This is a genomic window from Streptomyces sp. NPDC051018 (genome assembly GCF_044456085.1).
Classification (GTDB): domain Bacteria; phylum Actinomycetota; class Actinomycetes; order Streptomycetales; family Streptomycetaceae; genus Streptomyces.
Genome location: NZ_JBITFN010000005.1, coordinates 57458 through 113998, shown reverse-complemented (window position 1 = coordinate 113998; position 56541 = coordinate 57458). Strand labels below are relative to the sequence as shown.

Annotated in this window: 53 protein-coding genes (2 of these 53 only partly in view); 20 read left to right on the top strand and 33 right to left on the bottom strand. The window is 71.9% G+C overall.

Annotated features, from left to right (window positions below; genetic code table 11):
- From ACIBCM_RS11215 to ACIBCM_RS11200, 4 genes are all read right to left on the bottom strand, one after another.
- On the bottom strand, positions 1-503 hold the beginning of the coding sequence (locus ACIBCM_RS11215) for a hypothetical protein (protein WP_399241755.1). It extends 838 nt beyond the left edge of the window; 503 of the gene's 1341 nt are visible here — the first part of the coding sequence; the start codon lies at positions 501-503; the stop codon falls past the left edge of the window.
- Entirely contained in the window at positions 500-2245 is a 1746-nt protein-coding gene (locus ACIBCM_RS11210) for a DUF3492 domain-containing protein (RefSeq protein WP_399241754.1), read from the bottom strand. Before ACIBCM_RS11210 ends, ACIBCM_RS11215 begins: the two co-directional genes overlap by 4 nt.
- Before the next feature lie 235 nt (positions 2246-2480).
- Positions 2481-3806, bottom strand: a complete 1326-nt coding sequence (locus ACIBCM_RS11205) for a DUF3152 domain-containing protein (protein WP_399241753.1) — start codon at positions 3804-3806, stop codon at positions 2481-2483.
- A gap of 276 nt (positions 3807-4082) precedes the next feature.
- Positions 4083-5048 (bottom strand): alpha/beta fold hydrolase, encoded by a 966-nt coding sequence (locus ACIBCM_RS11200; RefSeq protein WP_399241752.1) that lies wholly within the window; start codon positions 5046-5048, stop codon positions 4083-4085.
- Between the two features lie 255 nt (positions 5049-5303).
- On the opposite strand from ACIBCM_RS11200, the gene ACIBCM_RS11195 reads away from it, so the two are divergent.
- The 4 genes from ACIBCM_RS11195 to ACIBCM_RS11180 all read left to right on the top strand — a co-directional run bounded on the left by ACIBCM_RS11195 (position 5304) and on the right by ACIBCM_RS11180 (position 7656).
- The gene (locus ACIBCM_RS11195; protein WP_399241751.1) at positions 5304-5555 is read left to right on the top strand and encodes a hypothetical protein; all 252 of its coding nucleotides are present in this window, start codon (positions 5304-5306) and stop codon (positions 5553-5555) included.
- 180 nt (positions 5556-5735) lie between these two features.
- A complete protein-coding gene (locus tag ACIBCM_RS11190; protein WP_399241750.1) occupies positions 5736-6410 on the top strand; it encodes a TetR/AcrR family transcriptional regulator in 675 nt (224 codons plus the stop codon).
- A gap of 209 nt (positions 6411-6619) precedes the next feature.
- Positions 6620-6847 (top strand): DUF3107 domain-containing protein, encoded by a 228-nt coding sequence (locus ACIBCM_RS11185; RefSeq protein ID WP_399241749.1) that lies wholly within the window; start codon positions 6620-6622, stop codon positions 6845-6847.
- A 539-nt stretch (positions 6848-7386) separates the two neighbouring features.
- Positions 7387-7656, top strand: a complete 270-nt coding sequence (locus ACIBCM_RS11180) for a hypothetical protein (RefSeq protein ID WP_399241748.1) — start codon at positions 7387-7389, stop codon at positions 7654-7656.
- Positions 7657-7766: 110 nt separating this feature from the next.
- On the opposite strand, the gene ACIBCM_RS11175 is transcribed toward ACIBCM_RS11180, so the two are convergent.
- Positions 7767-8492, bottom strand: coding sequence for a ferritin-like fold-containing protein (locus ACIBCM_RS11175; protein ID WP_399241747.1), 726 nt, complete (start codon positions 8490-8492; stop codon positions 7767-7769).
- Between the two features lie 593 nt (positions 8493-9085).
- Here ACIBCM_RS11175 and ACIBCM_RS11170 point away from each other — a divergent pair.
- Together ACIBCM_RS11170 and ACIBCM_RS11165 are read left to right on the top strand one after the other, a co-directional pair.
- Positions 9086-11305 carry a DEAD/DEAH box helicase gene (locus ACIBCM_RS11170; RefSeq protein ID WP_399241746.1) on the top strand — a complete coding sequence of 740 codons (2220 nt, stop codon included), beginning with the start codon at positions 9086-9088 and terminating at the stop codon, positions 11303-11305.
- Positions 11306-11413: 108 nt separating this feature from the next.
- Positions 11414-12337 carry an alpha/beta fold hydrolase gene (locus ACIBCM_RS11165; protein ID WP_399241745.1) on the top strand — a complete coding sequence of 308 codons (924 nt, stop codon included), beginning with the start codon at positions 11414-11416 and terminating at the stop codon, positions 12335-12337.
- An 83-nt stretch (positions 12338-12420) separates the two neighbouring features.
- Here the strand turns inward: ACIBCM_RS11165 and ACIBCM_RS11160 are convergent, their stop codons facing one another.
- Complete coding sequence (locus tag ACIBCM_RS11160; RefSeq protein ID WP_399241744.1) at positions 12421-13134, bottom strand: GNAT family N-acetyltransferase; 714 nt, start codon at positions 13132-13134, stop codon at positions 12421-12423.
- Between the two features lie 97 nt (positions 13135-13231).
- Positions 13232-14167 (bottom strand): NYN domain-containing protein, encoded by a 936-nt coding sequence (locus tag ACIBCM_RS11155; protein ID WP_399241743.1) that lies wholly within the window; start codon positions 14165-14167, stop codon positions 13232-13234.
- Between the two features lie 163 nt (positions 14168-14330).
- On the opposite strand from ACIBCM_RS11155, the gene ACIBCM_RS11150 reads away from it, so the two are divergent.
- On the top strand, positions 14331-14486 hold the full coding sequence (locus tag ACIBCM_RS11150) for a hypothetical protein (protein WP_399241742.1): 156 nt from the start codon (positions 14331-14333) through the stop codon (positions 14484-14486).
- 133 nt (positions 14487-14619) lie between these two features.
- Here ACIBCM_RS11150 and ACIBCM_RS11145 read toward each other — a convergent pair whose 3' ends face one another.
- The 4 genes from ACIBCM_RS11145 to ACIBCM_RS11130 form a co-directional block, all read right to left on the bottom strand.
- Positions 14620-15225, bottom strand: coding sequence for a MarC family protein (locus ACIBCM_RS11145; RefSeq protein ID WP_399241741.1), 606 nt, complete (start codon positions 15223-15225; stop codon positions 14620-14622).
- Positions 15226-15430: 205 nt separating this feature from the next.
- A complete protein-coding gene (locus ACIBCM_RS11140) occupies positions 15431-16294 on the bottom strand; it encodes a PHP domain-containing protein (protein WP_399241740.1) in 864 nt (287 codons plus the stop codon).
- A gap of 536 nt (positions 16295-16830) precedes the next feature.
- A complete protein-coding gene (locus ACIBCM_RS11135) occupies positions 16831-17481 on the bottom strand; it encodes a DUF6758 family protein (protein ID WP_399241739.1) in 651 nt (216 codons plus the stop codon).
- A gap of 99 nt (positions 17482-17580) precedes the next feature.
- Complete coding sequence (locus ACIBCM_RS11130; protein WP_399241737.1) at positions 17581-18192, bottom strand: suppressor of fused domain protein; 612 nt, start codon at positions 18190-18192, stop codon at positions 17581-17583.
- 458 nt (positions 18193-18650) lie between these two features.
- On the opposite strand from ACIBCM_RS11130, the gene ACIBCM_RS11125 reads away from it, so the two are divergent.
- A complete protein-coding gene (locus ACIBCM_RS11125; RefSeq protein ID WP_399241736.1) occupies positions 18651-19766 on the top strand; it encodes a magnesium and cobalt transport protein CorA in 1116 nt (371 codons plus the stop codon).
- A 222-nt stretch (positions 19767-19988) separates the two neighbouring features.
- Positions 19989-20558 carry a hypothetical protein gene (locus ACIBCM_RS11120; RefSeq protein ID WP_399241735.1) on the top strand — a complete coding sequence of 190 codons (570 nt, stop codon included), beginning with the start codon at positions 19989-19991 and terminating at the stop codon, positions 20556-20558.
- A 293-nt stretch (positions 20559-20851) separates the two neighbouring features.
- Here ACIBCM_RS11120 and ACIBCM_RS11115 read toward each other — a convergent pair whose 3' ends face one another.
- Positions 20852-21619 carry a hypothetical protein gene (locus ACIBCM_RS11115; protein WP_399242092.1) on the bottom strand — a complete coding sequence of 256 codons (768 nt, stop codon included), beginning with the start codon at positions 21617-21619 and terminating at the stop codon, positions 20852-20854.
- Positions 21620-22253: 634 nt separating this feature from the next.
- Between ACIBCM_RS11115 and ACIBCM_RS11110 the strand changes: the two genes are divergently transcribed.
- Genes ACIBCM_RS11110 through ACIBCM_RS11100 form a run of 3 tightly spaced genes read left to right on the top strand, consistent with a single transcriptional unit; the run spans position 22254 to position 25467 of the window.
- On the top strand, positions 22254-23726 hold the full coding sequence (locus ACIBCM_RS11110) for a magnesium transporter MgtE N-terminal domain-containing protein (RefSeq protein ID WP_399241734.1): 1473 nt from the start codon (positions 22254-22256) through the stop codon (positions 23724-23726).
- Entirely contained in the window at positions 23719-24291 is a 573-nt protein-coding gene (locus ACIBCM_RS11105; protein ID WP_399241733.1) for a DUF1003 domain-containing protein, read from the top strand. Before ACIBCM_RS11110 ends, ACIBCM_RS11105 begins: the two co-directional genes overlap by 8 nt.
- A 42-nt stretch (positions 24292-24333) precedes the next feature.
- Entirely contained in the window at positions 24334-25467 is a 1134-nt protein-coding gene (locus ACIBCM_RS11100; RefSeq protein ID WP_399241732.1) for an Mrp/NBP35 family ATP-binding protein, read from the top strand.
- Between the two features lie 345 nt (positions 25468-25812).
- On the opposite strand, the gene ACIBCM_RS11095 is transcribed toward ACIBCM_RS11100, so the two are convergent.
- From ACIBCM_RS11095 to sigE, 5 genes are all read right to left on the bottom strand, one after another.
- A complete protein-coding gene (locus ACIBCM_RS11095) occupies positions 25813-26493 on the bottom strand; it encodes a hypothetical protein (protein WP_399241731.1) in 681 nt (226 codons plus the stop codon).
- A 226-nt stretch (positions 26494-26719) separates the two neighbouring features.
- Positions 26720-27181: a sec-independent translocase gene (locus ACIBCM_RS11090; RefSeq protein ID WP_399241730.1), complete on the bottom strand. Its 462-nt coding sequence runs from the start codon at positions 27179-27181 to the stop codon at positions 26720-26722.
- 114 nt (positions 27182-27295) lie between these two features.
- A complete protein-coding gene (locus ACIBCM_RS11085) occupies positions 27296-29248 on the bottom strand; it encodes a trypsin-like peptidase domain-containing protein (RefSeq protein WP_399241729.1) in 1953 nt (650 codons plus the stop codon).
- A gap of 89 nt (positions 29249-29337) precedes the next feature.
- Entirely contained in the window at positions 29338-30312 is a 975-nt protein-coding gene (locus ACIBCM_RS11080) for an anti-sigma factor family protein (RefSeq protein WP_399241727.1), read from the bottom strand.
- Complete coding sequence (gene sigE / locus ACIBCM_RS11075) at positions 30309-31079, bottom strand: RNA polymerase sigma factor SigE (RefSeq protein ID WP_389272523.1); 771 nt, start codon at positions 31077-31079, stop codon at positions 30309-30311. Before sigE ends, ACIBCM_RS11080 begins: the two co-directional genes overlap by 4 nt.
- Before the next feature lie 185 nt (positions 31080-31264).
- Here sigE and ACIBCM_RS11070 point away from each other — a divergent pair, with 185 nt between their 5' ends.
- On the top strand, positions 31265-31900 hold the full coding sequence (locus tag ACIBCM_RS11070; RefSeq protein WP_399242090.1) for an O-methyltransferase: 636 nt from the start codon (positions 31265-31267) through the stop codon (positions 31898-31900).
- Between the two features lie 762 nt (positions 31901-32662).
- Here ACIBCM_RS11070 and ACIBCM_RS11065 read toward each other — a convergent pair.
- Positions 32663-32830, bottom strand: coding sequence for a DUF3117 domain-containing protein (locus ACIBCM_RS11065; RefSeq protein WP_003966491.1), 168 nt, complete (start codon positions 32828-32830; stop codon positions 32663-32665).
- Positions 32831-33142: 312 nt separating this feature from the next.
- Between ACIBCM_RS11065 and ACIBCM_RS11060 the strand changes: the two genes are divergently transcribed.
- Positions 33143-33943, top strand: a complete 801-nt coding sequence (locus ACIBCM_RS11060) for an enoyl-CoA hydratase/isomerase family protein (protein WP_399241726.1) — start codon at positions 33143-33145, stop codon at positions 33941-33943.
- A gap of 657 nt (positions 33944-34600) precedes the next feature.
- Here ACIBCM_RS11060 and ACIBCM_RS11055 read toward each other — a convergent pair.
- Positions 34601-35194: a DNA-3-methyladenine glycosylase I gene (locus tag ACIBCM_RS11055; protein WP_399241725.1), complete on the bottom strand. Its 594-nt coding sequence runs from the start codon at positions 35192-35194 to the stop codon at positions 34601-34603.
- On the bottom strand, positions 35191-35544 hold the full coding sequence (locus tag ACIBCM_RS11050; protein ID WP_399241724.1) for a DivIVA domain-containing protein: 354 nt from the start codon (positions 35542-35544) through the stop codon (positions 35191-35193). The genes ACIBCM_RS11055 and ACIBCM_RS11050 overlap by 4 nt, the downstream gene beginning before the upstream one ends.
- A 99-nt stretch (positions 35545-35643) precedes the next feature.
- On the opposite strand from ACIBCM_RS11050, the gene folP reads away from it, so the two are divergent.
- Entirely contained in the window at positions 35644-36504 is an 861-nt protein-coding gene (gene folP, locus ACIBCM_RS11045; RefSeq protein WP_399241723.1) for a dihydropteroate synthase, read from the top strand.
- Positions 36505-36870: 366 nt separating this feature from the next.
- Here the strand turns inward: folP and ACIBCM_RS11040 are convergent, their stop codons facing one another.
- Both ACIBCM_RS11040 and dapE read right to left on the bottom strand, forming a co-directional pair.
- Positions 36871-37620, bottom strand: a complete 750-nt coding sequence (locus ACIBCM_RS11040; protein ID WP_399241722.1) for a TIGR00730 family Rossman fold protein — start codon at positions 37618-37620, stop codon at positions 36871-36873.
- A 70-nt stretch (positions 37621-37690) separates the two neighbouring features.
- The gene (dapE, locus tag ACIBCM_RS11035; RefSeq protein ID WP_399241721.1) at positions 37691-38770 is read right to left on the bottom strand and encodes a succinyl-diaminopimelate desuccinylase; all 1080 of its coding nucleotides are present in this window, start codon (positions 38768-38770) and stop codon (positions 37691-37693) included.
- 38 nt (positions 38771-38808) lie between these two features.
- Between dapE and ACIBCM_RS11030 the strand changes: the two genes are divergently transcribed.
- Positions 38809-39804 carry a hypothetical protein gene (locus ACIBCM_RS11030; RefSeq protein WP_399241720.1) on the top strand — a complete coding sequence of 332 codons (996 nt, stop codon included), beginning with the start codon at positions 38809-38811 and terminating at the stop codon, positions 39802-39804.
- A 297-nt stretch (positions 39805-40101) separates the two neighbouring features.
- On the top strand, positions 40102-40542 hold the full coding sequence (locus ACIBCM_RS11025) for an ATP-binding protein (RefSeq protein ID WP_399241719.1): 441 nt from the start codon (positions 40102-40104) through the stop codon (positions 40540-40542).
- A gap of 653 nt (positions 40543-41195) precedes the next feature.
- Here ACIBCM_RS11025 and dapC read toward each other — a convergent pair.
- Positions 41196-42293, bottom strand: a complete 1098-nt coding sequence (gene dapC / locus ACIBCM_RS11020; protein ID WP_399241718.1) for a succinyldiaminopimelate transaminase — start codon at positions 42291-42293, stop codon at positions 41196-41198.
- Positions 42294-42443: 150 nt separating this feature from the next.
- On the bottom strand, positions 42444-42764 hold the full coding sequence (fdxA, locus tag ACIBCM_RS11015) for a ferredoxin (protein ID WP_073784614.1): 321 nt from the start codon (positions 42762-42764) through the stop codon (positions 42444-42446).
- Between the two features lie 113 nt (positions 42765-42877).
- Here fdxA and ACIBCM_RS11010 point away from each other — a divergent pair, with 113 nt between their 5' ends.
- Positions 42878-43885, top strand: coding sequence for a GNAT family N-acetyltransferase (locus ACIBCM_RS11010; protein ID WP_399241717.1), 1008 nt, complete (start codon positions 42878-42880; stop codon positions 43883-43885).
- Positions 43886-44038: 153 nt separating this feature from the next.
- Positions 44039-44869 carry a tetratricopeptide repeat protein gene (locus ACIBCM_RS11005; protein WP_399241716.1) on the top strand — a complete coding sequence of 277 codons (831 nt, stop codon included), beginning with the start codon at positions 44039-44041 and terminating at the stop codon, positions 44867-44869.
- Between the two features lie 522 nt (positions 44870-45391).
- Here the strand turns inward: ACIBCM_RS11005 and ACIBCM_RS11000 are convergent.
- From ACIBCM_RS11000 to ACIBCM_RS10985, 4 genes are all read right to left on the bottom strand, one after another.
- Complete coding sequence (locus ACIBCM_RS11000; protein ID WP_399241715.1) at positions 45392-47689, bottom strand: hypothetical protein; 2298 nt, start codon at positions 47687-47689, stop codon at positions 45392-45394.
- A 237-nt stretch (positions 47690-47926) separates the two neighbouring features.
- Positions 47927-48346, bottom strand: coding sequence for a DUF6113 family protein (locus tag ACIBCM_RS10995; RefSeq protein ID WP_399241714.1), 420 nt, complete (start codon positions 48344-48346; stop codon positions 47927-47929).
- Positions 48343-49233: an N-acetyl-1-D-myo-inositol-2-amino-2-deoxy-alpha-D-glucopyranoside deacetylase gene (gene mshB / locus ACIBCM_RS10990; RefSeq protein WP_399241713.1), complete on the bottom strand. Its 891-nt coding sequence runs from the start codon at positions 49231-49233 to the stop codon at positions 48343-48345. The genes ACIBCM_RS10995 and mshB overlap by 4 nt, the downstream gene beginning before the upstream one ends.
- A 153-nt stretch (positions 49234-49386) precedes the next feature.
- The gene (locus ACIBCM_RS10985; RefSeq protein ID WP_389272475.1) at positions 49387-49581 is read right to left on the bottom strand and encodes a hypothetical protein; all 195 of its coding nucleotides are present in this window, start codon (positions 49579-49581) and stop codon (positions 49387-49389) included.
- A 156-nt stretch (positions 49582-49737) separates the two neighbouring features.
- Here ACIBCM_RS10985 and ACIBCM_RS10980 point away from each other — a divergent pair, with 156 nt between their 5' ends.
- Entirely contained in the window at positions 49738-51870 is a 2133-nt protein-coding gene (locus ACIBCM_RS10980; RefSeq protein ID WP_399241710.1) for a prolyl oligopeptidase family serine peptidase, read from the top strand.
- A 452-nt stretch (positions 51871-52322) separates the two neighbouring features.
- Here ACIBCM_RS10980 and ACIBCM_RS10975 read toward each other — a convergent pair whose 3' ends face one another.
- From ACIBCM_RS10975 to ACIBCM_RS10955, 5 genes are all read right to left on the bottom strand, one after another.
- Entirely contained in the window at positions 52323-53387 is a 1065-nt protein-coding gene (locus tag ACIBCM_RS10975; RefSeq protein ID WP_399241708.1) for an ABC transporter ATP-binding protein, read from the bottom strand.
- The gene (locus ACIBCM_RS10970; RefSeq protein WP_399241707.1) at positions 53380-54477 is read right to left on the bottom strand and encodes an ABC transporter ATP-binding protein; all 1098 of its coding nucleotides are present in this window, start codon (positions 54475-54477) and stop codon (positions 53380-53382) included. The genes ACIBCM_RS10975 and ACIBCM_RS10970 overlap by 8 nt, the downstream gene beginning before the upstream one ends.
- Before the next feature lie 11 nt (positions 54478-54488).
- Positions 54489-55487, bottom strand: a complete 999-nt coding sequence (locus ACIBCM_RS10965) for an ABC transporter permease (protein WP_399241705.1) — start codon at positions 55485-55487, stop codon at positions 54489-54491.
- A complete protein-coding gene (locus ACIBCM_RS10960) occupies positions 55480-56403 on the bottom strand; it encodes an ABC transporter permease (RefSeq protein ID WP_399241704.1) in 924 nt (307 codons plus the stop codon). Before ACIBCM_RS10960 ends, ACIBCM_RS10965 begins: the two co-directional genes overlap by 8 nt.
- A gap of 126 nt (positions 56404-56529) precedes the next feature.
- Positions 56530-56541 carry the end of an ABC transporter substrate-binding protein gene (locus ACIBCM_RS10955; RefSeq protein ID WP_399241703.1) on the bottom strand. 1617 nt of this gene lie beyond the right edge of the window, so the window shows 12 of its 1629 coding nt (coding positions 1618-1629); its start codon lies beyond the right edge, outside the window; the stop codon is at positions 56530-56532.

Below are 56541 nucleotides of genomic sequence, written 5' to 3'. Positions count from 1 at the left end.
AGCGTGGGCTGTCCATGGGTCCGGGGCGGCTCCTGGTCCCGGGGCACCCGCGCGTACAGCTCGTCGGCGAGCGAGAAGACGTCCCGGTGCCGGAAGCGCGCGGCTGTACGGTCGGTGACGCCGTGGGCCTCCAGGCCCGCGGCGATCTCCAGCGGATCGACGGCCCGTTCGCACAGTTCCCGGTGCTGGTGCATCAGGGCCCTGACCGGGTCGGCGGGCCCGCGCCGGGGTACGGGGCGCGGCTGGGATCCGGGCCCGGTCCGGGCGGACCGGCCGGGGTGACCGTATCCGGACAGCTCCCCGGACCGGTCCGGGGCGGTGTGCCCGCCGAGGTCGCCGAAGCCGACGGAGCCGCTGGAGCCGCCGGGACCACCGAGGCCACCAGGACCACCGGGACCACCGAGGCCATCGAGGCCATCAGGACCCCCGTCCAGCGTCCCGCCACCGTGCCGCCGGTGGCCGTCGTCGGCGTAGGTGCTGTCGTTGAGGTGGGTGGTACTCATGCGCGGGCCTCCTCGGCCGTCGCCGGGGTGAGGAATCCGGGCAGCGGGTTCAGATCTCCCGCGCCCGCCAGCCCCACGGGGACATGCGCCTCCGCCGGGTGGCCGAAGGGCAGGGGCTCGCCCGCCTCGTTCACCGGCTCCCTGCGCACCGGGGAGCGGGAGATCAGCTCCAGGTACACGGCGCGGAAGGCCGCGATGTTCTGCTCGGCCGTGAACAGTTCGAGCGCCCGGGCGCGGGCCGCGGCACCCAGCCGGGCGGCCCGCTCGGGGTCCCGGAGGAGGGCGAGGCAGGCGTCGGCGAGGGCGCGGGGGTTGCGCGGCGGGACGACCAGACCGGTGCCGCCGATGACTTCGACGACCGCGCCGACATCCGTGGAGACGGTCGCGCGCCCGCAGAACATCGCCTCGACGAGGCTGAGCGGAAAGCCCTCCACGACGCTCGACAGCACGACGACTCCGCCGGCCGCGTAGGCGTCGGCGAGTTCGGGGGCCTCGGGACCGCCGATCTCCTCGAAGGAGACGGGGTTGTCGCCGACGGCGTGCGCGTCGGCCGCCTCGTCGGGGAAGAGCTGGGCGGCGAGCGCCCGGCAGTGGGAGAGATAGGTGGCCGATCCGGGCGCGGCCGACCCCGGGCCCCGTACCGCCGTGCCGAACAGCCGAAGCCGGGCCCGCGGCTCCTCCTTGCGCACCTCTGCGAAGGCGTGGAGCAGTGCGATGAGGTCCTTGGCGGGCTCGATCCGGCCGACCCAGACCAGGGTGAGCGGATCTCCGCCCTGCTCCCCCTCCCCCACCGCGGCGAACCGGTCCGCCTCCATGCCCGGGTAGACCGTGCGCAGCTTCTCGCGGTCCGCGCCGCACTTCTCCTGCCAGCGGCGGGCGTGGGTGTTGCCGGGGGTGATCACCGACGCCCGGGTGTACGTCTCGGTGGCGAGCCGCCCGTGGAAGGCGGCGAGCAGGGCGCGCACGGGGGCGCTCAGCTCCCGGCCGCCGCCCGGGCGGCGGGCCGCGCCGGTGGCGAGATAGTGCGCCCGCAGCCGGACGCCGTACTCGGTGACCAGCAGCGGAACCCCGAAGAAGCGTTTGGCCAACAGGCCGGGCAGCGCCGCCGGTCCACCGGACGCGGCATGGCAGAGATCGACCGCGCCCAGCTCGTCGTCGCCGTACCAGTCCAGGGAGAGCGGGCGCAGGGCACGCTCCAGCTCGTCGGCGAAGGCGAGGTGATCGGGTACGGCCGCGGCGCGCACACTCCGGCGCGCGCCGGGGGCGCGGCACGCGGATTCGAGGGCGCGGACGGCGTCTTCGGAGCGGAGTGCGGCGGGGAGCCCGCCGTGTTCGCGGGCGAGTCCGGCCAGTCCGTACAGACCGTCGGCGAAGCGGTCGCGCACCTCGCCCGGGCCACCGTCACCGTCCGGAACGCCGCTGCCGTCGCCCCCGGACCCGGCCGGGCCGGCGGGAGAGCAGATCGCGGCCGCGAGGTCCTGGAAGTGCCCGAGGAAACGGCGCCGCTCGCGCCGCCCGTAGCCGCGTCCGTCGTCCCCCGGCGCCCACAGGGCGGCGGTACGCACCCGGCGCACCCCCGGCGGCAGCGCGACCAGGCCCAGCTCCTCCTGGCGGGCGCTCCGGCTCAGCGCGTAGATGTCGAACTCGTGCTGGGCGAGCCCGCGCACCAGCCGGTCGCACCACACCCTGGCCTCACCTGCCGCATACGGATAGCCACCGTCGGTGAGCAGTCCGATCCGCACGAGTGCACCCCCGATCTCCCTTGTGAGCAGCCGCCGTTGGCTGGGCGACACGCAGCGGGACGACCGTAAGCCGGTGTGGCCGTGGTACGGCGGACGGTTGTCCGTCGCGCCACCGGAAGGGGTGAATAGACGTAACTTTCGCACCACAGTAGCGTTCCGTCGCGCTACGGGAACTCTCTGTTACGGAATGTCAGGCTACGGCCAACCCCTGAGCGCCCCGGCCGTCGGAGAAGCGTCAACCCTTCGGATGGACCCAGGGGTTGGGGCGGCACGCGATCCCGTCGATGTTCAGGGACTTCGTCTGCTGCTGCATCACCGGCGCCAGGGCGCCCCTCGTCCGGCAGCTCACATGGCCGTGCCCGAGGCGGTGGCCCACCTCGTGGTTGATGAGCATCTGGCGGTAGGCGAAGATCGCGCCGAGACCGTAGGTGTCCGATCCCTGTGCCCAGCGGTAAGCGTTGATCATCACGCGGTCGGTGGACGCGGAGTCACAGCTGACCTTGTCGATCGAGGTGTTCAGACCCGACTTGGCACACCACTCGTCGGTCGTGCCGGGGCTGGCGAGGGTCACGACGAACTCGGGATCGCCGGAGGAGATCCGCTCGAACGTCATCGCGCCGCCGTTCGCCCAGCTCCGCTCGTCGTTGAGGGTCCGCTGCACGGCGGTGGCGAAGAGCACGCCGTCCAGGCCGAGGCCCTTCTCCACATCCACCCGGTAGCGGATCTTGCGGCCCTTGCCGGGAGCCTTGTCGAAGCCGGGCACCGCCTCGAAGACACCGTCCGCCGTCAGTCCGGGGTCGATCTGGAACGGTGTGGCCATCAGCTGCTCGTACGTGGGAGCCGGGGGCTTCACCGCCGGCTTCCGCGCGGGGGTCGGCCTGGCATCGGAGCGGGACGCCGAGCCGTCGGTGTCGCCGCGCTCAGCCCCGGTGGCGGACGTCTTGGACCCGCCCTTGCCGTCGGCGGCGACCTGCCCGGCCACGACGACGGCGAGCACGGTCGTCACGGCCGCCGCGGCGATCCCGGTGAAGGTGCGCCCCTTGCCGCCACCGCTCCCCCGGTCCGCCCGGCGCGTCCTGCCGCTCCCGGCGCGCCGGGGCCCGGGCACGGCGGCGACGGACCGCGAATCGGTGCGTGAGCCGGTACGGCTGTCGGGAGTGCCGGGAGTGTCCGTACCGGCCGCGGAGCCCTGACGGGTGTCCGTACCCGGACCGGAAGGCGTACGGGGCCCGCCCTCCGCACCGGGGCCGGTGCTCGGGCCGGCTCCGGAGGGTGTCTGCCGTGGGGCGCGTGCGCCGTCGTGCCCCCCGGTGGTCCGCCCGCGCGGCGGGGGGACCACCGGCCCGTTCGCCACCGGCCCCGGGGCGCCCGGGACGGGCCCCCGCCGGGGCTCGTACCCGGCCGGAAGGGCACCCGTGCCCCAGCCGCCGCCCGCCTCGCGCTGCTCCGGGTGCCCGCCGCGCGTATGCGGCGAGCCGCCGTAGCCGGAGACCGTGTGCTCGGGGTGCAGGGGGGCCGTCCCCTGTGCGCCGGAGCCGTGGCCGCCGGCGGCGGGGGCCACGGTGCCGTGCGGATAGATGCGGTGACCGCCGGTGTCGTACGGATCCGGGTACGGGGCCTGCGCGGCGCCCGGACCGGCCGGCCGGGACCGTGCGGCACCCGGACCGGGGACGGAAGAACCCTGCTGACCGGGGACGGGAGAACCGTACTGATCGGGGACGGGTGAACCGTGCGGACCGGGGACGGGTGAAGCGGAGCCGCGCGCGGCGGGCCCGTTCTCCGGGTGCGAGCCCTTGGGTGCGGGGCCTTTACGGCTGTGTCGTCCCACGGGCCCCGATCAGCTCCTGTCGATGTCGTCGATCATTTCCCGGACCGCGTCCGCGACCGTCTCCGGATACTCCATCATCGCCACATGCCCGGCGTCCGGCAGGGTCAGCAGTTGGGAGTCCCGGAAGGCGGCGGCCGCCCTCCGCGCCATACGGTACGAGACGAGCTGGTCCCGCCCCCCGTACACCAGCAGCGTCGGGGCGAGGACCCGCTCCGCCTGCCGCCACAGACCGTGCTGGCCGCCCAGGGTGTACGCGTCGACGATACCGCGCGCGGAACGGGCCATCGCCTCCCAGAAATACGGGAGTTGGGTACGCCGCTCCATCTCCGCGACCGCATGGTCCATGGCCTCCGCCGAGACCCGGCCCGGGTCCCCGTAGCAGAGCGCCATCATCCCGCGGGTACGCCGCTCGGCCGTCCAGTCCCGGGTCATCCGGCCGAAGAGCCGGGCGACCCCGGGCAGGGCGAGCAGCCCCGTCGGCACCGCGGTGCGCTGGACGCGCAGCTCGGGCAGGGCGGGCGAGACCAGCGTGAGGGTGCGCACCAGATCGGGGCGCACCGCCGCGACGCGGGTGGCGACGGCGCCGCCGAGGGAGTTGCCGAGCAGATGGACGGGGGCGCGCCCGGCCGCGTCGAGGTACCGGATCACCGCGCGGGCGTGCCCGGTGACCGAGTAGTTGCCGTCGTCCGGCGGCGGGGAGTTCCCGAATCCCGGAAGATCGACCGCCTCGCCGTCCACGGCGTCCGCGAGGAGAGGCATCAGGGCCGACCAGTTCTGAGAAGAGCCGCCCAGCCCGTGGACGTACAGGGCGGGCGGCAGTCCGCTGCGGGACGGCGGCCGGGATCTGATGCTGAGGGTCAGCCCGGGCAGGGCGACGGAGCGCAGCTCCTCGCCCTCGGCGACCCGTACGGCCGCGACCTTGGGGGCCGCGGCGGCGGTGACGGCACTGACACCCGGCAGCTCGGTCGAAGACATGCGGCAATGTTACGAGACGATCACACCGCGAATCGTGTGTTCGGCATCACAGACCGCATAGCGCGGGGGGACAGTACCTCCTACGCTCGTAGGAAAGGGTCCATCCGGCCCTCACCGGCCGGACAGGCCCGGCACCCTCGAAATGCGCGGAACAGCGACCGGAGGAAAATCCACAGCTCCAGCCCCCGGGAAGAGCGAGTCCCGGGAATCGTCGAGGGAAACGTCGAGGGAAACCTCGAGGAAGAACGGTGCCGCATGGCTGTCGATCCCACCGATCCCGAGAATTTCGACGACGACCGGACCGCCGGCGACACGGACGACGACCGGGCCGGGAACCGGGTCGACGAGCTGGGCGAGGAGGTCCCGGAGGCCGACGCGGCCGAGCAGCACACCGAGGTCCGCCCGGACGACGACGACCTGTCGCATATCGATCCGGACACGGCGAACGAAGCGGACGCCGTGGAACAGGCGAGAGTGGTCGCCCTCGACGAGGACGACTATCGCTGACCACGGTGGGTGAGGTGATATCCACGCCCGGTGACGTGCACCTCTTTGCCCCCGAATAGGGAGCTACCGCGGGGGTCCGGTCCGTGAAATTCTGCGTCCGCGACGCACACGGCCGGGTTACCCAAAAGTACGATGGCGGGCGCGGCGCTCACCGCGCAGAGAACGATTTTGGGAGGCGGCGTGACAGCCATCGAGCAGACAGAGGCGGCGCGCCCGCGGGGCACGCGCCTGCCACGCCGAGCCCGCAGGAACCAGCTCCTGGGCGCCGCCCAGGAGGTGTTCGTGGCCCAGGGATACCACTCGGCCGCGATGGACGACATCGCCGAGCGGGCGGGCGTCAGCAAGCCGGTGCTGTACCAGCACTTCCCGGGCAAGCTGGAGCTGTATCTCGCGCTGCTCGACCAGCACTGCGAGGCCCTGCTGCACTCGGTGCGCACGGCTCTGGCGTCGACGAGCGACAACAAGCAGCGGGTCGCCGCCACGATGGACGCCTACTTCGCGTACATCGAGGACGAGGGCGGCGCGTTCCGGCTCGTCTTCGAGTCGGATCTGACGAACGAGCCCGCCGTGCGCGAGCGGGTCGAGCGGGTGTCGCTCCAGTGCGCGGAGGCGATCTCCGATGTGATCGCAGAGGACACCGATCTGTCCAAAGAGGAGTCGATGCTGCTGGCCGTGGGGCTCGGCGGGGTCTCGCAGGTCGTGGCCAGGTACTGGCTCTCCAGCGACTCGGGCATCCCGAGGGACACGGCGGTGCAGCTGCTGACCTCGCTGGCCTGGCGGGGCATCGCGGGCTTTCCGCTGCACGGCGCGGAGCACCAGGACGGCGCGGGCGGTCCAGCGGGCTCGGACAGCTAGTGCTGTGACCCGCGGCCGTCCGTCCCGCTCCCCGGAGCACGATCCGTCCCGGTCCCGGTCCCGCCGAGCGGGGCGCGGAACCGCCGTCGGCGCGCTGTTCGCTCCTGGCGTTCCCCAGGGGCGTCTGGGCGACCCCTCCCCCGGGCTAATGTGTGCTGGGTACGGCGCGGCTGACCGCGCAACGCAGGGACCGTCGGAGGGACATAGCCGTGGAGGTCAAGATCGGCGTGCAGCACGCGCCGCGGGAGATCGTTCTGGAGAGCGGGCAGTCCGCGGAGGACGTCGAGCGCGCCGTGGGCGAGGCGCTGGCCGGCAAGGAGCAGGTGCTCAGCCTCACGGACGACAAGGGCCGCAAGGTCCTGGTGCCGGCCGACCGCATCGCGTACGTCGAGATCGGCGAGCCGGCGGCGCGGCGCGTGGGCTTCGGCGCGCTGTAGGACACGCACCGCGGAAGCGGGAGGCCCTTGAGGGGCTTGACCGGGCGTGGGCCCGGCGGGACATCCGCCGGGCCCACGCCCGTGTCCGTTCTCTCTGTGAGGTGTCCGCGGATCCGTATATCCGTCTCGTAATCCGTTCGCCGTGTGAGGCGTCTCCGTCCGTGTGCCGGTGGCGGTGCCGGTGGCGTCCGCGCCTCCGTGGATTCCGCGTATCCGTGTATCCGTGTATCCGCTTGTCCGCGTATCCGCTTGTCCGGGACGAGGCAGCAGCCCGCCCGGTGTCCGCGCGACGAGCCGTCCGCCCTCGCCGGTGTCCTTGTAGCGGTGCACCGGGTCTCGGTACACGGGTCTTCCCGCCCCTCCGGCGCGGTCCGCGCGCTTCGCGCGTCGGGGGGCGGGCGGCAGGCGTACGGCGGGGGGCGCGGGGCCACCCACCGGACGCGTATTCGGACCGTTGACGGAGGGTTGCTTCACCTGGGCACCGGGTAGTACCGGCTACGACCCGCGAAGCCCCGCCCGTGTCCGTGAGGTGATCAGCAGTGCTGCTGGAAGCGCTCGGTTCGGTTCTGCTCGGACTCGCCCTCGCGTGGGCGGCCGACCGTCATGTCCCCGACCGCCTCCCGGCCCGGCGCGTGGTGTTCCTCACCGGTTCACTCGGCTCCCTCTTCGGTGCCTATGTGACCCATGTGGCGCTCGGCCCCGGTCATCTCGCGGGGACGCTGATCGGCGCGGTGCTGATCGGAGCCGTACTGCTCTCCCTGCTGCTGCGGCCCTCAGGGCGCCGGCTGCGAAGGGCGCTCCCCTTCTGACCGGGCGACCGGGTCCCATGAGACCCTCCGGCCGCCCCGGCGCAAGCAGCGGAAACAGCGAGAACAGCGAGAACAACACAAACAACGGCCGCAGTGGGCACGGAATGCGCTCAGGCCGCCAGGCCCAGCGCCGCCATCCGCTTGGTGTGGGCCTTGGTGATCCTGGCGAACATCGCGCCCACCGCCGCGAGATCGAACCCGTCGGCGACCCCGCCCACCAGCATCGTCGAGAGGGCGTCGCGCTCGGCGACCACCCGCTGGGCCTGGGAGAGCGCCTCGCCCATCAGCCGCCGCGCCCAGAGCGCGAGCCGTCCGCCGACCCGGGGATCGGCCTCGATGGCGGCGCGCACCTTCTCGACGGCGAAATTGCCGTGGCCGGTGTCATCGAGGACGGCGACGACCAGCGCACGGGTGTCGGAGTCCAGATGCACCGCGACCTCACGGTAGAAATCACTGGCGATGGAGTCGCCGACATACGCCTTGACCAGGCCCTCCAGCCAGTCGGACGGCGCGGTCTGGTGGTGGAAGTCGTCCAGCGCCTTGGCGAACGGCTCCATCGCGGCCGTCGGCTCCGCGTCGATCGCGGTGAGCCGGTCCCGCAACCGCTCGAAGTGGTGGAACTCCGCGGACGCCATCTTCGCCAGCTCCGCCTTGTCACCGAGGGTCGGCGCGAGCTTGGCGTCCTCGGCGAGCCGTTCGAACGCGGCCAGCTCCCCGTACGCGAGCGCCCCGAGAAGATCCACGACGGCTGCGCGGTACTGCGGGTCGGTGGAGGCCGTGGCCCAGTCCTGGGCGGCGATACCGGTGGGTTCAGTGGCGTTCTCAGGCGTCTCCATGGAGCGCACAATAGCCCGCCACGCCGGGCTCGTAAGGGCCTGGTCAGCGATGCCCGCGGCTCGCCCCGGCGCGTCGGCGGAGCCTTTGTCACCCCGGTTCCCATGAATTCGGCCAACACACATGCGCGAATCCGGGGTACAGTGGTAATGCGCCTGCTGAGCGTGGTTCATTCACTCGGCGGGCGATCGCAGTGATTGAACCCAGTGATTGATCGCAGTGATTGACTGAGGGACGAGGATGTTTCTGTTCCTCTGACCCCTTGAGGATGCCCGGTCGGTGGCACGATCGGCTCCGAACCGACCGCCCTCGCGCGGACCGTGCGCTTCCTTTCGCGTGCGACCGCAGATGAGGGGCCCCCTCAGCGGCATGAGCGCTCGAGCGACGGCAGTGGTCCCGCGCCATCCGGCCAACCCACGGCCGGTCCAGTACCCAGGTGCGGTACGACCCCCATCGTTCGCCTCACGCCGCGTCTCACAGAAGAGGCAACACCCTGACTACGCAGCAAACAACTTTCCGGGATCTCGGGATCCTGGCCGAAACAGCCGAAGCCCTCGAAGCCGTCGGCATTCTGTCACCCTTCCCCATTCAGGAGATGACGCTCCCCGTGGCGCTCTCCGGCACCGACGTCATCGGGCAGGCCAAGACCGGCACCGGCAAGACGCTCGGTTTCGGACTGCCGCTGCTGGAGCGCGTCACCGTCCCCGCGGACGTCGAGGCGGGCCGGGCGAAGCCCGAGCAGCTGACCGACGCCCCCCAGGCCCTCGTGGTCGTCCCCACCCGCGAGCTGTGCACCCAGGTCACCAATGACCTCCTCACCGCCGGCAAGGTGCGCAATGTGCGCGTACTGGCAATCTACGGCGGCCGCGCCTACGAGCCCCAGGTCGAGGCACTGCGCAAGGGCGTCGACGTGATCGTCGGCACGCCCGGCCGTCTGCTCGACCTCGCCGGACAGAGGAAGCTCGACCTGTCCAAGGTGCGGGCACTGGTCCTCGACGAGGCCGACGAGATGCTCGACCTGGGCTTTCTGCCCGACGTCGAGAAGATCATCCAGCAGCTGCCCGCCCGCCGCCAGACCATGCTGTTCTCCGCGACGATGCCGGGCGCGGTCATCGGCCTGGCCCGGCGCTATATGTCGCAGCCCACGCACATCCGCGCCACCGCGCCGGACGACGAGGGCGCGACCGTCGCGAACATCACCCAGCGCGTCTACCGCGCGCACTCCATGGACAAGCCCGAGATGGTCTCGCGCATCCTCCAGGCCGACGGCCGGGGTCTCGCGATGATCTTCTGCCGTACCAAGCGGACCGCGGCGGACATCGCCGAGCAGCTCGCGCGCCGGGGCTTCGCCTCCGGCGCCGTTCACGGCGACCTCGGCCAGGGCGCGCGTGAGCAGGCGCTGCGGGCGTTCCGCAACGGCAAGGTGGACGTCCTCGTCTGCACCGACGTCGCCGCGCGCGGTATCGACGTCGACGGTGTGACGCACGTCATCAACTACCAGTCGCCCGAGGACGAGAAGACCTATCTGCACCGTGTCGGCCGCACCGGCCGCGCGGGCAAGTCGGGTACGGCCGTCACGCTGGTGGACTGGGACGACATCCCGCGCTGGCAGCTGATCAACAAGGCGCTGGGCCTGGGCTTCGCCGAACCGGCGGAGACCTACTCCACCTCACCGCACCTCTTCGAGGAGCTGGGCATCCCCGAGGGCACCAAGGGTGTCCTGCCCCGGGCCGAGCGCACCCGGGCGGGTCTCGCGGCCGAGGAGCTGGAGGACCTGGGCGAGACCGGTGGCCGTGGCCGCAAGGCCGCCGCGGTGACCGAGGAGCGTCCGGCGCGTACGAGGACTCCTCGCCAGCGCCGCCGTACGAGGGCGGGCGCTCCGGCTTCCGCCGGGACTCCCTCGGGTTCCGGTGCCTCCGGTGCCGCCGACGGATCCGCCGCCTCCGGCTCGACCGGTTCAGCGGGTGCCGTGGGTACCGCGGGTTCTGCCACCTCGGAGACCGGGGCGGCCGAGCCCCGGGTGCCGAGGCGCCGCCGCCGTACGAGGGTGGGTGCGCCGAGCGCGCCCGCCCCGGTGGAGACGCTGGCATCCGCACCGGTGGCGGAATCCGCGCCGCCGGCCGAGCCCGTCGCCGTCGTGGAACCGCAGCCCGTTGCCGAGCCGGTCGTGGAGAGCGCGCCGCGCCGCCGCCGTACCCGCGCGGTGAAGGCGGTCACCCCGGTCGAAGCGGCCGAGACCGCTTCGGTCGAGACGGCTCCGGTCGGGGCCCCGGCCCCTGAGGCCGAGCCCGAGGCGAAGCCCAAGCGGACCCGCAAGCGTGCCGTCAAGGCCGTGGAGAGCACCGGGACAGCCACGGCGGTCGAGGCATCGGCCGTCACCGCGGCCCCCGAGGCCGAGGCGACGGAGGCCAAGCCCCGCCGCCGGACCCGCGCCGTCAAGGCCGTGGAAAGCGCCGAGGCCGCCGCGCCGGAGGCCGAGGCGAAGCCCAAGCGGACCCGGTCCCGTGCGGTCAAGGCCGTGGACACGGCGGAGGCCCCCGGGCCCGAGGCCAAGCCCAAGCGGACGCGCGCCGTCAAGACGGTCACATCCGCCGCGTCCGCCGAGGCGTCCTCGACGCTCACGGCGGCGGGCACGATCGCCGTACCGGCAGGGACCGCCGAGGCCAAGCCGAAGCGGACCCGGGCGCGCGCGGTGAAGTCGGCCGCGTCCGCCGAGGCCGCCGTCTCCGCCGTGGTGGAGACCCCCGCCGAGCCCGAGGCGAAGCCCCGGCGCCGTACGCGTACGGCAAAGGCAGCCGCGCAGCCCGAGAGCTGACGCACCGGCACCAGGTCGGCCCGGCCCCGTTCAGGGGCCGGGCCGTCGGCGTTCGCGCGGCACCCGGGCCGACGGGCGGCACTCCCGTACCGCCGTTAACCTCAACACATGAGCCGCCCGCCGACTTTTGTGCCGCCGCCCTGCGCCCGCCCGCGTACCCTCCGTACCGCCCGGGGGGACTTCGCCGTGCTCGACGCGCAACCCGAAGCACGGGAGCGGGACATCAAGGGCCTGGCACTGCTCGTTCCCGGGTTCACCGGGAGCAAGGAGGACTTCATCGCGATGCTGGAGCCCCTCACCGCGTCCGGTTACCGTGTGATCGCCGTCGACGGGCGGGGCCAGTACGAGACCCGGGGCCCCGACGACGAACAGGCTTACGCGCAGGACGAGTTGGCCCGCGATCTGCTCGCCCAGGCAGCGGCCCTCAACGCCGGAGTACCGCATCCTGCCGACCCGGAGAACGGGCCCGGCGTGCACAACGGCCCCGCTGCCCCCGGGATCCATCTTCTCGGGCACTCCCTCGGCGGTCAGATCGCCCGCGCCGCCGTCCTCCTCGACCCTTCGCCGTTCCGCACCCTGACCCTGATGTCCTCCGGCCCCGCCGAGATCAGCCCGGCCCAGCAGGAGAAGGTGCGCATGCTCAGCGACGCACTCATGGTCATGAGCATGGAGCAGGTGTGGAACGCGATGGAGGCCCTGGATCCGCCCGAGGACGCAGACATGGCCGGCGCGAGCGGACGGGACGACCTCCTCGCCCGCTGGCTGCGCCACAACCCCGTACAGCTGATCACGACCGGGCGCCGGCTCACCGTGGAGCCGGACCGGGTGGACGAACTGACCGCCGTCCGCCGGCTGCCCTCCCATGTGCTGAGCGGCGAGCGGGACGACGCCTGGCCCGTACCGCTGCTGGACGACATGGCGCGGCGGCTCGGTGCGCTCAGGACGGTCGTCGAGGGGGCCGAGCACTCGCCCAACACCGACCGCCCCAAGGAGACGGCCGCGGCGATCACCCGGTTCTGGGACAAGCACTGACCCGTCTTTCCCCGCGCCCTTTCCGCACGGCTTTCCACACGGCTTTCAACGTGGCTTTCAACGTGACCTGTGAACGTGGCCGTTCAGCGTGCGGTCCAGATCCAGCCCAGCGGGATGAGGCCGAGCGTACGGGCGACGGACCGGGAGGCGTGATTGTCCGCGGTGGTGCTGTAGAAGAGCACGGTCCTGGTGCGGTGCTCACGCTGGGCCCAGGCGGCCACGACGGCCGGTGCGAGGCGCTTGCCGCGGACGTCGGGGCGGGTCCAGACGCCTGCCTCCGCGGCCGTGGCGTTCGACGCGGGTGTGAAGCAGATCGACACCGGCTCCCGGTCGTGGATGGCCATGGCCCACTCACCCATGCGCCCGTTGATCAGCTCGTTCCACTCGTCGGGCTGCCAGTTGTCGGGCCTGATGAGGTGCTGGGCGGCGCGCCGGCCGTCGGTGGTGGAGGCGATGACGGGCAGCGGTGCCGGATCCGGGACGGCGAGGCGGTCCGGGAAGACGAAGCACGGGCCGCCCTCGACGGTCACCGTCCGGTCGTCGAGGGATGCGACCAGACGGTGAAGTGCGTCGGGCAGCCGGCCGGGGCTGTACTCCTGCTCCATCTCCATGCCGTCGACGGAGCCGGGGAGCGCGAGTCCGGGCGCGAGTGCCAGAAGACGTGCACCGGGAGACCATGCGCACACCGCGAGCAGGGAAGGATCTCTCAGTACCGCGTGAGGGTTGCCGGGGTCCGGCGCGAGGCCGTAGTTCGCGTCGATCTCCAGGGCCAGCAGTCGTCCTTCGTCCAGGCTCATGACGAGAGGCTATCTTCGCAGGTCGGCCGGGAGGATCCGGGGCGGGCGCCGACCCGGCCCCGGCGGTGGCCGGTGCCGGGCAGCGGCGCCGCCCCGGTCAGTACTGGGTCTGGAGATGGTGCCAGAAGCCGTCCCGCAGGGCCCTTCTCAGCACCGCGTGCCCCCGCAGCGACCGCTGGAGCACGCGTTCCGCCTGGACCAGGAGGTCCTGGTCGACCGGCCCCGGCAGATACGGATGCCCGGGCAGCAGGTCCGCCATCGACTCGGTCCCCCGTTCCGCCAGCCAGGTGGCCGCGATCTGCGCCCCGACGAAGCGGACATCGTCACGGGACGGCGGAGGCGCGCCCTCGTTCTCGTAGGTCGTGACGGGACGGCGGGTGATGTACGGACGGCAGAAGTCCAGGTCGAAGGTCCGCTGGCTGTCCACCTCCCACAGCAGCGGCTCTGCCTGATTGCTCCCGTCGGACGCCTCGATTCCCCAGAGGTGGACCCGTGCCCCATAACCCTGCGCCGCCTCGACCGCCGAGACGAGGTCCTCGTCTCCGCCGACGAGCGCAGCGTCGCTGATCGCGCGATGCCTGGCGAGGGACTCCAGATCCGTCCGTATGAGTGAATCGACGCCCTTCTGCTGATTGTTGGCGTTGAGATTGCCGAGCCGAACCTTCACATCCGGAAGCTCGGCGATCGACTGCTGCTCGGGGGTGTGGATACGGCGCCGGGCGCCGTCGTACCAGTAGACGCGCAGCAGCCGGCTGTCCGCGAATATGGTGCGGGCCTTGTCGATGAACGCCTCGATCAGCCCTTCGGCGTCCAGATCGAACGAGCGCCGGTCCTCGGTGCCCGCCACCAGCAGTCCGGCCGCGGCGTAGACATACCCCGCGTCCACGAAGATGGCATGGGTGGACGGAGTCTTCGCGACCTCGGCAAGCATGCGATGGAGCAGCTCGTTGGTGTGCTCCAGCCGGGCCCCGATCTCCCGGGTTCCGGCCTCGCCGAGCTGCTGACTCATCTCGTTGCTCTCTGCGTCGTTCATACGGAGCCCATTCTCCGGTGGCTCATACACACCCGCCAGTAGTTAGACAAGGCAATTATTTACTTAGCGTAGGGAATATTTGCAAGGCGCATCCCCGTTGATACAGCTGTTGAACGCATCACTATCAGTTCTCCAGCAGGAGGATCGGACGAAGGGAGAAGCCGTGCGCTTCGAGATCATGCGACTGGACGACGTCGACGGCACCGCCGTGGACAGCACGGTCGTGGACGCAGCCTCCGTCACCCGGATCGTGCAGCAGGCCGCCGCGACGGGCCAGCGCATCTACATCCGCCCGGCCGACGAATCGCCGGCTTCATAGGTCGTCGCTCACCACTTCGGGTGCCCCCGCGGGAGGATTCCGCCGGGGGCGCGCGCATATCCGCGCCCGCCTGGCCCGGCGGGCTCGTCCCGGCGATCCTCACCGTGCGTACCCCGCGCCGCGCCGTCAGCCCTCAGGCCCCCTGGACGACCTGGGTGACCCCGTTGATGATCTGCTGCACGGCGATCGCGGAGAGCATCATGCCCGCGAGCCGGGTCACCAGCACCACACCGCCGTCCTTGATCAGGCGGATGATCAGCAGCGAATAGCGCATGGTCAGCCAGAGCACCGCGTGCATGACCACTATCGCCGCCCAGACCGCGATCTGCTGGGAGGCGCCGTCGGCGTTCTGCACGGCGAGGATCACCGACACGATCGCGCCCGGTCCGGCCAGCAGCGGCATGCCGAGCGGTACGAGCGCCACATTGACGTCCTTGGTCTGCTGGGGCTCGTCCGTCTTGCCGGTCAGCAGATCGAGCGCGATCAGCAGCAGGAGCAGGCCGCCCGCGATCATCAGCGCGGGGACGGAGACATGCAGATAGTCCAGGATCTGCTGGCCGAGCAGACCGAAGACGGTGATCACACCGAAGGCGACGGCCACCGCCTGCCAGGCCATCCGGCGCTGGACCTTGGCGGGCCGTCCGGAGGTCAGCGCGAGGAAGATCGGGGTGATCCCGGGGGGATCCATGATCACGAAGAGGGTCAGAAAGAGGGATCCGAAAACGGCGGCGTCGAACACGGTGATGGCCTGGGGTCTTTCGTGTGGATCGGGCTGGATGAGGAAGGGGCGTTACGTCCCCGGGCGCACTCCCCGCCTCGCCGGAAGGATCCCGTCGGCGCCCGGAGGCTCAGGAGAAGGGTCCGGTGCAGGGGCTCGCGGGCCCGGCGGAGACCCGAGCGAGAGCCTGTGACCAGAGGAAGGAGTGCGGAGGACGAGCGGTGGATCAGGCGCGGTGTCCGCCCGCGCCCGGCACCAGGAACGCCCCGGTCGCGCGGCGCGTGATCTCACCGTAGATCTCGGGGTCGGTGGTGTACGCACCGAGCTCGACGGTCTTCCGGGCGCCGTGGTAGTCACTGGACCCGCAGGTCAGCAGCCCGAGGTCCCCGGCGAGGGCACGCAGCCGCTCCCGGGTGGGCCCGTCGTGGTCCATATGGTCGACCTCGATGCCGTCGAGGCCCGCCGCGGCCAGTTCCGCGATCGCCGACTCGGGGACCGTACGGCCGCGCTTGACCGCCGCCGGATGCGCGAACACCGAGACCCCGCCGGCCGCCTTGACCAGGCGGACCGCGGTGAACGGGTCGAGTTCGTGCTTGGTGACATGGGCCCGCCCGCCGTCGGCGATCCACTCCTTGGTGAACGCGTCGGAGACGGTCGGAACGACACCCAGCTCGACGAGCGCGGTCGCGATGTGCGGACGGCCGACGGAACCGTCCCCGGCGATACGGGCGACCCGCTCCCACTCCACGGGCACACCCAGCTCCCGCAGCTTCTCCACCATCGCCCGCGCACGCGGTACCCGGTCGTCCCGGACCAGTTCGCGCTCGCGCAGCAGCTCGGGCTCGTCGGGGTCGAAGAGATACGCCAGCAGATGCAGGCTCACCCCGTCGAGGGCGCACGAGATCTCGGCGCCGGTCACCAGGGTCAGCCCCTCGGGAAGCGCTGCGATCGCCTCGGCGTGGCCGCGGGTGGTGTCGTGGTCGGTGAGGGCGACGACATCGAGTCCGGCCGCCGCGGCGTGGCGCATCAGCTCGGCGGGGCTGTCCGTGCCGTCCGAAGCCGTGGAGTGGGTGTGCAGATCGATACGCACGCGGGGCTCCAGGGCTCGGGGCCTTCCGCCCGGTGGGCGCGGAGGTGGAGGCGGACAGGGACGGTCCAGTGTATCCGGGCCCTCGTCACGGCCCGGTTCGACGTGGTCAGGACGGGCACCGAGCCGGTCCCGGTGGGGGTGCGGGTGCCGTCCGGGTCCCGGGCCGGTCCCGGTGGGCGCTGTGGTGGCACGGGGCCGAGCCGGGATTCCGGTTCAGGGTGCCGGGCCTGGGCTACGGTCCCGGATTACGGCCTGGGGCCGCGGTCCCGGGTTACGGCCCTGGGTGTACGGCCCGCTGGGCGTCCGGCTCCGTGGCCGAGCCTGCTGGACGTCCGGCCCCGTGCTGCCGTTCCGGGGTGACGGTCGCGGCCGTACGGCCCCGGCGTCCGGCCCCGGACTGCCCTCCCCGGCGCACGGCCCCGGGCTGCCCTCGCCGGTGCACGGCCCCGGCCGGCGTCCCCGGCGTACGGCCCCGGCTGCCGTACCCGGCGTACAACCTCCTCCGGGCGTACGGGCCCGGCGTCTTCGGGCGGACCTTATGGCCCGGCCGGGTCCAGCAGTCGCGGCGAGAGCGCACCGCACGGCACCAGTTCGACCTCGGCCCCCGCGTCGCGCAGATCGGTGAGGACCAGTTCGTCGTACATCAGCAGCCCGGACTGCTCCGGCCAGACGATCGCCCACAGCCAGAGCCCGCGCGCCTCCCCGGCGAAGACCGCGCGGTCGTGGGGCGCCGCGCGCACATGCCACAGGGGCGTGGGACGGCCCGCGGCGAGCAGTTTGACCTGCGGGGCCTTGTCGCCGCAGATATGCGGTCCGGGGTCGAGTCCGTCGATGCCCGCGTAACGCGCGCCGAGCCCGACGCCCAACTCCTCGGCGATCAGCAGCAGTTCCCCGAGGCCGCCGAGCGGGCCCGGACCCGAGCAGGCGACGGCGGTGGCTCTGCCGCCGCTGCGGTCGTCACCGGCGTACGCGACCCCTGTGAACAGCCAGCCGACCGGGAGCGGCCAGGGCATCCAGACGGGAACGCGGGCACGGTGCACCACCACGCCGAGGGCCTCGACGCTGGGCGGGAGCACCGGCTGCAGCGGGTGGACCGCGCCGTGCAGATCGCACTGCCAGGCGTCGGCGAAGAGGCCGGGCGCCCTGACCCGGCCACCGCACTTCGGGCAACTGGGTTCGCCCCTCATAGCGCTCAACGGTCCTACCCGGCCGTCGTCGCGTCAAGGACGATCACCCGTCCGGTGTGATCCGGCACCGGGACAACCGGGGGCCGCCGGCCGTCCCCGTCAGCCGAGGGCCACCGAGCCGCGCAGGGGATCGCGCAGGTCGGTCCCCCGGGCCAGCCACCGCTCCCGCAGTTCGCCCGCCCCGTGCACCCGCTTCCACGCGGCTTCGTTCGGTGTCATCGGAAGCAGCGGCAGAAATCGCACCGGCTCCATCGGGTCGTCCAGTTCCAGATCCCCGACCAGCCCGCCCGGCTCGGCGACCAGTACCGAACTGAAGGGCGCGGAGGGCCACAGGGGTTCACCGACGTCCAAAGACGCGCCGGGCGCCACGACGACACCCTCCACCTGAGGGGAGGCGGCCAGGACGGCGAGCGGACGCAGCACCTTGTCGGTGTCGGCGAGCCCCGCCCGTACCGTCAGAATCAGCTCCGCGCGCGGGCCCTTCACCGGATCGGCGAGCGCGGCCGTGGGATCGGCCATGGGAAAGGCCGACATCCCGAGTGTGGCGTACCGCACGATGCCGCCGCCCGTCCCGCCCCCGCCATCGGCCGTACCGCGGAACCGGAGCACCTCGATTCGGTCCGTACCCAGGAACGTCACCGCCGCACGGGCGTCCGGCTCCCCGAGGGCCGTGAGCAGCCTGGCCTCGACCAGAGCAAGAACGTCTCCCATAGGGCGAGCATAAAGCGCGTAAGGAAAGGTCAAAACAGAGGATTGACCCTCTGTCGGCTGATAGTGTTGGCCGCTGGTCGGGACGGTAGAGCAGGACGGCACGCGCAAGCGCGGCCCTCCGGTCCCGAGCATCACGTCTCCCCTACGGGGGACCGGCCGGAGGAGGTGGGGTCTGCGGTGGATCGAAGTCGACCGTGCAGTACCAACCGCTCTTCCGTACGGCATCACCGCCATCCGGTGATCTGAGCCCTTCACGCACAGGGCCGCGGCGTTCGTACGACGGCATTTCCGTTCATGGGCGTTTCGCACGACGGAAGAGCACCTCGTTTTTGCCTGTCTGTAGCGAACGCCGTCATCCGCGACGCCGCGGTGCCGCCCGCTTTGCGGACGTGAGCCCACGTCCCCATTCCGGGCTGTGCCACACCGCTCGCCGACGGCCTCTCCGTGAGGAGCCAGCCATGTCGATGATCCGTGACCTGCGTGCGGCGGTCCGTCCGTCCCTGCGTAAGAGCAGCAACCCCTTCAACACGTACGACCCCACCCGTGACCCCTCCGCCTCCAGCGCCGTCGTCGACTGCGCGGTCTACCGCGACGGCAAGCGGGTGGACAGCGACGGCTGCCAGACCCCGCGCGAGGCGATGCTGCAGGTGCGGGAGGGCGGCGGCTTCGCGTGGATCGGGCTGCACGAGCCGACGGAGGAGGAATTCGCCGGTATCGCGGCCGAGTTCGGGCTGCACCCGCTCGCCGTCGAGGACGCCGTCCACGCCCATCAGCGGCCCAAGCTGGAGCGGTACGACGACACCCTCTTCACCGTCTTCAAGACGGTCCACTACATCGAGCACGCCGAACTCACCGCGACCAGCGAGGTCGTCGAGACCGGCGAGGTCATGTGCTTCACCGGCCGGGACTTCGTCATCACGGTCCGCCACGGCGGCAAGGGCTCCCTGCGCGCCCTGCGGCACGGCCTCCAGAAGGACACCGAGCTGCTGTCCAAGGGCCCGTCCTCGGTCCTGCACGCCATCGCCGACCATGTCGTCGACGGCTACATCGCGGTCGTCGGGGCGATGCAGGACGACATCGACGAGGTCGAGATCGATGTCTTCTCCGCGCCCTCCAAGGGCAGCTCGCGAGGCACCGACGCCGGGCGGATCTACCAGCTCAAGCGCGAGGTCCTGGAGTTCAAGCGGGCCGTCTCCCCGCTGCTGCGGCCGATGCAGCTGCTGAGCGAGCGGCCGATGCGGCTGATCGACCCCGACATCCAGAAGTACTTCCGCGACGTCGCCGACCATCTGGCACGGGTGCAGGAGGAGGTCCTCGGCTTCGACGAGCTGCTGAACTCCATCCTCCAGGCCAATCTGGCGCAGGCGACCGTCGCGCAGAACGAGGACATGCGCAAGATCACCTCCTGGGCCGCGATCATCGCGGTGCCGACGGCGGTCTGCGGGGTCTACGGCATGAACTTCGACTACATGCCGGAGCTGCGCTGGCAGTACGGCTACCCCATGGTGCTGACCGCGATCGCCGTGATCTGCTTCACGATCCACCGCACCCTGAAGCGCAACGGCTGGCTCTAGTGCTGTGGCCGGAAACGTTCACCGGCCCGCGACGCCCTGCACGGCTCCCCCTGGGCCCGGCGGCCCGGAGGTACCCCCAGCCGCGTTGTCGGACCGCGCGAGTACGGCGAGTACGAGCTGCGGACCTCCGCCTTGCGCTGCACCGCACCGGACACCGCGGGCCACCGGCAAACCCTTCCGGCCACAGCACTAGCGGTGACCCGCACTGGATAGGCTGGGTCCATGACGGAACACCTGCTCGGACGGGCCCTCGTCGAGGAGGCCACCAAGAAGTCCGGCCTCATCTGGGTCCGCGGCGGGGTCGCCGAGGGCGATGGGGCCCCGGGTGCCGGGGACCCGAGCGGGGGCCCGGGTGACGGGCGGGCGCTCTGGCACATCTGGCACGAGGGCGCGGCCCATGTCGTCGGCGACGGCCCCGGCGAGCAGCCGCTGCCGGGGCTGAGGGCCGGAGGCAGCGCGGAGGTCACCGTCCGCAGCAAGGACAAGGGCGGCCGGCTGGTCGCCTGGACCGCGACCGTGACGGAGCTCGAACCGGGCTCCGAGGCGTGGGAGTCGGCCGTTACGGAACTCAAGTCCAAGCGGCTGAACGCGACCGATACGGAGGGGCTGCGGGAGCGGTGGGCCCGGGAGTGCCGGGTGCTGAGGCTCGATCCCGTGTCCTCGACGACCTCCCACTCCGACGGATCGCTCGCGGCCCCGCCGGCGGTGTCGCCCGCGACGACCCGCGGGGCGGTGCCGGCGGGTCTGCCGCGGTTGCTGCTGGGGCGGGGCCGGAAGCGGGGACGCGGGTAGCCCCCGCGGGGCTCCTCGCGGAGGGCCGGGCCGGGTGGTGGCCGCGTCCCACCGGGGGCTTCTGCGCCGGGGCCGTACCCGGACCGTGACCGAGCCTCACCGCAACCCTCGTCCTCAAACGCCGGACGGGCTGGAAGAGCCGCACCCCGACCGCGACCGCACCTCACCGCAACCCCCGTCCTCAAACGCCGGACGGGCTGGAAGAGCCGCACCCAGGCTGGAAGAGCCGTACCCGGGGTGGGAGTACCGCGCGCGGGCGGGGAGGGCCGAGGCCAGCCCCATAGGGGGAGGGGTCAGTCGCTGGAGGTGGGGAGTTGGCGGCCGTAGTCCACCGTTTCCGCCTTGGGCGGGGCGGCCAGCGCGAAATCCAGGTCCCACTCGCCGAGCGTCAGCACCCCCGCCCCGCCCGCCCGCGTGAACTGGAGCGGATACGGTTCGCCCTCCAGGGAGACATCGAGCACACCGCCGTCGCCGTCCTCCGCCTTCACCTTGATCGTCCGCATGCCCCCCACCTTCGTACGGGCGCCCTTGCTCAGGTCGCCCTGCATCCCGAGGAGACCGTCGAGGAGGGCATCCATCTCCGTGAAGCCCCGGAACTGCTTGTACGCGGGGTCGCCCTGCGGGACCTTCACATACTTGTTGTCGAGCTTGCCCGCCGCCTCCGCGTCCGTCCTGGAGGGCTCCTCACCGGGCTTGCCGTCGCCCTGGTGGGTCCAGAACACCGCGTCGGCCTTGATGAAGAGGTCGTCGCCCACCCGCAGCAGCTCGAAGGTGTCGTCCTTGGAGGTGACGGAGCCGGTGCCGCCGTCCTCCTTGAGCCGCATGTTCAGCCGGTAGGTGCCGCCCTTGCTGACGAGCGTCCCGGAGAGCCGTACCGACGTCGCCGCGTCCGCCGCCTCCCGCGCCCTGTTCTCGATCTCGGTCGCCGAGAGCTTGCCGATCCCGTTGGTCCCCTTGTCCGGGTCCTCCCCGCAGGAGGCGAGCCCCGTCGTCAAGCCCGCGCACAAAATCACACTGAGCGCGGCCCGACGGGCCCGGGAAACCGGGGGGAGAAGAGTCACCAGCGCACTGCCTCTCATCTACTTCTCATGGGGGGTGGCAGTCCGCAGCGTACCCGGGCCGCCTGAGCGCCTCGGCAGCAGCCATACGGACGCCGACGACCGGCATCCCGGAACGGTACGGGCTAGCCTGAAGCCCTTGAACAGCAGTTTTTCCGACAAGATCCGAAAAAGACCCGACACCGAGCCCCAATCGACCACCCCACCCCCGAACACTTCCCAGGCAACCGCACCACAAGACCCACACCACCAGGAGGCCCCGCACCCCTTGGGCGAGTGAGCCGAAGGGCCCGCGCGTGGTCCCGGACGATCGAAGAGCCTGTACTTCTTGGGCGAGTGAGCCGAAGGGCCGCGCGGGTGTCGAAAGGGAGAGCGCGCGGAGGTCCCGAGGAACGAGGGATCGAGCACGGTCGACCGTCGACGCACGCTCAAGCGGCCCGGTGGGGGTCCCCCCGGACGGAGTCTGGGGGAGAACCGAGCCACAAAAAAGAAGATCGCGCGTCGGTCACTGTCCGGAGGCCCTCCGCCCGACCCACCGACCGAACACGGTCAACCGTCCGATACACGCTCAAGCGGCCCGGCGGGGTCCCCCCGGACGGAGTCCGGGGGAGAACCGAGCCACAAAAAAGAAGGGACCATGGCCCCAAGCACTCCCCGCGTCTTCGTCTCCCATCTCGCCGGCGTACCGGTCTTCGACCCCAACGGCGATCAGGTCGGACGCGTCCGCGACCTCGTGGCGATGCTGCGGTTGGGCCACCGTCCGCCCCGGCTGCTCGGCATGGTCGTCGAGGTGCTCACCCGGCGCCGGATCTTCCTCCCGATGTCGCGGGTCACCGGTATCGAGTCGGGCCAGGTCATCACCACGGGTGTGCTCAATGTGCGCCGTTTCGAGCAGCGCCCTACGGAGCGGCTGGTCCTGGGTGAGCTGCTGGACCGCCGGGTGCGGCTGGTGGAGGGCGGCGAGGAGGTCACGGTGCTCGATGTTTCCGTGCAGCGGCTGCCCGCCCGCCGGGACTGGGAGATCGACCGGGTCTTCGTCCGCAAGGGCCGGGGCGGGGCCCTGCGCCGTAAGGGGGAGGCCCTGACGGTGGAGTGGTCCGCGGTGACGGGCTTCTCGCTGGAGGAGGACGCCCAGGGCGCGGAGAGCCTGGTCGCCACGTTCGAGCGGCTGCGCCCGGCGGACCTGGCCAATGTGATGCACCATCTGTCTCCGAAGCGCCGCGCCGAGGTCGCTGCCGCTCTCGACGACGACCGGCTCGCCGATGTGCTGGAGGAGCTGCCCGAGGACGACCAGGTGGAGATCCTCGGCAAGCTCCAGGAGGACCGTGCCGCGGATGTGCTGGAGGCGATGGACCCGGACGACGCAGCCGATCTGCTCTCGGAACTGCCCGAGGACGACAAGGAGCGGCTGCTGACCCTGATGCGCCCGGACGACGCGGCCGACGTACGCCGGCTGCTGTCGTACGAGGAGCGCACGGCGGGCGGGCTGATGACGACCGAGCCGATCGTGCTGCGGCCGGACGCCACGGTGGCCGACGCCCTGGCGCGCGTACGCCAGGAGGATCTGTCACCCTCGCTGGCCGCGCAGGTGTATGTGTGCAGACCGCCGGACGACACCCCGACGGGCCGCTATCTGGGGACGGCGCACTTTCAGCGGCTGCTGCGGGACCCGCCGTTCACCCTCGTCAGTTCCGTCGTGGACAGCGATCTGCCGCCGCTCGCGCCGGACACCCCGCTGCCGGCGGTGACCAGCTATCTCGCGGCGTACAACATGGTCGCCGCACCGGTCGTCGACGAGGCGGGCTCCCTGCTGGGTGTGGTGACCGTGGACGATGTGCTGGACCATCTGCTGCCGGAGGACTGGCGGGAGACGGAGTTCGAGGAGTCCGCCCTCCACGAGCGCGAGACCGGGCACGACAGCGGGTCCCTCCACGGCCCCGGAGACGGTTCCGACCCGAGGTCCGGGTCGCCCGGCTCCGGACCGGGTTCCGGTTCCCCGTCCGGCTCCGGTTCCCGTTCCGGTTCGGGCTACGACCGCGAGCCCGGACCCGGCCGGGGCCCCTCCGACGGACGCGAGCCCCCGTACGACGGTGGGTCCGCGCATGAGTAACGAGTACGGGCTGACCGAGCGCGGCGAGCCGAAGGAGCGCCCCGTCCCCCGCTCCCGCTCGCGCCTCGACCTCCCGCAGGTACCGCGCCGTACGGTGCTGCCGGAGTACGATCCCGAGGCGTTCGGCCGCCTCTCCGAGCGGATCGCCCGATTCCTGGGCACGGGCCGGTTCATCGTCTGGATGACGGTGATCATCATCATGTGGGTCGTCTGGAACGTCAGCGCCCCGCCCGCCCTGCGCTTCGACGAGTACCCCTTCATCTTCCTCACCCTGATGCTGTCGCTCCAGGCTTCGTACGCCGCCCCCCTGATCCTCCTGGCGCAGAACCGCCAGGACCAGCGGGACCGGGTCACCCATGAACAGGACCGTGAGCAGAACGAGCGTTCCATCGCGGACACGGAGTATCTGACCCGTGAGATCGCGGCGCTGCGGATGGGCCTCGGCGAGGTCGCCACCCGGGACTGGATCAGGTCTGAGCTCGAAGACCTGGTCAGGGACTTGGAGGAGCGGCGCGCGCCGTTCCCCGACGGCGGCGGCCCGGGCCGTGACGAATCCGACCGCTGACGGCTTTCCGGGGGCGGGAGCGGGCGCCGTACCATCATCGGTATGGCTACGGAAGACGCGGTGCTGGCAGCGCTGGCGACGGTGAACGATCCCGAGATCCACCGGCCCATCACCGACCTCGGCATGGTGAAATCGGTTGAGATCGGGGCGGACGGCGCGGTCGCCGTCACGGTGTACCTGACCGTGTCCGGCTGCCCGATGCGCGAGACGATCACCAAGAACGTGACGGACGCGGTCTCGCGCGTCGACGGCGTCACGCGCGTCGAGGTCACCCTCGATGTGATGAGCGACGAACAGCGGCGCGAACTGGCGTCCTCACTGCGCGGCGGCACGGCCGAACGCGAGGTCCCCTTCGCCCAGCCCGGCTCGCTGACCCGGGTGTACGCGGTCGCGTCCGGCAAGGGCGGCGTCGGGAAGTCGTCGGTCACCGTGAACCTGGCGGCGGCGATGGCGGCCGACGGGCTGAAGGTCGGCGTCGTGGACGCGGACATCTACGGCCACTCCGTGCCCCGGATGCTGGGCGCGGACGGCCGTCCCACCCAGGTCGAGAACATGATCATGCCGCCCTCGGCGAACGGCGTGAAGGTCATCTCGATCGGCATGTTCACCCCCGGCAACGCACCGGTCGTCTGGCGCGGCCCGATGCTGCACCGCGCGCTCCAGCAGTTCCTCGCCGATGTGTACTGGGGCGATCTGGACGTCCTGCTGCTCGATCTGCCGCCCGGGACCGGAGACATCGCCATCTCGGTCGCGCAGCTCGTGCCGAACGCGGAGATCCTGGTCGTCACCACCCCCCAGCAGGCCGCGGCCGAGGTCGCCGAGCGGGCCGGGTCGATCGCCGTGCAGACACACCAGAAGATCGTCGGCGTCGTCGAGAACATGTCCGGTCTGCCGTGCCCCCACTGCGACGAGATGGTCGATGTGTTCGGCACCGGCGGCGGCCAGCGCGTCGCGGAGGGTCTGACGAAGACGACCGGTGCGAATGTGCCGGTGCTCGGGTCGATCCCGATCGACGTACGCCTGCGGGAAGGCGGCGACGAGGGCAAGCCGGTCGTGCTGACCGACCCGGACTCCCCCGCGGGCTCGGCGCTCCGGGCCATCGCGGGCAAGCTGGGGGGTCGCCAGCGCGGCCTGTCGGGCATGAGCCTGGGCATCACCCCGAAAAACAAGTTCTGATTCTTTTCTTTTGTGGCTCGGTTCTCCCCCAGACTCCGTCCGGGGGCACCCCCACCGGGCCGCCTGAGCGTGCGTCGACGGTCGACCGTGCTCGATCCCTCGTTCCTCGGGACCTCCGCGCGCTCTCCCTTTCGACACCCGCGCGGCCCTTCGGCTCACTCGCCCAACAGGCGAAGGGCCTCCGATTACTCAGGAACTCGCGTGGGCCCCTCGGCTCACTCGCTCAACCGGCGCAGGGCCTCCGCGCGCCCAGCATCCCGAGCACCCCTTCAACTCACTCGCCCAACGGGCGAGTACACGGGCCGGGCCCCCACGTCGCGGGCCCGGTTGCGTGTGGGGCCGTCGTCACATGTAGGGGTCCAGGTCCCGTACCACCGCGAAGCCCAGGCCGTACGCGCTCATACCCCGGCCGTACGCGCCGATGTGGACGCCGCCGTGGGTCGAACCCGCCAGTACCCAGCCGTACTCCGACTCGCGGTAGTGGAAGGGCGTGGGCACGCCGTCGACCGGCAGGGAGAGCGCGGACCACGACTCGCCGTGCAGATCGTCGGCCAGTTCGAAGGCGGCCTCCGTCTGCTGGTCCAGCCAGTCGTCCCGCAGCGAGTGGTCGAGCTGGGGCGGCCAGGTGTGGGCCAGCAGGCCCGAGCCCGCGAGCCAGGCGGCGGAGGAGACCGTGGTGGCGTCCAGCACCCCCGTACCGTCCCCGCTGCGCCGTACCGGGCTCGCGGCGACCGTGATGACCGCGGCGAACCGCTCCTTCTCCCCGGTCATGGCCTCGGACCTTATCGACGGCTCGTCACCGTGCCCCAGCGAGCCGTGCTGGACGATGCCGTCGGCGGCCGAGCCGACCTGCATCAGCCAGCGCGGGCCGGTGAACGCCTCGTCCAGGCCGTACCAGGGGAACGGCGCGCGGGCGTAGCCGTCGGCCGGGCTCCGGGGAGCGGTCTGGCCCTGCGGGTGCTGCTGAGCGGGAGCAGGGGAACCCTCGACCGTACTCTGGGCCGCTGTTCGACTGGTCGTCTCCATCTATCCGGCCGCCTCCTCTGTGTCCGAGGTCCGGAGCGGACCCGCCCCCCTCGGGCGTCCTCGCGTCCTGACAGAGGGAGAGAATAGCCACCCGGTCCCGGCTCGCCGGGATTCACGGTCGGGCAGGGGCGTGTACGACCCGGCCGGTCCCCCCTCGGGGACCGGCCGGGTGATCTTGCTCGCGGGAGCCCCGCGCGGGGCTTCGGGCGGGTCTGCCCGGCGGATCTCAGGTGGCGTCGGCGTCGAACGGCGGACGCTCGTCCTGGGCGGGCTTGTCGCTCTTCTTGAGCAGGTCGGGCGTGCCGGGGGAGGAACCGTTCGAACCGTTCACCGCGCCGGCGGGCACCGAACGGGCGGTGTCCGTTCCGTTGACCGCGTCCGCGACATCGTTGATCTCCTTGCGGAGATCGAAGGTGTCGCGGAGTTCCTTCAGCTCGCTCAGGTCGCCGTTCTCACCGAGCTGCTTGCGGATGAACGTCTTGGGGTTCAGGTCCTCGAATTCGAAGTCCTTGAACTCCGGTCCCAGTTCGCTGCGGATGTCGTTCTTGGCATTGTCGGAGAACTCGCGGATCTTCCGGATGGTGCGGGTGACATCCTGGATGACCTTCGGCAGTTTGTCGGGACCGAAGATGAGCACGGCGAGCACGACGAGCGTCACCAGCTCCACGATTCCTATGTCATTGAACACCCTGCTGCTCCTCGTGTTCTGCGCGGCCCGCAGCTCGGATGGTTCCGGGGCCCGATCCACCGTACCCGCCGAAACTTCCGCGAGTCACCTGCCGGTCGGTGGTTCATAAGGGGTTCATCCGCCGTCGGCGGAGCCGAGCGTGAGGGTGATCCTCCGCTCCTGGCCGCCGCGCAGCACCGTCAGTTCCAGCCGGTCACCCGGGCGGTGGGAGCGGATCTTGACGATCAGCTCCTCCCCGCTGTGGACCCGCTGGTCGTCCACCTTGGTGATCACATCGCCCGGTTTGACGCCGGCCTTGGCGCTCGGACCGCCGGGGGTGACCGACGGGGAGCCGTCCGTGCCCTTGTCGCCGACGCGTGCTCCGTCGCCCGTGTACTTCATGTCGAGGCTGACGCCGATCACGGGGTGCGTCGCCTTGCCCGTGTTGATCAGCTCCTCGGCGACGCGCTTGCCCTGGTTGATGGGGATGGCGAAGCCGAGGCCGATGGAGCCGGACTGCCCGCCCTCGGCACCGCCCCCGGTGTCGGCGGCGCGGATGGCGCTGTTGATGCCGATGACCCGGGCCTTGGTGTCCACCAGCGGGCCGCCGGAGTTGCCGGGGTTTATCGGGGCGTCGGTCTGGAGCGCGTCGACATAGCTGACGTCGCTGCCGTCGCCCTTCTCCCCGCCCGCGGTGATGGGGCGCTCCTTGGCGCTGATGATGCCGGAGGTCACGGTGTTCTGGAGGTCGAAGGGCGCGCCGATGGCGACGACGGGGTCGCCGACGCGCACATTGTCGGAGTTGCCGAGGGGCAGCGGGGTGAGGCCGGACACACCGGTGACCTTGACGACGGCGAGGTCGTAGCCGCTGTCCTTGCCGACGAGGGTCGCCTTGGCGATCTCGCCGCCGCTGAAGGTGACCGAGATGTCGCCGGCGGAGCCCGCCGGGTCGACGACGTGGTTGTTGGTGAGGATGTGACCCTGTTTGTCGAGGACGAAGCCGGTGCCGGTGCCCTGCTCGCCGCCCCCGCTCACATGGAGGGTGACCACACTCGGCAGGGCGCTCGCGGCGATACCGGCGACGCTGTCGGGCGCCCGGCCTCCGCTCTCCCGGGGGGCCTGGTCCAGTTCGACCTCGTTGATCCCGCCGTTGCGCTCGATGTACGAGCCGATGCCCCCGCCGATTCCGCCGGAGACCAGGGCGAGCAGCACGGCCCCTGCGAGCAGCGCGCCCCGTCTGCTCTTTCTGCGGGCGGGCTCGCCGGAGTACGTCAGGGGCGCGGAGCCGGGTGTGCCCCAGGGGTCGTACTGGCGCCAGTGGGACGCGGGTGCCTCACCGGGGGCCCCGGCCCCCTGGGGCTGATGGCCCTGGGGGTGGGGCGGGTAGCCGGGGTACGGCGAGGTGTTCTGGGGCTGGTGGGGGGCCTGGGGTGCCCCCGGTGACGGCGCCGGCTGGTGCGGCGGCGGCAGGGCGAACCCTCCGCCGTCCGTGGCGCCGGTCCCGGGGGCGGACGCGGGCTGCCCGGGAGCGGGAGCCGTGCCTGGGGCCGCCGGGTACGGCGGTGGCGGTACGGAGGTCCCCTGCGCCGGGGTGGGTACCGGGGTGCCCTGCGCGGGAGTGGGTACGGGAGTGCCCTGCGCCGGGGTGGGCACCGGCCGCTGTACGGGAGGGGCGGGCGCCCAGGGCCCCGGACCTCCGTACGGCGGGGTGCTGTACTCGTCGGGCTCGTGCAGCGGCTGCTGCCGGGTTCCCCCGCCGGTCGCCACGGGCACGGGCTCGGAGACGGGCACAGGCGGCCGGGGCCCGGAAGCGGGCGACGGGGGCCCTTCCGCCGGTACGGGGCCGTGGTGCGCCGCCCCGGGCCCGGCCCCCTCCGCCGGTACGGGCCCGGCCCCTGTGGAGTGCTCGGGGTAAGCCGTCTGAGGGGAACGGACGGCGTCCGCCGGTACGGGTTCCTCCACCGGGCCCGGCATCCGCGCCTGCGGCGGCTCGGACGGAGGTCCCTCCGGCTCGGTGGGAGTCGCGCGCGCCGCACCGGGCCGGCTCCACCACTTCGCCTTCGGTCCGGTGGGCTTCCCGTCTTCCATGCTCTCCCCGCAAACTGCCGACCCGCGGCACCCCGGCGGGCACCTGTCAGAGATTCAACCAGGTTTGCGAATCCCCGCGCAGGAGCCCGTCAGCGCTGGGACATCAGAGGGTTGGCGGACCCGGAGGGAGCGATGAGGTGCGACGGCGCCGAGGTCGCCGACGGGGTGAGCCCCGGGGCCGTGGAGATCTGGAAGGCCGAGCCCGTGGGACGTATCAGCGGCGGAAGGGCGAAGGACGAGCCGAGCACCGCCGGGGTGGGCCGGGCGGCGAGACTCAGCGGTGTCTCGGAACCCTCGGCACCGAGCACGGAGCGGCCGACGGGCCCGCCTTCGGACCTGGTCGGGCTGGTGCCCGCGCTGCGCCGGCGCTCGTACTCCGCGTTCCGTGCGGCGGCCGAGACGGCGATCCCGGCTCCGGAGCCGGTACCGGCCGTACCCGTCGTGGCCGCGGTACGCACGGGGGTGCTGCCGTTCCCGCCACCGCCCCGCGCCTGGACCGAGGTGTCGAGCGGCATCGCACCGCCGAGGGCGATCGCGGCGAAGGACACGGCGCTGGCGGCGGCGAAGGCGAAGCGACGGCCCCGCCACGGTGAGCGCTCGGCCTCCTGGCGGCCGACCTCATGAATACGGAAGCCACTCGAACCGCCCGGCAGGGCGGGCGCGCGACGGCCCCCGTGGACCCCGGGGACGTATCCGAACGTCTCCGTGCGGCGATCGCCCGGTCTTTCCGCCGAGGGACTCAGAGCTCCGAAGACCGCGTCGGTGACCCGTCCGCCGTCGAACGGTCCGCCCGGGCCGCCGTCATCGCCTCCGGAACCGAGGCCGGGACCCGAGGGGAGCCCCTGGAGGCGCGCGAGCAGCCCCTCGGAGGGCGGGGGCGGGGCGGCCTGGGCGAAGACGTCCTTGAGCCTGCGCTGGGCGTCCGCCTCGGCCTTGCACCTGGGACAGGTCGCCAGATGGGCGAGCACCCGGTCCCGGGCGTCGTGTTTGAGCTCACCGTCGACGAGCGCGGCGAGCCGGTCCCCCAGATGCTGCTCCGCGGGGGTGGGGCCTGAGCCGCTCACGCCGATCCGCCCTCCCCCACCAGTCCGACCGCTCCCGCCAGCATGCGCTGCTGCTCGGCACGGGCCTCGGGCGAGCGGTGCTTCAGGGCCTTGCGCAGATGAGACCGGCCGCGGTGGATCCGGCTGCGGACCGTGCCCAGCTTGACACCCAGGGTCGCGGCGATCTCCTCGTACGACAGGCCCTCGATGTCACAGAGCACCACGGCGGCACGGAACTCCGGCGCGAGGGTGTCCAGCGCCTGCTGCACATCCGCGTCGAAGTGGGTGTCGTTGAACACCTGCTGCGGGGAGGGCTCACGGCTGGGCAGCCGCTCGGCCGCGTCGTCACCCAGCGAGTCGAAGCGGATGCGCTGCTTCCTGCGGACCATGTCCAGGAAGAGATTGGTGGTGATGCGGTGCAGCCAGCCCTCGAAGGTGCCGGGGGTGTACGTCGACAGCGAGCGGAACACCCGGACGAAGACTTCCTGGGTGAGATCCTCGGCGTCGTGCTGATTGCCGGTGAGGCGGTAGGCGAGACGGTAGACGCGACCGCTGTGCGTGCTGACGATCTCCTCCCATGAGGGGGGTGTCCACGCCTGGGTTTCCGCATCCGATGCGAAGGTCGCGGTAGCTGCGGAGTCGGGGGCGGGGGAACGGTCAGCAATGTCGGTCACAGATTTCGGCTCACCCGGTGACCTGAGGAAGCGTCTGAGCACTCCTCTCCGATCCGCAGGTGCAGCCGCACCTCCCCTGTCGGCTCTGGTGGTGTCCAGCGGAGCCCCTACCATAGCCACCTCGCCCGTTAGCTCCGGATAAGAATCTTTACGCGAATTTGGATGCTGCTTACGGCCCTGATCCATGTACTCCCCCCTGCCGTCCCCCTCATTGCCTTAACGCGCGGTCCCATCAGCGGGTTCCCGGGCACAGCGGATACAGTCAACGTCGCGTTCAACGACGGGGACAGGAGAGGCTCATTACCGCAAACCGGCAGACAAGCTGGGCGTTCGCCGACGCCTTTGTCGCCGAGGACGACGCGCTGAGCTGGGCCCGGGAGCGGGCCCGGGAGTCAGGGGTCCCCTCGGTGTCGCCAGGCACCGGCGCCGCCCTGCGACTGCTGGCCGCGACCGCGGACGCGAAAGCGGTGGCGGAAATCGGTACGGGAACGGGCGTCTCCGGGATCTATCTGCTCCAGGGCATGCGCCCCGACGGGGTGCTGACCACCGTGGACCCGGAGCCGGAGCGGCAGCAGTTCGCCCGGCAGGCGTTCCGGGCGGCCGGGTTCGCCGGGAACCGGGCGCGTTTCATTCCCGGGCGCGCCCTGGACGTACTGCCGAGGCTCGCGGACGGTGGCTACGACCTCGTGTTCTGCGACGGCGACCGGGTGGAGTCGCTGGAGTGTCTCGCTGAATCGTTGCGCCTGCTCCGACCAGGCGGTCTTGTGTGCTTCGAAGGGGTTTTCGCCCGCGGTCGCACCGTGGATTCGGCGGCCCAGCCGGCGGAGGTGCTGCGGCTGCGGGACCTGCTGCGCGCGGTACGCGAGAGCCAGGAGCTGCTGCCGTCCCTGCTGCCCGTCGGGGACGGGCTCCTCTGCGCGGTCCGGCGCGGATAGCACCTAGGCCCACCGGGTCGGCCGCCGGACCCCGTCCGGCCACAGCGCGCCCGTCACCCGGGGCCCGGGAGGCCGCGCATCACCGAGGACTCGGAGGCGGCCGGAAGATCGGCGGCAGCCAGGATCCCCGGCGGAACCGGCCACGGGGGCAGCCGCCACGGCGCCGCCGGCGGGGGGAGCAGGGCCCAGAGGTAGCAGTCGGCGGTTTCCAGGGGCAGGGCTCAGGGGGCGGGGTCCAGGGGCAGGGTCACTGCGGAAACGTGGTCGCCCCGGGTCGCCCCCGAGCCGCCGCCGAGCGTGAACCGAGCGGGCCTGAGCCGCCTGCCGGAAAAGTCGTCCCGGGCACGCCGGAAGCCGTCGCGGAGTCCTCTCAAGATCGGGAGGAAGCCAGGGGTATGCCGTCGCCGAGCCCTCCAAATGCCATCCGTATGCCTTCTGGAAGCCGGCCGGAAGGCATCGGGAAGTCATCAGGAAGCCCCGCCGCGAGGCCCGGCCGAAGTCGTCGCGAAGTCCGCACGGAGTCATTGGGAAGTCTTTGCCCGGGAGCCGGCCGAAGGGACCGCAAAGCCCGCCCTCACAGCCGCCGAAGTCCGCACGGTGTCACGAGATGTTCATCCGGGGCCGGGAGAAGTCCCGGTGAAGTCACTCCGAAGTCCCCGCGAAGTCGTCCAGGGGCCCGTGGAAGTCGCCGGGGAAAGCGTCACTGCCCCGGCACCTTGCGATGCCGGGGCAGTGAAATCAGTTAATGGGTTGGCTTCAGCGTCAGCCGACGACCTTCTTCAGAGCGTCGCCGAGCGCGTCTGCTTCGTCCGGTGTCAGCTCGACGACAAGCCGACCGCCGCCTTCGAGCGGAACGCGCATGACGATGCCCCGCCCCTCCTTGGTCACCTCGAGCGGGCCGTCGCCCGTCCGCGGCTTCATGGCCGCCATGCTCGTTCCCCTTCCTGAAACCAGCTCATCGTCCGCCGACGGCCCCTGGGTAGGCACGCGTACCGGCATCGAACACATTGCTTCCAGGTCATTATCCCGCATCGCGGGACCCGATGACCAACATCAGTCGGCATCGCTTAGGCAACGCGCTTTCCCAAAACCACCCAATTCGGCGATCCGCCTGCGATACTTCGCCGCCGCGGCAGGGCGGCCCGGGGAGCGGATTCTTTGGTGCAGGTCACATGTCCGCCCCGGTGGATCTCCGCCATGCTGGGCTGTACACCCACCGCAGAGCCGCAAAGGGGACCTGACATGGCCGACTCCGTGCTGTACGACGTGAGCGACGGACTCGCGACGATCACGATCAACCGGCCCGAGGCCATGAACGCCCTCAGCACCGGGGCCAAGGTCGCGCTCCGGGAGGCGGTCGTGACGGCCGGGGACGACCCCGCCGTACGGGCGGTCCTGCTGACGGCCACCGGGCGTGCCTTCTGCGTGGGCCAGGATCTCAAGGAGCACATCGCGCAGCTCGCCGAGGACAGGAAGACCGGCGGCCGCACCACCATGAGCACCGTACGGGAGCACTACAACCCGATCGTGCGAGCCCTCACGGGCATGCCGAAGCCCGTCGTCGCCGGGGTCAACGGTGTGGCGGCGGGCGCGGGCATGGGCCTCGCCCTCGCCGCGGACTACCGGGTCGTCGCCGACACCGCGAAGTTCACGACGTCCTTCGCGGGCGTCGCGCTCACCGCCGACTCCGGGGTCTCCTGGACGCTCCCCCGGCTGGTCGGCCCGAGCCGGGCGGCGGACCTGCTGCTCTTCCCGCGCTCGTTCGGTGCCCAGGAGGCACTCGACCTGGGGATCGCCAACAAGGTCGTCCCGGCGGACGACCTGGCCGCCGAGGCCCTCGCGGTGGCCCGCACCCTGGCCGGGGGCCCGACCGTCGCCTACGCGGCGATCAAGGAGTCCCTCGCGTTCGCCGCCGCGCACTCGCTGGACGAGACCCTGGACAAGGAGGACGAGCTCCAGAGCCGCGCGGGTGCGTCGGAGGACCACACCATCGCGGTCGAAGCCTTCATCGCGAAGGAGAAGCCGAAGTATCTGGGCCGGTAGCGGGGTGACCGGTCCGACAGGGCCGCGCCGGGGGGCCCGTACTTCTGTACGGGCCCGGTCGGGAACATCCGTACGAGTAGCGCACCCCGGGCGTGGCGCCGAGGCCGACACCGCCGGGTGGGGCGGGTCCGGAGAGGTCCACCGCCTCGGGCCGGGCCGACGGCCACGGCCCGGCCGACCGGCAGCAGCCCATGTGACCCGGCAGGGCGGAGCGCCCGCTTACGCCCGGTCCGGGCGGCGGGTCCGGCGGATCCGGTGACGACCATCGCGTCCGGACGGTCCGGGTGCCCGACTGGAGCGGGCGCGGCCCGGCGGTCCCTCCTCAGCCCTGCCCCCTCCGGTCCCGACGGATCCCCAGGTCCCGGGGGCCAGGAGGTCCATCGCGTCCGGACGGTCCGGCTCAGCGGCAGGGGCCGACGTGACCCGGCAGGGCAGAGCGCCCGCTTGGGCCCGGTCCGCCCGGGGCCCTTCGCGTCCGGACGGTCCGGCTGTCCGGCTGTCCGGCTGTCCGGCTGTCCGGCTGTCCGGCTGTCCGGCTGTCCGGCTGTCCGGAGCCAACCCGGCCCCGCGGGGCGCAGTGCCCGCTTCTGATCGTTCCCTCCCGGTCCGTACGGTATCGGGACCGTCCGGACTGGCCCGGAGCCCGCGGGACGGGTCTCAGAGCGCCGTCGCGGCTCCGCGGGACGTGCAGTCGGCCAGATGGTCGTCGACCAGCCCGCATGCCTGCATCAGGGCGTACGCCGTCGTCGGGCCGATGAAGCGGAGGCCCTTCTTCTTGAGGGCCTTCGCCAGCGCCGTCGACTCGTCCGTGACCGCCGGGACGTCCGCGATCGACGCCGGAGCGGGGCGGCCCTCGGTCTTCGGCGCATGCGACCAGATGAGTTCGTCCAGCTCACCGGCCCGCCACTCCACCAGCACGCGCGCGTTCGCCATCGTCGCGTCGATCTTGGCCCGGTTGCGGATGATGCCCTCGTCGGCGAGGAGCCGGTCACGGTCTGCGTCGGTGAACTCCGCGACCGAAGCGATCTTGAAGTCGGCGAAGGCACTGCGGAAGCCCTCGCGGCGCCGCAGGATGGTGATCCAGGACAGCCCGGACTGGAACGCCTCCAGACACAGGCGCTCGAACAGCGCCTCGTCCCCGTGGACCGGGCGGCCCCACTCGTCGTCGTGGTACGCGAGATAGTCCTCGGCGGACACGGCCCAGGGACAGCGGGGCTTCCCGTCGGGACCCGCCACAGTGCCGCCGCTCACGGGCGGGGCTCCTCACCGGGCTTGGTGAACAGATCCGGCCGGTCGGCCGCGGTGGCCCGCGCCCCCGCCAGCGCCGACTCCAGCTCGGCGATGCGCGCGTCCCGCTCCGCCAGCTCGGCCCCCAGCCGGCCCAGCGCGTCGTCCACATCCGCCATCCGATACCCCCTCGGCGCCACCGGCAGCCGCAGCGCCTCGACGTCCGCCCGCCCCAGCGGCCGGGTCACCGGCAGGGGGTCCACCAGCTGCTCGGGGGCCACCTCGGGCAGCGCCGCGCTGTCCCCGCCGCCGACCACGGCGAGCGTGACCGCTCCGACGACCACGACCATCGCGACAGCCAAGAACACGAACACGAACGACCCTCCCTGAACGGAAACTGTCCCGGTACCGATCGTGCCACGCCGGTCCGACAGTTAGGGTCGCAGCCGGACCACCTGAGGAGGAAACCGCTGATGCTGCGGCTGGGACAGCGCGAATTCGACGCCGACGACCGAGTGATCATGGCGATCGTGAACCGTACGCCCGACTCCTTCTACGACCAGGGCTCCACCTTTCTCGACGAGCCCGCGCTCGCCCGCGTCGAGCAGGCGGTGTCGGAGGGAGCCGCCATCATCGACATCGGCGGGGTCAAGGCGGGCCCCGGGGACGAGGTCACCGCCGAGGAGGAGGTCCGGCGGACGGCCGGCTTCGTCGCCGAGGTACGCCGGAGGTTCCCCGATGTGGTCATCAGCGTCGACACCTGGCGGCACGAGGTCGGAGAGGCCGTCTGTGAAGCGGGCGCGGATCTGCTGAACGACGCGTGGGGCGGGGTGGACCCCCGCCTCGCCGAGGTCGCCGCGCGCCACGGCGCCGGTCTGGTCTGTACGCACGCGGGCGGCGCGGAGCCGCGGACCCGGCCGCACCGGGTCACGTACGACGACGTCATGGCGGACATCCTGCGGGTCACCCTCGGACTCGCCGAGCGGGCGCTCGCGCTGGGCGTCCGCCGGGACGGCATCCTGATCGACCCCGGCCACGACTTCGGCAAGAACACCCGCCACTCGCTGGAGGCGACCCGACGCCTCGGCGAGATGGTCGACACCGGGTGGCCCGTCCTCGTCTCGCTCTCCAACAAGGACTTCGTCGGCGAGACCCTGGACCGTCCGGTCAAGGAACGCCTCGTCGGCACTCTGGCGACGACCGCGGTGTCGGCGTGGCTGGGCGCGTGCGTCTACCGCGTCCACGAGGTCTCCGAGACCCGCCAGGTCCTCGACATGGTCTCCACCATCGCGGGCCACCGCGCCCCGGCCGTGGCCCGCCGCGGTCTGGCCTAGCCGGCCAGGCGCCCCAGCCCGTCCGGCCAGATGTTCCGGCCCCCGCGGGGAGACGTTCCCGGCCCGTCGGCACCCCGTCGCCGCCCGTCCGGCCGGACGTCCCGCCGGTCCGGGGAGACCTTTCCAGCCCTTCCGGCGATCGAGGAGCGGGGTCCGGGGCGGAGCCGCGGCAAGTGCCCGTACTCAAGGTGCCCCGGACCAGCGCCCGCGCCCGGGGGCGACCCCCTGGGAATGATCTCCCTGGCGTTCGCCACCGCTCCAGCGCCCGCGCCCGGGGGCTCCCCCACGTCGGCCGTACTCCCGGGGCGCCCCCACCGGCCGTACTCCGGGGGCGGTCCCACACCGCCGGCCCGCCCCGTCACCGAACTAGCGCGCGGTCTCCTTCGTCACCAGCGTGACCGCCTCTTCCACGTCGTCCGTGACGTGGAACAGCAGCACATCGCGCTCCGACGCCTTCCCCTGGGCCACGACCGTGCCCCGGAGCCAGTCGACCAGCCCGCTCCAGTACTCCGAGCCGAACAGCACGATCGGGAAGCGGGTCACCTTGCCGGTCTGAACCAGCGTCAGTGCCTCGAAGAGCTCGTCGAGGGTCCCGAGACCACCGGGCAGCACCACGAATCCGGAGGCGTACTTCACGAACATCGTCTTTCTGACGAAGAAATAGCGGAAGTTCACTCCGATATCGACATGCGGATTGAGCCCCTGCTCATAGGGAAGCTCGATCCCGAGGCCGACGGAGATGCCCCCGGCCTCCCGCGCCCCCCGGTTCGCGGCTTCCATCGCACCGGGACCGCCGCCCGTGATGACCGCGAACCCGGCCTGGACGAGGGCCTTGCCGATACGGATACCGGCGTCGTACTCCGGAGTGCCGGGGGATGTACGCGCCGAGCCGAAGACACTGATCGCGCTCGGAAGTTCCGCGAGGGCGCCGAAGCCCTCCACGAACTCGGACTGGATGCGCATGACCCGCCAGGGGTCGGTGTGCACCCACTCGGAGTCGCCCTCGGTGTCCAGCAGCCGCTGGTCGGTCGTCCCGGGCTGGACCTGATCCCTGCGGCGCAGTACCGGTCCCTGCCGCTGCTCCGCCGGGCCCCGCGAACCCTCGGGGTTGACCATGGTCTGCTCCCTTCGCCGAACATCATTGCTCCAGCAAGGGTAGGTCGGCGAAGGCGACGAGGAGGGAAACTCAGGACGTCAGCCACTCACGCAGGCGCTGCTCGCAGTGTGTGATCTTGTCGATCGCGACGTGTTCGTCCCGCTTGTGGGCATAGAGGGCGTCGCCGGGTCCGTAGTTCACGGCGGGCACCCCGAGCGCGCTGAAGCGGGAGACATCGGTCCAGCCGAACTTGGGACGCGCGCTTCCGCCCACGGCCTTCATAAAGGCCGCGGCGGCGGGGTGGGACAGGCCGGGCAGCGCCCCGCCGGAGTGGTCGTCGACCGTGAACTCGGCGACCGGGCAGTCCGCGAAGACCTCCCGGACATGGGCCAGGGCCTCGTCCTCGGTCCGGTCGGGGGCGTAGCGGTAGTTCACGACGACCGTGCACTCGTCGGGAATGACGTTGTTGGCCACGCCGCCCTCGATCCGTACCGCGTTGAGGCCCTCGCGGTACTCCAGCCCGTCGATCACCGGCCGGCGCGGCTCGTACGCGGCGAGGCGGGCGAGGATGGGCGCGGCGGCGTGGATCGCGTTGGACCCCATCCAGCTGCGGGCGGAGTGCGCCCGCTCCCCCGTCGTACGCAGATGGACCCGCAGGGTGCCCTGGCAGCCTCCCTCGACCTCGGCGTCCGAGGGTTCGAGGAGGACCGCGAAGTCGGCCTCCAGCCACTCGGGGTGGGCCTCGGCGACATGCCCGAGGCCGTTGAGGTGGGCGGCGACCTCCTCGTTGTCGTAGAAGACGAAGGTGAGGTCGCGGTTGGGGGCGGGGACGGTCGCCGCGATCCGCAGCTGGAGCGCCACGCCCGACTTCATGTCGCTGGTGCCGCAGCCCCACAGCACGCCGTTCCCGTCGAGCCGGGAGGGCACGTTGTCCGCGATGGGCACGGTGTCGATGTGCCCGGCGAGCACGACCCGCTCACCGTGCCCGAGGCGGGTACGGGCGACGACGTTGTTCCCGTGCCGGTCGACGGTGAGATGCGGCAGCGCCCGCAGCGCCTGCTCGATGGCGTCCGCGAGAGGCTTCTCCTGGCCGCTGACCGACGGGAAGTCGACCAGGGCGGCGGTGAGCGCCGGAGCGTCAAGAGTGAGGTCAAGCACGGTGTGGGCCATGCGCTCGACCTTAGCGCGGGCACTAGTACGGTAAGGCTGTGCCCGAGACGTCCTCCCCCAACCGGCGTGGCCGCCGACTCGTGCGTGTCGCGGCCGCGTTTGCCGTGCTCGCCGCTCTGATCGGTTACATCGCCGTGCAGTACGCCACGCGTACCTCGGCACCCGGATGCACGGTTCGCGCGACCTCGGGCGAGGGCGGCCCGACGTACGAACTCAGTACCGAGCAGGCCGCGAACGCCGCGACGATCTCGGCCGTGGGGACGACCCGGGGGCTCCCCGAGCGCGCGGTGACGATCGCGCTGGCGACGGCGCTCCAGGAATCGGCGCTGCGCAATATCGACCACGGGGACCGGGACTCGCTGGGGCTGTTCCAGCAACGCCCGTCGAAGGGCTGGGGCACGCCGCAGCAGATCCTCGACCCGGTGTACTCGGCGGGGAAGTTCTACGACCAGCTCGCCGAAGTCCCCGGCTACTCGCGGCTGCCGCTGACGGTCGCCGCCCAGCGGGTGCAGCGCAGTGGTTTCCCGCAGGCGTACGCGAAGCACGAGCCGAACGCGACCCTGCTGGCCGCCGCGCTCACCGGGCGGGCCGACGCGGCGCTGACCTGCACTCCGGGCAGCGCGGTCGAGAAGGCGGGCGACCCCGCGAGGGTACGGGCCGAACTGGTGCGGGACTTCGGGCCGGGTGTGCTGCCGAAGAAGGCGGACCCCCGGGACTCCGCGGGGCCGCGGGAGATCTCCGTACCGGTGGCATCCGCCGGTCCCGGCGGAAAGCGCGGCTGGGAGCTGGCCCACTGGGCGGTGGCGCGCGCGGAGGGGCTGCGGATCGAGGAGGTCGCGTACGGCGGCCGGATCTGGAGCGCAAAGGACTCCGGCAAGGGCTGGTACGCGAAGGACACGGCGGATGCCGAGACCGGGGAAGCGCGCGGATCCGGGGACGGCCGGGACCCGGCCGAGTCCATGGCGGCGGCCGGTTCGACGGTTTCCGAGACCGGTTCCCCCCGGGGCGAAGTTCGAATCCTCCTCGCACGCTGATACGACCACTCCCCCGCAGGGGGGATCCCGTCCCATCACTCCAATGCCCCGCCAAAGGTGTACGCGGGATGCCGTGCCCCGTATCGAATCCCTTGCGGGCACAGAGAAGTGACGGTTCGGCAGAGGTCAACCCGGAGGCGGGTCGGAACCCCTTCACCCAAGACCGATAATGCGACGCATTGCCAACTCTTTGCCTTGGCCCACCGCAACTTCACCCGCCCCACGAGCGGTTGTCACTGCGTCCGAAGGCCGACGCGCCGGAGGACACACCAACGCCCCCTCGTCTCAAGGAGCATCATGTCCCTCCCCCTGACCCGTCGGATCGCCCGTGCCGCGCTGCTCATCGCGGCGGGAGCAGCTCCCGTGGTCGGTGCGGCCGGCTCCGCGAGCGCCGTGGACCTCCAGCAGGCCAACCCCCTCGGCGGGCTGACCGCGCTCGACGCGGACGGGCTGAGCAGCACCGTCGACGGCGCCACCCAGAAGTCCTCCGACCTGGCCGGCAACACCGGGGGCAACACCGTCAAGCAGGCCGTCCCCGCCGCGGGCCAGGCCGTCGGCGGCGCGAGCAGGGCCGCCACCCCCGCCGCGCAGCAGGCCGCCGGCGACGCCGCGGCCAGCGCGGGCGACCTCCTCGGCGGGGCCACGAACGGTGCGGGCGAGTCCCTGGGCGGCAGCGGACTGCCGACGGACCAGCTGCCCACCGGCCAGCTGCCGACGCAGGGGCTGCCGCTCGGCTGACCGCGCGGAAGAACCCCCGGAGCCCTACTCGGGTTCTGGGGGTTTCTTCTGTTTGTGGCTCGGTTCTCCTCCGGGGGCCTCAAGTGTGCGTCGACGGTCGATCGTGCTCGACCACTCGTTCCTCGCGGCCTCCGCGCGTTCTCCCTTTCGACACCCACGGCCCCCTTCGGCTCACTCGCCAGGCACAACGGGTGAAAGGGAGGGCACAGGCCACCTGAAGCGCGCCCGTCGAGCGCACGGGGTGGACGGAAAGCGTGCGGGCCCCCTTCAGCTCAGCCGCCAAGCCCAACGGGCGAAGGGAAAGGGAGCGGGACCTCGTCAGCCCAGCCGCCAGGCACAACGGGCGAAGGGAAAGGGCACAGGCCCTCTTCGGCTCACCCACCGGGCACAACGGGCGAAGGGGAGGGTGCAGGCCCCTCTTCCCTCACTCGCCAAGCACAACGGGCGAAGGGAAAGGGAGCGGGACCTCGTCCACTCACCCGCCAGGCCCATGGGGAGAAAGGGATGGCGTCAAACCCCCATCAGGTCACCCACCAGGCACATGAGGTGAAGGGGGAGGGCCCAGGCACTCATCGGGTCGGTCGCCGAGCCCATCGGGGGAACGGGAGGGGCGCAGGTCCCCTCGGCTCGGCGACCGTGGCGGGGGTGTCAGGTCACTCGGCCAGGCGCTTGGTCGCGGACTCGACGCGGTCGTCGGTGGCGGTGATCGCCACGCGGACGAAGCGTTCGCCGGCCGTCCCGTAGAAGTCGCCCGGTGCGACCAGGATGCCCAGCCGGGCCAGGTGCGCCACGGTGTCCCAGCACGGTTCGTCGCGGGTCGCCCACAGATAGAGGCCGGCCTCGCTGTGCTCGATCCGGAAGCCGTGGCCCTCCAGGGCCGTACGGAGGGCCGTGCGACGGGCCGCGTACCGTACGCGCTGCTCCGTGACATGGCTGTCGTCGCCGAGTGCGGCGATGGTCGCGGCCTGGACCGGCGCGGGGGTCATCATGCCGCCGTGCTTGCGGATCTGGAGCAGTTCGGCGAGGACGGCGTCGTCGCCGGCGATGAAGGCGGCGCGGTATCCGGCCAGATTGGACCGCTTGGACAGCGAGTGGACGGAGACGACGCCCTCGTACGTACCACCGCAGACGTCCGGGTGGAGCACGGAGACGGGTTCGGCCTCCCAGCCCAGTTCGAGATAGCACTCGTCGCTGAAGACGAGGACGCCGTGCTCGCGCGCCCAGGCGACGACACGGATCAGCTCGTCCTTGGCGAGTACCCGCCCGGTGGGGTTGGACGGCGAGTTCAGCCAGAGCAGCTTCAGCCCGTCGGGGTCCAGTTCCGTCGGGTCGGCGTAGGCGACGGCACTCGCGCCGCAGAGCCGCGCGCCGACCTCGTACGTCGGATAGGCGAGCTGGGGAAAGGCCACCCGGTCGCCGGGGCCGAGGCCCAGCTGGGTGGGCAGCCACGCCACCAGTTCCTTGGAGCCGACGACGGGCAGGACGTTCCGGTGTCCGGCGCCGACCGCGCCGAGCCGCCGCTCCACCCAGTCGGTCAGCGCGTTCCGCAGCGCCGCCGTGCCCCATACCGTCGGGTAGCCGGGCGAGTCGGCGGCCTCCACGAGGGCCCGCTGGATCAGCTCGGGCACGGGGTCGACGGGGGTGCCGACGGAGAGGTCCACGATGCCGTCGGCGTGGGCCGAGGCCGTCGCCTTGTACGGCTCCAGCCTGTCCCAGGGAAAGACGGGGAGGCGCGAAGAGACTGCGGACACGGGCGTTCACTTTCTCCTGGGAAGCGGTGCGGTACGGCGGTGTGCCGGACCCGCCGGGCGGGGGTCCGCGCGGAACCGGCCGGAAACGACTCGGTCCCGTACGGACGACGACGACCGTACGGGACCGGGAAGGACTGGCCGGCCGGCCGCTTACTGGTTCTGCGGCGGCAGGGCGGCGATGAAGGGGTGGTCACGCTCGATCAGACCGAGCTTGGAAGCACCACCGGGCGAGCCCAGCTCGTCGAAGTACTCGACATTCGCCTTGTAGTAGTCCTTCCACTCCTCCGGAGTGTCGTCCTCGTAGAAGATCGCCTCGACGGGGCAGACCGGCTCACAGGCCCCACAGTCGACGCATTCGTCCGGATGGATGTACAAGGACCGGGAGCCCTCGTAGATGCAGTCGACGGGGCACTCCTCGATGCACGCCTTGTCCTTGACGTCGACACAAGGCTGCGCGATGACGTAGGTCACGCTGTCGTTCCTCTCGGTAGGGCTGGCATTGCGCGGGAGCGCGGCGTCGTCGATGCCCGCCCCTAGTATCTCCGTTCCTGGAGACGATCCGAACATGAGGGGCACGCAGAGCTGTGGAATTCACCGGCGCCGGACGCCTCGAAGTCCGTATTACACCCCTTGACGTGGGCAAACGGGTATCAATCAGACGTCTTGCCGACTCTCCGGCCGAGGGAGCCATGTTCAACGACACGGTCGGAGTTCTCACATCCTGGGACAAGGGTGTGCTGGTGATCACACGGCGCACCGGGGAAAGCGTCCGCATCCCGGAGTCGTCACTGGTCGCGGGCAAGGTCGTGCCCGCCGCGCCGGCCCGGCGCAGAGGCCCGGCGGCGGACTTCGCGGAGCTGGCGCGGGTGACCGCGCGCGCCTGGCAGCCGGTGGAGAGCGAGGCCCTCGGGGAGTGGGTGCTGCGCGCTTCGTCCGGGTTCACCCGGCGCGCCAATTCGGTCCTGCCGCTCGGTGATCCGGGGCTGGAGCTGGACACGGCGCTCGACCGGGTGCGTACCTGGTACGCGGAACGCTCCCTGCCCGCGTACATCCAGGCGGCGACGGGCGCGGCGGGAACCCAGGAGGTCCTCTGCGCGGAGCTGGAGTCACGCGGCTGGACGCGCGAGGTCACCGCCGACGTACGGATCGGGGGTCTGGCGCACATCGCCGATCTGGACGCCGACACCGAGCGGGTGGCCCTGGCGCGCTCCCTCGACGAGCTGGGACGGGGATGGCTGCTGCGGTACCAGCGCTCCGGCGAGGTGGGACCGCAGGTACTTCAGGTGCTGGGCAGCGGGCCGTCCGTGTGGTTCGCCGCGGTCCCGGGGGCCGGTGAGGTGCCCGCCGCGATCGGGCGGTGTGTCGTCGACGGGCGCTGGGCGGGCTTCATGGCGGTGGAGGTCGATCCGGCCTACCGCCGCCAGGGGCTGGCCACGGCCGTGATGACCGCGCTGGCGCGCCGGGCCCTGGACGAGGGCGCCTCGGCGGCCTGCCTCCAGGTGGAGGCGGGGAACGAGGGCGCGGACGCGCTCTACACGGGCATGGGGTTCACGACCCATCACCGCTACCACCACTACCGGGCCGCCGGCTGACCCGCTGACCCGCTGGGTCACGGGAGCCGTCGCGAACCCGCTGGGTCACAGGAGCCGACAGGACCCCCGCGAATGGCCCGGCACGGGGCCGGAACGGGTGCGTGGGCGGGGGTGCGAGTGGACTGATGGCGGACGGACGGGTACGAGTGGCCTATGCATGACGAATCAGCGGATCCCAGGAAACGGTTCGCGGAGGAGGCCCGTGCGGAGCGCCCCGATCTCTCCCTGCTCTGTCTGCTGATGGGATCCGTGGCGGATCCGTCGCTGGACGAGGCGGCGGTTGACGCGGCCCAGATCGAGCTGGACCGTCTCGCCGGGCTGCTTCCGTACGGACTGCGGACCCCGGGAGCCTGGGCCTCGGCGGTGGCGGACCTGCTGGGCGAGCGCTGCGGCTTCCGGGGCTCCCCCGGCGACTACCAGCGGCTGGAGTCCTCCCTGCTGCACGAGGTGCTCCGGCGGCGGCGGGGGCTGCCGATCCTGTTGTCGGTCGTCTGGGTGGAGGTGGCCAGAAGGGCGGGCGCGCCCGTGTACGGGGTGGCTCTGCCGGGGCACTTCGTGGTCGGCTTCGGCGCGCCGGAGGAGCAGGTGCTCGCGGATCCCTTCGCACGCGGCCGGGTGCTCACCGGCTCCGACGCGGCCCTGCTGGTGGCGGGTGCGACGGGTGCGCCCCTGGACCCGGCGATGCTCGGGCCCGCGGCCCCGCTGGAGGTGGTCGTACGGATCCTGAACAACGTCCGGGCCTGGGCGGCGGCCCGCCCCGAGCAGTCGGACGTCGCCCTATGGGCGGTCGAACTCTCCCTGCTGCTGCCCTCCCATCCGGCACGGCTGCGCTACGAACGGGCCCAACTGCTCGTCCAGCGCGGTGACTTCCTGACCGGTGCGGCGGAGCTGGACGCCTATGCGGAGGTCGTGGCGGCCGTCGAGCCCAGCACCGCGGAGGCGATCCGGGGCCGGGCACGGGCCGCCCGGGCGATGCTGAACTGAACTCGGGCGTGTGGTGGCGGAGGCGGGTCGGTCGCGGCGCGCGAGGGCGGAGCCGGCAGGTTCGGCTGCGGTGCACGGGGTGGACCTTGGCTCGCGGCCGGGTCGGGGTCGGGGGCGGCTCGCGGCTTGGACGTCGGCTCACGGCCGGGGCGGGGGCGAGTCGGTGGCGGCCGTACGGGTTCGACTGCGGCTCGCGGCACGAGGGCCGCTCGGGCTCGCTGGGGCGGCCTCGGCGCATAGGGGGCGGAGCTGGTCGTGGTCGGCTGAGGCAGGGGCGTTCACGGCTCGTGGCGGCGGTCGTGGCTCGCGGGCAGGGGCAGTCGCACTCGCGGGGGCCGGTTCCGTACGGCTTCGCCGGCGCGGGACCGGGCCGGCGCGGGGCACACGCCTCGTGGCCCCGACGGACCGGGGCAGGCGCGGGTCGCGGCGCCCGGGCCGCGTACGCGCACACATGGCGGGGGCCCCCGGCGTACGCGCGGGGGCTCCGGGGGCCGTGGGGCCGGTGCGGGCTCCGGTGAGGGCTCAGCTCGGGTTCAGCTCGATGACGGCCGTACGCTCCTGAGGCGTCTTGCCGCGCAGTGCCGGGCCCATCACCTGGGCGACGTCGTCGGGGCTGACCTGGTGCTGCTTGCCGTCGCCCTTGGTGATCAGGATGCCGTCGAAGACCCCTTCGAGCAGTTCGTCGATCGCCTTCTTGTCATAGACCTCGACGAGCTTCCCGTCGACGGGCTTCATCGAGAGGATCCTCGGCAGCGATCTGGCGGGGCCGAACTGGATGCTCTTGGTGCCCGCCTTGATGGTGATCCGGCCGGACATCGCGGGCTCCGCGAACTCCTTCATCGCCCGGGCGATCTCGGCCTGGTCGATGGCCGGCTGCCGGGCGGTGACGGGCAGGGCGACCACCTCGGACGCGCCCGTCTCGACCTGTGTGCGGTACGCCTCACGGACCAGCGCCACCGCCCGGCCGACGTCCAGCGCCTGGCCCGGCTTGCCCGGTACGGCGACGGCCTTGCCCGGGGTGAACTCGATCGTGCCCTCGACGGCGGAGCCGGAGCCGCCCGCCAGATCGGTGAGCGCGACCCGCAGCTTCTCCTCGTCGACGAGCATCACCGGTTCGGCGACCCGCTCACCGCCGAAGAGGGAGCCGATCACGGAGACGGGGTTGTAGTCACTGCCCGCCGCGTTGCGCACGGTGGTGTGGCTGTCCAGTCCGAGCCCGGCCTTCTCGGGCGTCAGCTCCGCCTTCCGGTCGCCGATCGTCAGCTGGAGCGGCGCGGCGGTGCGCTTGCCGAGGGAGCCTTCGAGCTTGCTGATCGCCTGGTCCCTGGTGCCGCCGCCGATGTCGACCCCGAGGACGGTGGTGCTCTTCGGGACGTCGGAGTGGTTCAGGAGCAGGCCCGCGCCGTACGCGATGCCGAACAGGCCGACCACACCGGCGCCGGCGATCACCAGCTTGGAGCGGCCCTTCCTGGCGGGGGCCGGGGGCGCGGGACGGGAGGCTGGCCGGTCGGCGGTGGCCGCGGGGCCCTGGGGGCCGCCTCCGCCGGGAGGGCCGGGGGCGGGGAAGTCCCGCTCGCCGGACGGTGTCCGGGGTCCCTCCCCGGCGGGGAAGGGCGTCCGGGGATCCGGGCGTACGACGGGGACGCCGCTGGTGAGCGTGTCACCGGAGACATTGCCGCCGGGCGGGGAGCCGGGGCCGGGCGCCGGTCCGGCCCCAGGCCCGGGACCGGGTGCGGAAGGCGCAGGCGCGCCGGGGCCGGGCGCGGGCTTCTGCGGGGTCAGTACGGCGGTGTCGTCCGACAGCCGCGGAGCCGCCGTGCCGCGGGGGCCGGAGCCGGGGGCGGCCGGGCCGGGAGCCGTCGGCGCTCCCGGAGCGGGGGCCCGGGTCACTCCCGGGGGCCCTGCCTGGACGGCGCCCGGAACGGGGGGCCGAGGGGCACCCGGGGTGGGGTCCTGGCCCGGCGCCACAGCGGGCCGGTCCGCACCGGGCCTCGGCGCCACCGGCATGCTGCCGGTGGCCGGACCGGCGGTGGGCCCGGCCGGACCGCCCTGACCGCCCGGTGCGCCGGGTGTGCGTACCCCGAGCGGAGGTGTGTGCGGACCGGGGGCGAATCCGTTGCGACCGCCGTCCGGGGCCGGGCTCCGGTCGTCCCGCGCGAGATCGCTGAGGGAGCTGTGCGGCAGGTGCGGACCACCGGCCCCAGGGGCGTCGGAGGCAAAGGGGGCGGAGGTGCCGGGCGGGGGAACCGCGCCGCCCGTGGGCGTACCGGCCGGTGGTGTGCCGGTCCCCGCGCCACCGCCGCCGATGCCCGGGACCTTCAGCCCCGCCCCGTTCGTAGCGGAGGAACCGGAGGGCTTACGGGGGGCGAACCAGTCGCTCGGGGACTTGTCCTTCTCCTCCTCCGCGGGGTCGGCGGCGGGCTCGGACGGCTGCCCGGACCCGATCACCGGCATGGCGGCCGTCCGCTCGCCCTCGGTCTCCGCCGCGCCCGGACGGACCGGTGGAACCCCGGGCGCACCGGGCGAGGGCGTGGACTGGACGGGGCTGCTCATCGGCTTGCGCATCACCACGGGCGGGATCGGCCGCGACCCCGGGATGTTGATACGGATCCGCGTGGTCAGCGTCGTCTCGGTCCTGGGCTCGGACCTGGCCCCGTCCGGCTCCGGCTCCCCGGAGGCGTCGGCCGCCCCGCCCGGACCGTCCTGCCCCGGTTGCCGCGACGGATACTGGCGCGATCCGTACGGCGGTGTCCCCGAGGGGTACGCGGCTCCACCGCGCCCCTGGGGCCCGGAGGACGAACTGTCAGTTTCACGACTCAAAGCAGGATCTCCCGGTTGGCTTCGCCGCCCGCTTTTTCTGATCGGCTCTTGCTGCTGAGGGCGGCTCGGCGGCGCGCACCACCATACTGTCCGCCACGGACACGCACCCCGCGACCGTGGAAAGCGCCATTTCCACCACCGTGCCCGCACGGCACGTCCTGGGGCTCTCCACACCACTGGGCGACCCACGATAGGGGTCCGCGGAACCTTCCGTCGGCCGGGGGTCCCACGGGTCCCTTATCTGTCAAGTCGGCCGGTTCCGCCGCCCGGTTGCGCCGGGCGCGCCGTGGTGGCGCACATCACAGCGGCCACCACACCGCCGAGCATAAACGCGATCGGGCCGATCCCTGCGCCGAAGAGGGCGTCCCCCTCCGGGCGTCCGGTGCTGAGGACGACGACGGTGACGAGCCAGCCGACGGCGGGAACCACCACCGCGGCCTGGGTGCCGACCGCCCGCAGGGAGCCGTAGAACAGCCCGGCCGCCGCGAGGAGCGCGAGCAGCAACCCGCCGGGCAGCCAGGCGGCTTGGACCAGCGAGCCCGCCGTGCCGACCACCGCGCCGAGGAGCAGCAGCCCGATGTACGCGGCGATCCGGCCCGGCCCCGGGAGGGTGGGCGTCCTCGTCAGCCAGGAGCCGGGGGTGCCGGACCCGCTCATCCCGGGACTCCGGCGAACAGATCGTGCTCCCGCTCACCGGAGGGAACGCCCGGGTCGCCCTCGGCCAGCTGGTAGTACTCCGTCGCGAAGATCGGCTGCCCCAGTTCGTTGGAGAGCGCGAAGACATCGCCCTGGACCGCGATCTGGGTGGCGTGGGCGCGCATCGCCGCCGCCTTGCGGTCCGCGTACGCGGTGCCGTCGATCTCCGCGGTGATCTGCGAGTCGTCGACCACGCCGGGGAGGTCGCCGATCTGCGCGACGCCCGGGAAGGCGGCCGCGCCCGAGGCGCGGAGGCGGGCGAAGCCCTCCTCGGCGACCGAGCGAGGCATCCGCGTCCAGTAGATCTTGGCGATGGTCCAGGGGTCGCCGAGGTCCCGGCGGAACGCCCGCTCCCCGGCCAGTTCGGCCGCGCGCATGGCGACCCGGTGGGTCTGGATGTGGTCGGGGTGCCCGTAACCGCCGTCGGGGTCGTAGGTCACCATGACCTGGGGACGCACCGAACGGATGATCTCGACGAGGTCGGGAGCGGCGTCGTCGACGGGCGTACGCCAGAACGCGTCCTCGCGCCGGTTCTGCCCGACGCCCATCATCCCGGAGTCGCGGTAACGCCCCTGGCCGCCGAGGAAGCGGTGGTCGGTGACGCCCAGCTCCTTCATCGCGGCGGCCAGCTCGCCCACGCGATGGGCGCCGAGACGGTCGTCGCGGTCGGACGCGAGATGGGCGAGGTTCGGTGGAATGACCTCGCCCTCTTCTCCGAGGGTGCAGGTCACCAGCGTGACCCGGGCGCCGTCGGCGGCGTACCGGGCCATCGTGGCGCCATTGGTGATCGACTCGTCGTCCGGGTGTGCGTGCACCAGGAGCAGACGACGGGTGGAAAGATCCTTCATAAAGGACAGCCTACGAGGCAAGGCGGTGCCGTCGGGCTGGAACGCGATGTCCCTTGGCCAATAGTTCGTGTGGGGAGCCAGGGGTCGTGAGCGGAGCCAAAGGGTCGTGAGCAGAACGGCCGGGGGTTCACCGCCGGGCAGGCGGGCCCTCCGTCAGAACTTGATGCCGCCGATCATTCCGGCAACGCTCGTCGTCAGTTGGGTGATCGTCGGCTCGACCGAGGAGCGGGCGAGATAGAACCCGAGCAACACACAGACCACCGCATGCCCACCCTTCAGCCCGGACTTCCGGACCAGCAGGAAGACGACGATCGCCAGCAGCACCACCGCCGAAATCGAGAGTGCCACGGCGGTTCACCTCCATGGATATTCGTAAGGGACGGGCAGGTTGCATGTGCCGGAGAGTTCATACCCATCTTGCGCTAGGGATCATAACTATCCGTACCAACGCATCAGTCGGTGCACGGCAGCACACGGGGGCGCACGAGCGCTAGGTTCGGTCACATGACCACGAGGACGCAGCTCTCCTTTCCGCGCCAGTACGCCAGGACCCAGCGCTTCACGCTGGGCGCACCGCGGTCGTTCACCGTGGCTCCGGACGGGTCCCGGGTGATCTTCATCCGGTCCGCGTCCGGGACGGACCGGGCGGGAAGACTCTGGGTCCTCGATCTCGAAGACGGCGGCGGGCGGCCCGCGGAACGGCTCGCGGCCGATCCCGACGTGCTGCTCGGCGGAGTCGGCGAGGAACTGTCGGCCGGGGAGCGCGCACGGCGCGAGCGCAGCCGTGAGGGTACGGCGGGCATCGTGGGCTACGCGGTGGACCGGGCAGCCGAGTTGGCGGCGTTCGCGCTCTCCGGGCGGCTGTTCACGGCGGAACTGCGGGCCGGGACCGCGCGTGAACTGCCCGCCCGGGGGCCGGTGATCGACCCCCGGCCCTCCCCCGACGGCCGGCACATCGCCTACGCGGCAGGGGGTGCGCTGCGGATCATGGGCGCTGAGGGCGACGGCGACCGGGCTCTCGCCGAGCCCGACGGGGCCCATATCACCTACGGAATCGCGGAGTTCATCGCGGCGGAGGAGATGGGCCGGGCCGGAGGGTTCTGGTGGTCGCCGGAGTCCGACCGGCTGCTCGTCGCACGCGTGGACGAGAGCGAGGTCCGGCGCTGGTGGATCTCCGACTCCGCGCATCCGGAACGGGAGCCTCAGGAGCTGGCGTATCCGGCGGCCGGGACGCCGAACGCGGATGTACGGCTCTTCCTGGTCACCCTTGCGGGTGAACGCACGGAGGTTTCCTGGGACCGGTCCCGCTACCCCTATCTCGCCCGCGTGCACTGGTCGGACGCGGGCGCTCCGCTGCTGCTCGTCCAGGCACGCGATCAGCGGACCCAGCGGTATCTGGCCGTGGACACGGCGACGGGCGCGACCCGGACCGTCCATGTCGACGAGGATCCGGTTTGGCTTGATCTTTTTCCCGGGGTACCGGCGTGGGCGCCCGACGGGCGGCTCGTCCGGATCGCCGACGAGGGCGGCGCGCGGGTCCTCGCGGTCGCCGACCGCGCGCTCACCGGAGCCGGGCTCCAACTGCGGGCCGTCCTCGACATCGGTGAGAACGACGTCCTGGTGTCGGCGGCGGCGGGTGAGGAGGCGGACGCGCCCGAGATCGGCGAGATCCATGTGTACCGGGTCAATGAGCTGGGCGTGGAACGGATCTCGGAGGGGCCGGGGGTCCACTCCGCGGCCCGCTCCGGGCCGGTGACGGTGCTCGCGTCCTCCCGTACGGACTCCAGTGGGGCGACCGTGCAGATCCTGCGCGACGGCAAGCAGATCGCCGTCGTCGGCTCGCACGCCGAGCGGCCCGTGCTGACGGCGCGGCCCCGGCTGCGCGAGGCGGGCGTGCGCCGGATTCCGTGCGCGGTGCTTCTTCCGTCCGACTACCAGGAGTCGGATGGTCCGCTTCCGGTACTGATGGATCCGTACGCCGGACCGCACGGCCAGCGTGTCTACGCCTCGCAGAACGCCCATCTGACCTCGCAGTGGTTCGCCGACCAGGGCTTCGCCGTGGTCGTCGCGGACGGGCGGGGGTCGCCGGGGCGCTCCCCCGGCTGGGAGAAGGAGGTCAAGGACAACTTTCCGCTGACCCTCGACGACCAGATCGACGCGCTGCACGCGCTCGCGTCCTCCTTTCCGCTGGACCTCGGGCGGGTGGGCATCCGGGGCTGGTCGTACGGGGGTTATCTTGCCGCACTCGCGGTGCTGCGGCGGCCCGATGTCTTCCACGCGGGGATCGCGGGGGCGCCGGTGACCGATTTCCGTCTGTACGACACGCACTACACCGAGCGATATCTCGGCGATCCCCGGGAGCGGCCGGAGGTGTACGCGATGAACTCCCTGGTGACGGAGAACGGGCTGACGGCGCCGGAGAATCCGTCCCGGCCGCTGATGATCATCCACGGGCTGGCGGACGACAATGTGGTAATGGCGCACAGTCTGCGGTTGTCCTCGGCGCTGCTGGCGGCGGGGCGGGAGCATGAGGTGCTGCCGCTGAGCGGGGTGACGCATATGACTCCGCAGGAACAGGTGGCGGAGAACCTGCTGCGGGTGCAGGTGGGTTTCCTCCGAAGGGTGCTGATGGCGTAGGCCGGGTGGATTCTCCGTCCTCCGGTCCTCAAGCGCCGGACGGGCTGGGTTCGTTCCGGCCCGCCCCCGGAGACGCGGTGCTCGGGGCGAGCGAACCAGCAGCAATCAGGCTGCCCGGGGCACAGGTCCGTCCTCAAACGCCGGACGGGCTGGATCTACCAGCCTCGCCGGCGATTGAGGCGCGGGGGTTCGGGGGCAGCGCCCCCGACAAGCGACCCGCGCTCCCCGGGCAAAGACAGGGGTGGCCGGGGCTTGGAGCCCCGGCCGGGTACGGCACCCGCACGGCCGTACAAGGAGTCAGCCTGCACGGCGCGTATATCGGGCTCGCGACAGACGTATTGCCTGCGCGTAACAGAGGGCGGCGGCAGCGGACTCACTCGCTGTCGCCGGGGCCCGGCACCACCGGCTCACCGCCGTTCTCCGGGCCCCGCACCCCCGGATCACCCACTGGCTCACTCGCCCGGCACCACCCGCTTCTCCTCCGCGAAGTGACAGGCCGACGGATGCCGCGCCGGGCCCGTCGCCGACCGGAACTCCGCCGGGACCGCCAGGAGCGGCACCTCCAGCTCGCAGCGCTCCCGGGCCTTCCAGCAGCGGGTGCGGAAGCGGCAGCCGGAGGGGATGCTCGCGGGCGAGGGCACATCGCCGTGCAGCATGATCCGTTCGCGGTGCTCACGCGCCTGGGGGTCCGGAACCGGGACCGCCGACAGCAGGGCCTGGGTGTACGGATGCGTGGGGTGGTCGTAGATCTCCTCGTCGCGTCCCAGCTCCACCACCCGGCCCAGATACATCACGCCGACCCGGTCGGAGATGTGCCGCACGATGGACAGGTCGTGGGCGATGAAGACATACGTGAGGCCGAAGTCGCTCTGGAGCCGGTCGAGGAGATTGACGACCTGCGCCTGTACGGAGACGTCGAGCGCAGAGACGGGTTCATCGGCGACGATGATCTCCGGCCGGAGCGCCAGCCCGCGCGCGATGCCGATGCGCTGGCGCTGCCCGCCGCTGAACTGATGCGGATAGCGGTTGATGTACTCGGGGTTGAGGCCCACCACGTCCAGCAGGTCCTGCACCTTGCGCCGCCGGCTGCCCTTGGGCGCGACCTCGGGGTGGATCTCGTACGGCTCACCGATGATGTCGCCGACGGTCATCCTCGGGTTGAGCGAGGTGTACGGGTCCTGGAACACCATCTGGATATTGCGGCGGACGGATTTGAGCGCCCGTCCGGACAGCCGGGTGATGTCCTCGCCCTTGTAGCGGATCGTTCCGGCGGTCGGCCGCTCCAGATGGACGATCAGCTTGGCGAGGGTGGACTTCCCGCAGCCGGACTCACCGACGATCCCGAGGGTCTCCCCCGCGATCAGATCGAGATCGACGCCGTCGACGGCCTTGACCGCGCCCACCTGCTTCTTGAAGACGATGCCCTGGGTGAGGGGGTAGTGCTTCACCAGGCCGCGTACGTCGAGGATCGCCTCTCCCGTCGTCACGGGCGGCTCCCCGGTCGTCGTCTCAGTCACGGGGGCCCTCCTCGGAGCTGTCGCGCGGTGGTACCCCGGCGGTGTCGCGCGGTGGTTCCCCGCCGCCGAGCGTCTCGCGCCAGAAGTGGCAGGCGCTGCGGCGCCCCGGCGACACCTCGTACAGCGGCGGTTCCCCGGAGCGGCACACGGCCCGGGCCAGGGGGCAGCGCGGATGGAACGCGCAGCCGGAGGGGATACGCGTCAGATTCGGCGGCAGGCCCTTGATCGCGTACAGCGCCCGCCCCTTGCGGTCCAGGCGCGGGATCGACTCCAGGAGGCCGCGGGTGTAGGGGTGGGCGGGCGCCCGGTAGATGTCGTGGACGGGGGCGGTCTCCACGATCCGGCCCGCGTACATCACGGCGATGGTGTCGGCGACATCGGCGACGACACCGAGGTCGTGGGTGATGAGGATGAGGCCCATACGCAGTTCGCGCTGGAGGTCGGCGAGCAGTTCCATCACCTGGGCCTGGACGGTGACATCGAGCGCCGTCGTGGGTTCGTCGGCGATGATCAGGGCCGGTTTCAGGGCCAGCGCCATGGCGATCATGATGCGCTGGCGCATACCTCCGGAGAACTGGTGGGGGTAGTCCCCGACCCGCTCCCTGGCGGCCGGGATGCCGACCCGTTCCATGAGTTCGACGGCCCGGGCGCGGGCGTCCTTCCTCGACATGCCCCGGTGGACGGTGAACATCTCGGCGAGCTGGGCGCCGACGCTGAGGACCGGGTTCAGCGAGGACAGGGCGTCCTGGAAGATCATGGCCATCTCGGCCCCGCGGACCTTGCGCCGCTCCTCCTCCTTGAGCTTCAGCAGATCCCGGCCCCGGAAGAGGACCTCGCCGCCGGTGATCCGGCCCGGCGGGGTGTCGAGGATGCCCATGACCGCCTGGGCGGTGACGGACTTCCCGGAGCCGGACTCACCGAGGACGGCGAGGGTCTGGCCGGCGGAGACGGTGTAGCCGACGCCGTTGACGGCCTTGGCGACACCGTCCCTGGTCCGGAACTCCACCTGGAGGTCCCGTACGTCGAGCAGTACGGCGGAGCCGTCCGGCGCGGTGTCCGCCGGGCTGCCGGCGGAAGTGGCGGTGCTCATGGGCGGGCTCCTCAGCGCAGCTTGGGGTCGAGGGCGTCGCGCACCGCGTCGCCGAGCATGATGAACGCGAGCACCGTGATCGCCAGCGCACCGGCCGGCCAGAGCAGCATGTGCGGGGCGTTGCGGATATAGGGGGAGGCGGCGGAGATGTCGATGCCCCAGGAGACGGTCGGGGGTTTGAGGCCGACTCCGAGATAGGACAGCGTCGCCTCCAGGGAGATGTACGTGCCCAGGGCGATGGTCGCGACGACGATGACGGGCGCGACCGCGTTGGGCGCGATATGCCGGAGCAGCATCCTGGTGCTGGACGCGCCGAGCGCGCGGGCGGCCAGGACGTAGTCGTTCTGTTTGACGGTGATGACCGAGCCGCGGGCGATACGGGAGATCTGCGGCCAGCCGAGCAGCACCATGAAGCCGATGACGGGCCAGACGGTGGTGCTGGTGACGACGGAGAGCAGCACCAGTCCGCCGAGGACAACGGGGATGCCGAAGAAGATGTCGGTGAGCCGGGAGACGGAGGCGTCCCAGCCGCCGCCGAAGAAGCCCGCGAGTCCGCCGAGGACGGAGCCGAGGATCGCGACGCCCAGGGAGGCGCAGACACCGACGGTGACCGAGGCGCGGGCCCCGTACACGGTCCGTGTGTAGACATCGCAGCCCTGTCCGTCGAATCCGAAGGGGTGTCCGGGCCCCGAGCCCTGCTGGGCCTTGGCGAGATCGCAGCTGAGCGGATTGCCCGAGGCGATGAGCTGCGGCCAGATGGCGATGGTCACCAGGAAGAGAATGATCAGGCCGGAAACGATGAAGACGGGGTTGCGGCGCAGATCGTGCCAGGCGTCGGACCAGAGGCTGCGGGGTCTGCCCGCGGGGCCGGTCCCGCCTTCCGGGGGCCCGCCGATGGCGGCCGACGGTCGCCGCTCCAGCGTCTCGCCCTCAGCGGCGGCGAGGTCCATCGTGCCGCCCGCGCCGGTCGGCGCGATCGCTCCCCCGTCGTTGTGGCCGGGCTCAGGCATAGCGGATCCTCGGGTCGAGCACGGCGTACAACAGGTCCACCAGCAGATTCGCCACCAGGAACACCAGGACGAGGACGGTCACGAAGCCGACGACGGTCTGGGTGTTCTGGCGGACGATGCCCTGGTAGAGCTGGTAGCCGACGCCATGGATGTTGAAGATGCGCTCGGTGACGATGGCTCCGCCCATCAGCGCGCCGATGTCGGCGCCGATGAAGGTGACCACCGGGATGAGCGAGTTGCGCAGCAGATGGCGGGTGACCACCCGGCTGCGGGGAAGCCCCTTGGCCTTGGCGGTGCGGACGTAGTCGGAGCGGGCGTTCTCGGCGATCGAGGTCCGGGTGAGCCGGGTGACGTACGCGAGGGAGACGGAGGCGAGCACCAGGCCGGGGACGATCAGTTCGCCGAAGGCGGCCTCGGGTGACACGGCGGGCTTGATGACACCCCATTCGACGCCGAGCAGCAGTTGGAGGAGCAGACCGGTGACGAAGGTCGGCACGGAGATCACGACGAGGGTCAGCAGCAGGACGCCGGTGTCGACGGGGCGTCCGCGTCTGAGGCCGGTGAGCACTCCGAGGGTGATGCCGATGACGATCTCGAAGGCGATCGCGACGAGGGTGAGCCGGATGGTGACCGGGAAGGCGTCGGCCATCAGCTCGGTGACCCGCTGGCCGTTGAAGGCGGTGCCGAAGTCTCCGGTGAAGACATTGCCCATGTAGGTGAGGTATTGCTGCCACACGGGCTTGTCGAGGCCGAACTCCTTGCGCAGTTGCGCCTCGGTCGCCGGGTCGCACTGCCGCTGGCCGCACAGGCCCGCGATGGGGTCGCCCATCACATTGACCATCAGAAAGATCAGCAGGGTGGCGCCGAAGAAGACCGGGATCATCTGGAGCAGGCGCCGGATCACATAACGTCCCATGCAGGGCTCCGGGGGGGGTCGTGGGCACTCGGGGGGCGTCCGGGGTAAGCGGTGGCGGCCCGGCGCGCGCGAGGTGCGCGAGGTGCACGGGGTGCGCGAGGTGCGCCGGGCCGTCGTCCGGTGCCGTCAGCCGACCGT

Bases quoted from the DNA above. Each gene is read 5' to 3' on its own strand.
- ACIBCM_RS11130 (WP_399241737.1), bottom strand. From the start codon at position 18,192: ATGGGAGACGTTCTTGCTCTGGTCGAGGCCAGGCTGCTCACGGCCCTC.
- ACIBCM_RS10995 (WP_399241714.1), bottom strand. From the start codon at position 48,346: ATGAGCGGGTCCGGCACCCCCGGCTCCTGGCTGACGAGGACGCCCACC.
- ACIBCM_RS11100 (WP_399241732.1), top strand. From the start codon at position 24,334: ATGGCTACGGAAGACGCGGTGCTGGCAGCGCTGGCGACGGTGAACGAT.
- ACIBCM_RS11125 (WP_399241736.1), top strand. From the start codon at position 18,651: ATGTCGATGATCCGTGACCTGCGTGCGGCGGTCCGTCCGTCCCTGCGT.
- ACIBCM_RS11040 (WP_399241722.1), bottom strand. From the start codon at position 37,620: ATGGTCAACCCCGAGGGTTCGCGGGGCCCGGCGGAGCAGCGGCAGGGA.
- ACIBCM_RS10960 (WP_399241704.1), bottom strand. From the start codon at position 56,403: ATGGGACGTTATGTGATCCGGCGCCTGCTCCAGATGATCCCGGTCTTC.
- ACIBCM_RS11120 (WP_399241735.1), top strand. From the start codon at position 19,989: ATGACGGAACACCTGCTCGGACGGGCCCTCGTCGAGGAGGCCACCAAG.
- ACIBCM_RS11060 (WP_399241726.1), top strand. From the start codon at position 33,143: ATGGCCGACTCCGTGCTGTACGACGTGAGCGACGGACTCGCGACGATC.
- ACIBCM_RS11085 (WP_399241729.1), bottom strand. From the start codon at position 29,248: ATGGAAGACGGGAAGCCCACCGGACCGAAGGCGAAGTGGTGGAGCCGG.
- mshB (WP_399241713.1), bottom strand. From the start codon at position 49,233: ATGAAGGATCTTTCCACCCGTCGTCTGCTCCTGGTGCACGCACACCCG.
- ACIBCM_RS11160 (WP_399241744.1), bottom strand. From the start codon at position 13,134: ATGAGCCTGGACGAAGGACGACTGCTGGCCCTGGAGATCGACGCGAAC.
- ACIBCM_RS10970 (WP_399241707.1), bottom strand. From the start codon at position 54,477: ATGAGCACCGCCACTTCCGCCGGCAGCCCGGCGGACACCGCGCCGGAC.
- ACIBCM_RS11175 (WP_399241747.1), bottom strand. From the start codon at position 8,492: ATGGAGACGCCTGAGAACGCCACTGAACCCACCGGTATCGCCGCCCAG.
- ACIBCM_RS11065 (WP_003966491.1), bottom strand. From the start codon at position 32,830: ATGGCGGCCATGAAGCCGCGGACGGGCGACGGCCCGCTCGAGGTGACC.
- ACIBCM_RS11155 (WP_399241743.1), bottom strand. From the start codon at position 14,167: ATGAACGACGCAGAGAGCAACGAGATGAGTCAGCAGCTCGGCGAGGCC.
- ACIBCM_RS11195 (WP_399241751.1), top strand. From the start codon at position 5,304: ATGGCTGTCGATCCCACCGATCCCGAGAATTTCGACGACGACCGGACC.
- dapE (WP_399241721.1), bottom strand. From the start codon at position 38,770: ATGGCCCACACCGTGCTTGACCTCACTCTTGACGCTCCGGCGCTCACC.
- ACIBCM_RS11005 (WP_399241716.1), top strand. From the start codon at position 44,039: ATGCATGACGAATCAGCGGATCCCAGGAAACGGTTCGCGGAGGAGGCC.
- ACIBCM_RS11165 (WP_399241745.1), top strand. From the start codon at position 11,414: ATGAGCCGCCCGCCGACTTTTGTGCCGCCGCCCTGCGCCCGCCCGCGT.
- ACIBCM_RS10965 (WP_399241705.1), bottom strand. From the start codon at position 55,487: ATGCCTGAGCCCGGCCACAACGACGGGGGAGCGATCGCGCCGACCGGC.
- sigE (WP_389272523.1), bottom strand. From the start codon at position 31,079: ATGGTAGGGGCTCCGCTGGACACCACCAGAGCCGACAGGGGAGGTGCG.
- folP (WP_399241723.1), top strand. From the start codon at position 35,644: ATGCTGCGGCTGGGACAGCGCGAATTCGACGCCGACGACCGAGTGATC.
- ACIBCM_RS10980 (WP_399241710.1), top strand. From the start codon at position 49,738: ATGACCACGAGGACGCAGCTCTCCTTTCCGCGCCAGTACGCCAGGACC.
- ACIBCM_RS11105 (WP_399241733.1), top strand. From the start codon at position 23,719: ATGAGTAACGAGTACGGGCTGACCGAGCGCGGCGAGCCGAAGGAGCGC.
- ACIBCM_RS11110 (WP_399241734.1), top strand. From the start codon at position 22,254: ATGGCCCCAAGCACTCCCCGCGTCTTCGTCTCCCATCTCGCCGGCGTA.
- ACIBCM_RS11135 (WP_399241739.1), bottom strand. From the start codon at position 17,481: ATGAGGGGCGAACCCAGTTGCCCGAAGTGCGGTGGCCGGGTCAGGGCG.
- ACIBCM_RS11025 (WP_399241719.1), top strand. From the start codon at position 40,102: ATGTCCCTCCCCCTGACCCGTCGGATCGCCCGTGCCGCGCTGCTCATC.
- ACIBCM_RS11095 (WP_399241731.1), bottom strand. From the start codon at position 26,493: ATGGAGACGACCAGTCGAACAGCGGCCCAGAGTACGGTCGAGGGTTCC.
- ACIBCM_RS11170 (WP_399241746.1), top strand. From the start codon at position 9,086: ATGACGCTCCCCGTGGCGCTCTCCGGCACCGACGTCATCGGGCAGGCC.
- ACIBCM_RS11200 (WP_399241752.1), bottom strand. From the start codon at position 5,048: ATGTCTTCGACCGAGCTGCCGGGTGTCAGTGCCGTCACCGCCGCCGCG.